This window comes from Centipeda periodontii DSM 2778 (assembly GCF_000213975.1).
Classification (GTDB): Bacteria; Bacillota; Negativicutes; order Selenomonadales; family Selenomonadaceae; genus Centipeda; species Centipeda periodontii.
Genome location: NZ_GL892076.1, coordinates 217,197 through 274,867, shown reverse-complemented (window position 1 = coordinate 274,867; position 57,671 = coordinate 217,197). Strand labels below are relative to the sequence as shown.

Below are 57,671 nucleotides of genomic sequence, written 5' to 3'. Positions count from 1 at the left end.
CGATAAATTCCATGCCGTCCGTCTCGCGAACAATGCGCTCGACAGCATACGCAAGGAAGTACAGGCAGGGCTTCCGTCGCGTGATAAGAAATGGTTTCGGAACGCACGGCACATCCTCTTGGGACGAGAGCCGAAACTCAGTCTGAACGAACGCAGCAAACTCGCGAAAATCCTTTCCTTTTCGGAAGCACTGAAAACAGCCCATGCGCTGAAGGAAGAATACTATCGTATCTTTGACAGCGCAGATCGGAAGATGTTCAAGGAGCGGCTGCATGATTTTCAACGGCACGTCCAAATGGCGAATCTTGCCCCATTCATCCGCGTGCTGAAAACAACGGAACAGTGGAAAGAGGAAATTTGGAACGGTATCCGAACGGGTTATAACAACGGATTCACCGAGGGCTGCAATAACACGATCAAGGTTCTAAAACGTGTCTGCTACGGTTTTCGTAACTTTGAGAACTTCCGTCGCCGCATTCTCTACATCCTCAATAATGAAGAACGCAAATCTCGTCGCACAAAACATCTAAAAAAATAGCCGTAATTATTTTCCGTAACTATTGACAAAGAGCCCAAAGGCGTGGAGGGATTGCAGAGAGGGGGACAATGTGCTATACTTAAAAATGAAATCCGCACCGCACTTAGAGCCGCAACGCTGGCAAAGGATTTTAGAACACATCGCCGACGCAAAGTGCCATTTTGACACAGACAGCACAAGGCTTCCAGCCGCGAGGATTTTAAAACCACATCCCCGCAAGGGGACGGAAACAATGCAAAAGAACACAAGACGGCAACATTCGTCGTTATTTTAAAACCACATCCCCGCAAGGGGACGGAAACCTTTCGTACACTTACCGTACAATCATAACAACCACATCATTTTAAAACCACATCCCCGCAAGGGGACGGAAACCATCGGGGGGAGTGCCTTACGATGCCAATCCCAAAGCATTTTAAAACCACATCCCCGCAAGGGGACGGAAACTCTTGATAAAATCAATCAAACGACTTCTCTCAACCCCATATTTTAAAACCACATCCCCGCAAGGGGACGGAAACAAATTCCAGCGGCGAATGCGAACGGATCGCCGAACAATTTTAAAACCACATCCCCGCAAGGGGACGGAAACAGTCTAAGATATACCACTGCGCGAACATATCTGCTATTTCAAAACCACATCCCCGCAAGGGGACGGAACGCACGAACCCTAGCCTCCCCTGCCACAGCGGGGGAGGGGGACCGCGAAGCGGTGGAAGGGGCGCTATGAACGATCCATGCATCTCTATCGTGAGAAAGCCTCATTCGCCACAAGTGCCCCCACTGGCTCGCACCGCTCGCCACCTCCCCCGTTTCGACGGGAGAGGTGAATAGAGCATTATCCCCGCAAGGAGATGGATTCTCTCAACCTTCAACAAACTGCTGTTGAAGGTTTTTTTGTGTCTGCAAAATCACGGTTGACAAAACACTGCTCTCATGATATCCTACGCTATTCCCATGACAGGGAACCCCGAAATACAGGAGAGGAGTGCGGCAAGGGGCGCGGGGCAGCATCAAAAAACCTCCCTACGGAGAGGGAGGATATTTACAAAGGAGTTGTGTGGAATGAATACGAAAAAGAAGTGTATGCTTGCCGTGGGGCTTGCATTCGGTATGTCCCTGTGTGCTGCGGTGCAGCCTGCACCATTCGTTTCCTCTGCAGCGGCGCATTTTATGACGAGCGCGGAGGAGCATGAGATCGGCAGGGCGGCGGCGGAGCGTTTTGAGGAGAAGAATGATGTTGCGATGGACGATGATCTCATCACGATCCAGCAGCGTCTGATCGCGTCGAACCCCGAATACCTCAACTGGAACGATGGTGTACATAAGCGTTGGCTCGAACCAATGAAGATGTACCACAGCGACCAGCCAAATGCGTTTATGCTCCCCGGTGGGTACGGCTATATGGCGGACTCGATGGTGAACTTTATGGACACCTATCAGAACGACGGTTATCTGAACAAGAATCGCATGCGCCCTCTCAACAAGACGAATATCTACAACACCTCTGCGGTCGCGTTCGTCATGGCGCACGAGTTCGGGCACTGGGCGGGCAAGGATCATCTTGAGAGCTATGACAAGCAGTACGGGCTGAACATCATCTCGAATATTCTCGGTGCGCTCGGCGGCTCTGTCTCTGCGATGACGGCGCGGCAGATCGGGATCAACCTCGTGGATACGCTCTGGGAGCGCAAGATGTCGCTCAGTCAGGAGATGGGCGCGGACGAGTGGGGGCTTCAGTTCCTTGAGAATGTCCCTGAATATTCTACTGGTGGAGCCCTCATAAAGTTTGATCGATTCCTTCGATTGGAGGAGATTCGTTATCCTGACGGAAAGTTTCCGAAGAACTACCGCAATCCGCACCCTGGCACGGAAAAGCGGTTTGACCGTGCGATGGACTACATCAGAAAGACATCAAATAATCGCGTGATGGTGCTCTCCAGTGAGCTCTATATCGACGGTCAGAGGATTCCCGTGTATGGGCGGGAGGATATTGTAAAGAGGGAGCGCGTTTTCTATCTCGCGGGGCAGATTGCGGCGGCGATCAAGTACGATATGTTTCACGAACGCTGTGTTCGGTTTGTCCCCGTTGCGCAGAGCCCCGTTGCCGACGATCCGGATCGGCACAATGAGGGGTATCTCGTGGTTGTGAATGATGATCGGACGATGAGCAAGTTCCTTGATAAGTTCCGTTATGATACGTCGCGCAGTTTTGAGGAGAACATGGCAGTGACGATGTATGCGAACGGGGATATGGAGACGCTGGGCTCGATTGTCGATGCGATGAATCTGTATGATGCAAAAAATCATGGAAAATAGAAAGCGGGGCAGACGTACGAAGCTGTAAAACTTCGTACGTCTGCCCCGTTTGCTGTTCCATCCTCAGAGCCGGATGCGTTCGATGTGCTCCATGTCCACGGTGACGACTGCCATGTCGACCGTGATCTCGTAGAGGATGAGGTCGTCGCCGACGGCATCGATGGTCTCCTGATAGCGCGGGATCTTCGCCGCGAACAGTGGCGCGAGGTCGTAGACGGTGTGCGCGGACTTGACGGCTCTGCCGCTCGCACGGACGTGTTCGTTCGTGTCGTTGTGCGGTACGGTGGTAAATGCGATGTTCGGATTCGCCGCGAGTTCGACGACCTTCTCGTTGTCCTTGAACGTGGCGAAGTAGACGCAGCGTTCCTCGGGCGCATAGTAGAAGTTCACGATGCGCACATGTGGCAGCCCGTCTGTCGTCGTTGCGAGTGCGATCTCGCGGTGCTCGCGCATGATGCGCTCGAATTCATCCCTCATGTTCATGTTGTTCCCTCAATCCCTGTGATGTTACTTCTCTGTCTGTATTCCGCGCACAAAGGCATGGCGCGGTGCGCAGCTCCCCGCATCGGCAGCAACGATGCAGAGGTCGATCTCCGCTGTGCCGATCTCTGCAAACGGAATGCTGACGATCTGCTCATAGCCGACGATCACGCGCAGATCATCCGTGAGCGGTGTGCGTTCGACTTCCCTATAGTCGAGCATCCGCCCTGTCTCCGACCCGCTCCGATAGGTCAGCAGATTCCACGCAGGGTAGCCGATAAAACGCGTTTTCACGTAAAGGTTTTCCCCACGGAACACCGTGCCCTCGGGCAGGCGGTTCGGGTAGTCCGCCTCCGCCGCAACGGGGGATGTCCCCTCCGCCCAGAGTGCGATGGACTCGACCCGCGTGAGTGCGGGTGCGGGACCCGCGCTTACGGTGGGCAGGGCGCAGCAGAGAAGGGCGAGGACGGCGAGGAATGTGCGAGAAAGTTGCTGCATAAGACCTCCATTTTCCTTGTGTTTTGTGTCCTTTGTAATAGCGCAGACACAAGATGGTTCTGTGAGGATATTGTAACACAAAATACGTCTGCTTTGCAGATTTTCATGCCTCGATTCCGAGTTCTCGCCGCAGCGCATTTTGCAGCGTCTTTGAGAAGTTGATGCTCCGTGCCACGGCAAGGTCGTTCATCCATCGCGGGATGGACAGCGTTTTCTTTACGGATTTGTTGAAATGCGTACGCGCATAGCTCTCCACGTCGACGGAGACGAGCGAGACGAAGCGACCGCGCTCGTCGGAATAGTCTTCGCCCTCCTCGTCCTCTGCGGAGAGGTCGACTTGCTCAAGCGGGGTAGGTGCGGGAAGTTTCGTGTGTTCTGCTTTCATTGTGTGAATATAGCCCGCGAGGCAGTCCGTTGCCATTGCCATTGCATCCTCCAGATTCTCTCCTTCGGTTGCGAGGTGGTTCAGGTCGGGGAAGATGACGGTGTAGCTATCGTCATTTTGATGGTAAAAGATGGCGGGATAAATGTGAAGCATTGCTGTTCTCCTTTGGAATATAAGATGTAGAAATTATTTCAAACCTGCCTGTTTCAGAATCGAGTTCAGTGTTCTCTTGCTCAGATCTTTTGGTTTTGTATGAAAGGGGATTGTGACCTTGCCCGGTTTTGTCGGATGCGTGTACTGGTGGTGTGAGCCTTGAATTTCCTGCAACTGCCAACCGTCAGCCAGAATGATTTTTTCTGCCTCTCGTGGCGTCATGCGAACACCTCCCTTTGTTCGTATTATACAATAGAATACGTATAAAATAAATACGTAAAAAGCACGCCGACATTTTTGCCGGCGTGCTGTCGTGTTGTATGGAGTTACGCGGATTTCTTCCCGCTCAGGACGACCTTGCTGAAGAGGCCGAGGATGCCGAGGAAGACGAGGAGTCCGAGCATCTCAGCGGTGTCGGCGAAGTCTGAGCCGACCATTGCGAGCGGACTCTCGCCGCCGCCGTTCGAGACGGAGATGACGATGACGCCGGCGAGCAGGACGCCGACGATGGACTCACCGACGATGAGCCCCGAGGCGAAGAGCGTACCGCGCCGCAGACCCGCCGCCTCAGCATTCGAGCCGCCGCTTTTGCGGAGATGACAATTGAGGAAGTAGCCGAGGATGGCGCCGACGACGAGCGGTGTCTGGATGACGGGCGGGAGGTAGATGCCCATGCCGACGGCGAGCGGCGGCAGACAGAGACTGCGCGTCGTGCGCTTGAGGGAGAGGTCGATCAGCACGAGGATCACGCCGACACCGATGCCGATGTAGATATACTCCCATGCGAGCTTACTCGAGAAGATGCCCTGCGCGATGGTGGTCATGAGAACCGCCTGCGGTGCGGAGAGTGCCTGCGCGGGATCCATGCCTGCGCGCGGCATCGCGCCGGGGAAGCCGTACGCCTCATAGAGGAGGTTCAGCACGGGCGCGATGACGAGTGCGCCGACCACACAGCCGATGAGAAGTGCGACCTGCTGGCGCCACGGCGTTGCACCGACGAGCCAGCCCGTCTTGAGGTCCTGCATGTTGTCGTTCGAGATGCAGGCGATCGCGAGGATGATTGAGGTTGTAAAGATGGCGGTCGCCGTCGCAAATTTCTCGCCGCCGGGCATGTCGAAGATGCCGAACGATGCACAGAGCGAGTACATGACGAGCGAGGCGACGATGATGCCGAGGATGCCGATGCCGGAGATCGGGCTCGAGGATGTGCCGACAAGTCCCGCCATATAGGCGCAGGCGGCAGCAACGAAAAAACCCATGAGGACAGCGATGCCGACGCCGACGATCGTAAAGATCAGCTTCTGACTCGGCGGAATGTGCTCGGGGCTGACAAAGGCGTAGAAGATTGCAAGAAGTCCGATGACCGTTACACCAAAGACAAGTGCAATACTCCTCATTGTCATGTCGATGTCCATGCGGTGCAGACCTTTTTCCGCATCATTCGTGCGCGCGCCCGCGATGGATTCTTTCACACCGTCGATGACGGGGCGTGCGAGCGTGATGAGTGTCCAGATTGCGGCGACACCCATTGCGCCGGCGCCGATGAGACGCACCTTCTGTTGGTAGACCGTGCCCGCAAATTTTTGCAGGGTCATGCCGTCGGGCAGCATTTCCGTCATGGTGAAGTAGGGGACGAATCCCGCCCATGCGATCGCGATTCCCGTCAGCATGGCGAGTCCGCTCGCAATGCCGATGAGGTAGCCTGCACCCACGAGCGCGGTGGAGTATCCCAGAGGCAGCTGCGTCATGCCGCGTCCGACATGGAACCATGCCGAGAGCGAGCCGCCAAGTACCTGCAGACCGTTCGTGAGGAATGCGATGATGCCCGCGACGACGCTGCCCGAAAGGATTTCCTTGATGCCGGAGTCGGACTTTCCGTCTTCCTTTGCCGCGCTGCCGACCTTCAGGATCTCTGCGGCAGCAACGCCCTCGGGGTAGGCGAGATCGCTGTGCACGACCATCGCGCGGCGCAGCGGGATCGTGAAGAGCACGCCGAGACAGCCGCCGCACGCTGAGACGACGAGCGTCTGCCAGAACTCGAAGCCCTGCCAGTAGCCGATCATGAGCATACCCGGGATGATGAAGATGATGGCGGACAGCGTACCTGCCGCCGACGCCTGCGTCTGCACCATGTTGTTCTCAAGGATGTTCGCGTCCTTCGCCATCTTGAGCACCGCCATCGAGATAACCGCCGCTGGAATCGCCGACGAGAACGTCAGTCCGACCTTGAGTCCGAGGTAGACGTTCGAGGCTGTGAAGATGATCGTGAGGATCGCGCCGAGCAGCATGCCGCGCACGGTGAGCTCGGGGAGTCTCAGCTCGTGCTGCATGAACTCGTTGTGCGAATCTTTCATACGATAATCACCTATCCTTTACCTAGATGAAGAAAAAATAACGAAAATATTATAACATAGAAATACAGAATGTAAAGGAATCAAATCTCATGTATACAATACAAAACCGCCGACAGGCTTTCTCGTCACCTGTCGGCGGTCATGAGGAAAATACGGGAAGTGATAGGTAACTCTCTTGCATCCAAACGACCTTTGCTTCGTTCCCTGTCCGAGCTAGCATGGGATGGGGAACTTTCCTCCAAAACGCTGAGAAACTACCTCGACATACATCTGACGCACACACCACGACTCCACTCGTGGGAAAACATTCTTCTGCTGTGCGCCTTGTACGTCCCTGCACCCGTCCTCTGCGGGCTGCCGCATCCTCCTGCCACATGTTTCGCTCGGCACCCTATCCCGTCACGTGCCAAGATAGGGTACACACATGCGGACACCCTGCGGCCACTCAATGACCCATCGGAATCTCCTCCCAGTCCGTCGGGGAAATTAGGCTATGCCCACTTCGCTCAGCCAGCGAAGCTGCACCGCCGTGATCCCTCTCCAACAACCGTCGGTCAACACTGTGGAAACTCCGGAGAACTCTGCCCATATGTTTACGGATCATACGGGGGACGACCTGTCCTGAATCAGGCTGTCGACGAATCCTCCTTAACTGCTTCTAGTATACCCAAGTTTCAGAAGATTGTCAATACCATAGGAGAAAAACTTTCGATTTATGAGGATTGACAAAAAGAAAGTTTTATCATAGGATAAGCATATATTTTTTATATGATATAAAGGAGATGGAGATATGGCATATCAACTGTGGAATGTGCTCGATGAACTGAAGTCCGATGCGTATGAGTGGGTGGATCTGACGCATCCGCTGAACAATGACAGCCCATATTGGGCGGGAATTCCGGAGGGCTCTGTGGAGCTCAGCAAGACCTGCTTCGACTGGGGCAATCCGATGCTCGACTGCCTGATCCAGACGTTCAAGTTCCCGGGGCAGTTCGGGACGCACATCGACTTCCCAGGGCATTTCGTCCGCAACCGTCCGCTCGCCGAGTCCTATGGGGCGCAGCACATGCTCTATCCGCTGTGCGTGATCGACGTGACGGAGCAGGTCGCGCACGATGTCCACTATGCCGTGACGGTGGAGGACATCAAGGCGTACGAGGCGAAATACGGCGCGATTCCGGACGGTGCGTTCGTAGCGCTCTATACGGGATGGAGCAGGCATTGGCCGGATATGGATGCGATCTCCGGCATCGCGGAGGACGGCAGTGAGAACTTCCCGGGCTGGTCGATGGACGCGCTGAGGTACATCTACGAGACGCGCAATGCGGCGGCGAGCGGGCATGAGACTCTCGACACGGATGCCTCTGTGGAGGCGGCAAAGGCGGGGGATCTTGCCTGCGAGCGATACCTCCTCGACAAGGGCAAGCTGCAGGTCGAGGTACTGACGAACCTCGATCGTGTGGCTCCTGCGGGAGCGCTGCTCTTCGTCGCGTGGCCGAACATCGAGGGCGCGACGGGACTGCCCGCGCGCGTGATTGCGATTACGCCGAAGAAATAAGCGAATATGCGGCAGCGGAGCAGACCATTGTCTGCTCCGCTGTTTTATATGGCAGGAAAATGCGCCCTGTATGTCGAAACTCCTAATCCATCATATATTTTAGGAGAAGAGAGATTGCACAGCGAATACTTGGAGATTGAAAAGAAAATAGAGAATGGCGAGCGCCTGACACGGGAGGACGGGCTGCGGCTCTTTGCGTGTCCTGACATTGCGTGGATTGGTGCGCTCGCCGACCGTGTGCGGCAGGAGAAGTGCGGCGACATCGTCTACTATAACGTGAACTGCCATGTGAACCTCACGAATATCTGCCTCGCGCACTGCAAGTTCTGTGCGTTCGGGCGCGATGCGGAGGATGCGGGCGCGTATGAGATGAGCGTGGAGGAGGCGGTGGCGCATGTCGCGGATGCGATGCGCGATCCGCATCTCGCGGGACTGCACGTCGTGAGCGGGCTGCATCCGGACTGGTCGTTCGAGGATTATTGGGGGCGGCTCAAGGCTCTGCATGAGGCATTTCCATCGCTCTATCTGAAGGGCTTTACGGGCGTTGAGATCACGCATTTTGCAAAGAGTTCGGGACTGTCGGTACGCGATGTGCTCGTGCGTCTGCGTGAGGCGGGGCTACAGTCGATTGCGGGTGGGGGCGCTGAGATCCTGACCGACCGCGTGCGCGAGGAACTCTGCCCGAATAAGGCGACGGCACAGGAGTGGCTTGAAACGCACCGCACGGCGCACACACTCGGTATCAAGACGAATGCGTCGATGCTCTACGGACACATCGAGACCATCGAGGAGCGCGTCGAGCATATGATGCGTCTGCGCGACCTGCAGGATGAGACGGGCGGCTTCCAGACGTTCATCCCGTTCCCGTTTCTGCCGTCGAATACGGAGCTGGGGCGGACGGTGCGGCAGACGACGATGTGGGATGATTTGCGGACGATCGCAATCGCGCGGCTGATGCTCGACAACTTCCGCAACATTAAGGCGTACTGGGTCATGCTGACCGTGCCTGTGGCGCAGGTGGCACTCTGCTTCGGCGCGAACGACATCGACGGGACGGTGCACAAGGAGACGATTCTCCACGACGCGGGCGCGAAGAGTCCCCGCGCGCTGTCGGAGGATCACATCATCCGCGTCATCCGCGAGATTGGGCGCACACCCGCCGCGTGCGACTCGAACTTTAATATTATTGAAACGTATTGAGGTTTACCGTATATCCCTTGTGCAACGAGGTCTTTGCGTAGGACGTTCAACGTCAGAGGAGGAAGTGCGATGTCGGCATATGAGGAGCGCATTGCACGTACAATGGAGGCGTTTCGCAAAAATCGCTACGATGTCTCGCGGTTCGCCGGTCGCACATCGGCGGCGGACTATCTCGCCCGTGAGATTCGCGGGAAGCGCGTCGGCTTTGGCGACTCCGAGACGCTGCGGGCGCTCTCCCTCTACGAGCGGCTAAGTGAGCACAACGAGGTCATCGACCCGCCGCGCGCGGGGCACGTCGGCGGCATCGAGGCATTTCTCGCCGCAGGGCGTGAGGCACTGATGACAGACGTGTTTCTGCTCTCGGCGAACGCCATCACGGAAGAGGGGCAGATCCTCAACATGGACGGCGCGGGCAACCGTGTCGCGGGCTCGCTCTTCGGGCATGAAAAGACATACTTCGTCGTCGGCATCAACAAACTTGTCCCCGACATTGCGGCGGGCATCGAGCGCATTCACCGCATCGCCGCCCCACGCAACGCCCACCGCAAGGGCAAGAAAACGCCCTGTGCGAAGGACGGCACGCGCTGCTATGACTGCGCGGCACTTGAGCGCATCTGCAACGCCCTCACCATTCACTACAAGAAGATGAGCTATCGCCCGATGGAGCTCGTGCTGATTGAGGAGGAACTGGGATTATAGGTGTAAAGTAAATGATGCAGGAAAGATTGATTTGTCTTTACAGGATGGCGTACGAATGAACGTATAACGTCTTTTTTTGTGCAATAATCGCTTGTGATTTTGTTATACTTGATATATTTAAAATATTGATGTATTATAAGAAAAAATAGAACTGAAAATGAGCAGCTGCAGATTTATTTGCTCGAGCGAAGGTGGTCTTCGCGAAAGGATGAAAAACAAATGAAAAAGAAACATTTGACGGCAGCTGTATTGGGGGCCCTTTTCCATATGTGCCTCACGAGTGACGGATTCGCTGCGGAGGATCCTGATACCCACGTTCTTGATGAAACCGTTGTAACGGCGACACGAACAGAAAAGGATATGATGCAAACGCCTGCGAGTATCAGCGTTATCACCGCTGAGGATATCAAACGGCATAACGTCAAGACACTGAGCGATGCCTTGGCGATGCTGCCGGGGGTCTACGATGCGCGTACGCATGGCATGTCGGAAGTGGCGAACGGAATTACCATCCGAGGATTTGGTGAGAGCAATATCCTGTTTCTCTATGATGGCATGGTGATAAACGATGGCTTTTCAGGAGGGATGAATTGGAACACGGTCGCCGTGGATGATGTGAAGCGCATCGAAGTCCTGCGTGGTCCTGCATCATCCCTCTATGGGGGAAAAGCGGTGGGGGCCGTGGTTAATATCATCAGTAAGGATCCCGATCGGGACAGTGTACACGCATACGCATCCTATGGAACAAGACGTACATGGAAGCGCGGTATCAATCTGTCGAAAAAGATCGATGAGCGATGGTCGGTTTCCTTTGGCTATGAGAATAAAAGAACCGACGGTTGGATGAAAAAATATGTCTATGTGACGCGGGGACGAACAGATACGCCATCGAACCCCGTGGCGACAGGCGCTGTTCAGACGCTCAGGGGCAATGGTCGGACGATCTATCTTCTCGGCACACCGGGGACAGGCGCTAGTGAGGACAACACATTTAATTTTAAGGTGAAGTATAAATTCACTCCGGAACAGTCACTCACATATCGCTATACCCATGATCGATATCGTTATTTTTCCACTAATCCGGAGTCCTATCTGACCGATGTGGCGGGGAACCGTGTTTTTAAGGGGAGTGTTCTCATCGGATCGAAATATTATAACTTCGATGAATCTGACTTCACGGATTACTATGGGCGTCAGGTCGTCGATCGGCACACACTGCAATACCGGGATACGGGAAACAAGCTCATCGTAAATGCGGGTATCTCAGAGGTAAAGGAGAGTGGTTACTCCGGGGGAGATGATTTCGCAGGAGTAGGACCGGGCGGAAAAACGAGCTATCCGAGCAAGACGGTTAAACTGGATCTGCAAAAGACATGGGATCTCGGGCGGCATACCGTTGTAACAGGCTTTGATATACAGCGGGATTCGATGGATTATATCAAATCCAAACTGGCGCATTGGCATGACCATGATTCTGTTACCGCACAGAGATCAAAGACAGGCGGACGCAACTCCGTGATGGCGGTTTTCGTTCAGGATGATTATCGCGCTGATGAAAAGTTTGGCATCAATGTAGGTTTGCGGTTTGATCGCTATCGGAAGTATGACGGATACTATCATGACAACGTTACAGATCTTCGGCATGAGGACGCGTCTTATAATGAGCTGAGCCCCAAGGTTGTCTTTTCCTATTTCCCCAACCGGAGGACGACACTCTATGCTTCCTTTGGACATTCGTTCAATCCTCCGCGGCTGTTCCAACTCTATTGGTACGATCCGGGCGTTGATGTCATTGCGAACCCGACACTGAAGCCGGAGAAATCGAATACCTTTGAGATCGGCTGGAAGGAGAAATTTAACGACAAAACATATCTGGGACTCTCGTTATACCATGCGAGAACCAAGGATCTCATTACACTCAGTGACGAGGATGCGGATGGAAACCGAAAGTATGTTAATGTAGACAAGGTAAAGCGCGTCGGCTGGGAACTGGAACTGCGCCATAGGTTCAATCCCGTTTGGTCGGTGTTTGCGAACTATAATTACGAACTGGCTACAGATGGCGATGATAATAGGATCTACTCCATTCCAAAACATACACTTCATCTGGGCATAAAATATGATCAGAATCCATGGAGTGCATATCTGGAAGGGCAGTATGTCAGCAGTCGTAATGAGCCTCATTATATCGCACATCGCTATCTGTCGGACGACGCCTTCTTCATTGCCAACATTGGAGTGAATTACAAATTTACATCCAATGCAACACTGTCTTTCTCCGTCGACAATCTTTTTGATCGCGACTATTGGCAGTGGTATAAGGCACGAGGTCGCAGCTTTACCGTTGGCATGGAATTCGATCTGTGAGCACGGCGAAAATAGACGGAAAGCTATGTGTGTCCTGCTTTCGATTCGGGAGGTAAGACACCGTGAAATGGATATATCAGCTGCACCGTGTGACTGGGCTCATTGTTGCACCATTTCTCCTGTTGCTGTGTTTGACAGGTTTTTTTCTGCTCTTTGGTGAAGAAATATACGATTGGAATGCTACCCCATCAGGTGCCTATGATGCTGTGAGTGAGGAAGTGCTTTATCGCCATTTGCCGGAGGCGTTGAAAAAGGCGGAGACGGAGGCGCCGGGGCAAGCAGTTCAGTCCATACGGTTCATGCCATCCATAGGAAGCATCCGCATGCGTCTTCAGGAGGGGGATAGCCCTGATGCGCGGCGCATGATCGAACTGCACCTGAAGAACAGTGTCTTGCAGGAGTCCTTGCCGCGTGCATATTGCTGTGCGTGGGTGGGAGATGCCATGCAACTGATGTTGCTGCTTCACGTCCGTCTGAATGATGGAGAGGCAGGAGAGCTTTTCCTTGTGATCATTTGCCTTTTGACGATTGTGTCGATTGGCACTGGCTTTTTGCTCTATCCAGCCTTCACGGAGGGAATGCCCTTTGGTGTGCGGCGGCGTTCTTCGCGTCGACGGTGGTGGTCGGATTGGCACAAGGCACTGGGCATACTGACCGGCAGTTGGTTATGTGTCCTTTCTCTGAGCGGTATTGGTCTGTACCTGTACGAGGCGGGATCGGATCACTATAATGAAGCGGCGTGGACGGCGGCCGGAGCGCAGTTTACCGTTCCAACAGGTGCCACGATCTCTGCTGATCATGCCGTAGAGCGTGTGCGTCGCGCCGTTGCTTCCGGACAAAGCATACAATCGATTTGTTTGCCGGATGCAGAGCATCCCTTTTATGCGTTTGAGGTCGCTAAGGTGTCCTCTGAGACAAACCTATATACACCGCACCAATGGGTGTTTATGGCGAGCGATGGAACCGGAACCCTGCTGATACCAAATGTGTCTGCAGACCTCTTATGGAGCGTTTTGTTTGTCAATCTCCATTTTCATAATCATGATTCTCTGCCGCTCAAAGGTATGTGGACATTTTTTCTGTTTCTTTCGGTGTTGCTTACCGTGAGTGGTGTGGTCGTCTATATCACCAGGTTCTTTCAGGGAACTATGTCGAAGGAAGCGGTGTTTCCCCTCGTTCGTTTCCACCATTATGCTGTTTGGACGTTGGCGCTTCTTCCGGTCATTGGACTTTTTCTTCCTCTTTGGGGCGTGTCATGGATTGCGGCGGCGGCATTCGGATGTACAACGGTGGGGGCATTGTGCTTGATGAATCGAATGTGGTTCAGCAGGGGAAAGTGACTCGTTGTGACGGCTTGGAAACGGGTTTTATAATAAAAATGTGCTGCATGAGGGCAAAAATGTCCTCACGCAGCACACTTTTTATGTTGTAATGCTTATTGCTCCTCACTCGTTTCATCCATCGGATTCCCATCCTCATCGAGGGGGATGTAGACACACTTCTCCTGCCACGGGTACTGATACGCGAGCGTGACCTGATTGTCAAGCCCATAGTGTACGGCGGTCAGTGCGCCCGTGCCCGCATCATCGACGCGCTTCAGCCAGTGCCCGTCATCGAGCCTCTCTTTTTGCGTGCGCAGCCATGCGGGATCGCGCTTCGAGAGCCCTGCCTCGTTCATGTGGAAGACGAGCCGCACGGTTGTATCGCCCACGGGATAGTCGAAGCTGCAATAGGGCGCGTTCCGCTCGTAGTTCTTCGGGTCGGGGCGGAAGAGCTGTTTGAAATAGGCGAGTCCCGCCTTGTTTGTCGTGATGCAGGAGATGACGCGCTGCTTGTCGTACATCTCTTCATCCGCATCGCCGTGCGCTTCCCAATTTTCCCCTGCCTCAGATGCCTCCTGCAGCTCTTTATCAAACTCCGGATCAATCCAGTGGTAGGACATCTGCTCGATGGTCGCACCCTCCTCGATCTCACGCGCAAGCGTCAGGAATTCGTGATCGTCCGGCACGAGGGCAAGCCCTTTCTGCACCGCCGCGCGTGCCCCGTCGCGGTCGCCGAAGTGTGCGCGGAGTTTGCCGAGCTGCAGATATGTCCACGGATAGTCCGGCTCCTCCTGTGCACCCTTCTCTGCCATGCGAAGTGCATCGTCCAGTCGCCCGCAGTACATGAGAGCGACGGCGTAGCGGTAGTAGTATGTCCCGCAGCCGCGCGCGTTCGCCTCTGCTGCGGGCAGCCACTGCGTTGTGCGGTAGTAAGATTCGTACGTGTTCAGATTGTTGCACGCATACGCGTACCAGAGAGCAATATCCAGATCGGCGTATGCCTCCTCGCGCGTGAAGTTTCCCTTGATCGTACCATTTTTGATGTACGACTCAAGATAATGGAACATCTTGTAAAAATAGCCCGTGGAGCCGTCGTCCATCGCCTTAAGTTTCCGAACCGCCGCAGGGGAGAGCAGAGAGGATTTCGCGGCGGCGGGGGTTTCCTGCTCCGCGCCATCATCCTCCTCCGTACGATCAAAGAGGCTGACGGAATTTGCGTCCCGTCGGAAGGAGTGGAACACCGCCCACGGCAGATCCGTCTGTTCGAGAAAGCCGTTGGCGGCGTCGAGGACGGCGCGCAGATCCCATGCGAGAAAGTCCAGATAGCCGCAGTCCGTACCCGTCGCTCCGCCAAGGAAGGTCACAGCATCCGGCTCCTTGGTATCCCTCTCGATTGCCGTCATGAGCGCATCGCGAAACGCGAGGGGAGCCTCCGAATCCGTGCGCAGCGCATCCGTCAGCGGATAGGCGAGAAAGCCCGCCACAATCCCGTCCGCATGGTACATATCCACGAGTGTCGCATCGTTTTCCGTATAGGCGCTGAGGATGGAGGGCAGACGTGTACTGCCCGTGTAGACATCGAACCGCCAGCTCGTATCGGAAATATCCTGCGGCTCGCGTTCGTAGGCGAGATAGGAGTGCTTCAGATAGTCCTCTGCATCGCTGTCGAGAGAAAGACCCGCTTCCTCAAGGGCCTTTGGCAGATCCGTCAGTAACATCGGCGGCTCTTCCTTCGGCGTATCAATGATCTCGAAATCATGGATGAGGCGGATGGAGGCGATTTCGCCGAGTGCCTGATCGACGATTGTGGAGAGCATCCACCATGCGCGATTCTCGTCCTCCTTCAGGAGAGGAAGGAGTTTTTCGCAGTAGACCATGAGGGCGATCCCCTCTCCCTCCTGTGTGAACCAGACGGCAACATCCCTCATCTCGATGCTGTAGTCGCCCGTACGCAGGGCACCAAGAGAGGCGGTGCGCCCGACGCGGATGTCCCAGTGCTCGCGCACGGAGGCGGGGGCATGGCGCGCGAAATAGATGAGCGGAAAGAGCTTTGCGCGCATGCCCTCGGGCGTCAGGATCAGCTCATATTTCGCGCCGCCCTTCCCAAGCTCGAATGAGACGTCATCAAAGGCGATGTGCAGAACAGTGTCGCACCGCTCGATGAGCTCCTCGCCGTGATCCGATCCCGCATCCATCCGCGCGCGCAGCTCCGCCTCTATGTTCTCGAACGCCGCCCACGCTTCCTGCACGCGGGTGCGGAACGGACGCTGAAAGAGCGGCAGGGAAAGGTCCTTGTGACAGTACGCAATCATACTCTTGGTATCCGCATCGCCGGGAAGCGCGGCGAGTGCCGCCTCGAAGTAGGGGAGGGCGCGGTCCTCGCGGTCGAGGTAGTAGTAGGCGTAGCCCATGCGGAAGTTCCAGAGATGATCGCCCGCGAAATAGTTCGCGTGCGGCGCGAGAAGTCCGATTGCCTTTTCAAAATACGCGCGGTCCTCTGCGCTCGCCGCATTGTTGTAGGCGCGCGCAAGCTCACTGTCGAGTTCCGGCGTGCGCTCCTCGCTTGGCAGCGCCTCGATCTCCGCGATGATCTTCTGAAATTCGTTGTTCTCGTGCCAAATTTGGCACTGTTCGAGTAGTGTCATGAAAAACTCCCCTGCTTAGTCCCACCAGAAATACCAGATGTTTGACTGCCTCAGATCGCGTGCGAGACGCGTGACACTCATGCCGGGTGCGCCCTGCTCGATGATGTCGGCGCAGAACGCGTACTGCTCCTTCGCCAGATCCAAGGCGCGCTCCTGCGGTTCTATGGGCGCGGGAACGCTGTATTCGAGCGTGTCATAGGTGAGGACGGCAGGCACAGCGCCGTGCTGTTCGTGCCAGTATTTCGAGACCGCCATCAGCGCGGCAGTGTCGGGACAGTCGTTCCACCCGCCGAACGGCAGATACGCAAACACCGTCCACGGATGTTTCACGGGAATTTTGGCGAGAATCATCGGCTGCGTTTTCTGCGTCTCGTAGTCCCAGTAGCTGACAAAGTGGTCGGTCTCACGGAAATCCTCTCCCTCCACATCGTCCGGCGCCTCCCCTCGGCTCAGTTCAAAACGCTCGCCGAGCCGTTCCATCAGGATCGATTTGCCGTCTCCGATGGGCTGTGCAAGGATTTTCTTGCGGTACTTTTCCACGGCATCGGCATCGAAATCATAGTCCTTGAACGCGCCCTTCTCCGCTTCCGCATTCATCGTCAGGCTCTCCCACAGTGTATCGCTCGGGACGATGAGGAGGGGGACATAGCCCTCGCGTACGCCAAGCCGTGCAGCGTAACTATATGCCGCGACAATCGGATCATCGTCCGCCATCGGCGGGAAGTACATCAGAGAGCAGTCCGCTCTGCCGCAGTTCAGGTACTGCATGATTGCGGCAGCGACGTCGCTTGGCGCCTCATCTTCATTTTCCTTTCGCTCGTCGCTGTTCCGCTTCCATGCGTCCCATCGCTGTGTGATGAGTCGTGCCATCGCCGCATAGTAGTCCTCGTCGAACGGAACAAAGAGGTATGCCTCCTGTTTGAACTCGTTCGAGTGGTAACGCGCCGCACCGAAATAGGAGAGGGCATAGTTGTCGATGTCCGAGGGGAAGGAGGGGGCCTCGCCGTCGTAGTAATACTGTGCGAACGCCGTGCCCTCCTCGCCAAAGAAACCGCGCATCAGAATACCGTGCAGGTCGTCGCGGATAAAGGGGCGCAGGTCGGTATCTGCCGGATGCTCCCGCACGGCGCGGACGGTCGCCGCATACTGGCGGACGAACCAATCCGCCATCAGCTCGTGTTCGATGCACCAGCGCAGATAGATCGCGAGGTGGTTGTACGCCGTGATCTCATCTACGGGCAGCTTCTTTTCGCGCAGGCTGTCGAGGTGCCACTGTGCATTGTCCATTACGAGATCGGTGAAGTCCTCGGACGCGAGTGCACTGCGCCTCTCCGGATCGACGACGAAGCTCACACGACGCTCGTCAAAGATGTTCAGCAGCTCTTTTGCACTGCGGTCGAACTTGTAGTTGAGTTCGTCCCGGTAGAGTGGGATGATCTGATAGAAATTGACCTCATCGCCGTTCGGGAGGGGGCAGACGGTGTCTCCTCCGCCTTTGACCTGCGCGCTGACGAGCAGGGCAGCGGTCAGATTGGTGCTTGCGGCATAGGGCGATCGGTTGCTGATCGTGTGTCCCCAGCCGAGCCAAGTGTTGTCCTCGATCGGCAGACGTGCGAGGTTCTTCAGCAGGCGGATCGGCCAGTAGTGCACTTCGTCGTCCTCGTGGATCTTCCAGTCGGGCGGCAGGGCGATCGCGAGTTCCGCGCGTTCGAGCTTGTATTCGGCGAGCTCTTTTGGCACGTTCATGCGGTGCGCGCCCATCCCGAGGGTGACGAGCATATAGTAGTTGCGTTCCTCGGTCGGATCGACAATGCAGATGTCCAGGTGGATGTCCGGCGAGACAATCTCATGAAAGACGTTCGCATACGTGCCGAAGTTCGTCTCAATGTAACTTTCGACGGTCTCCAGTTCTTCCTCGGTATAGACTTCTGTGGGCATCGGGGCTTTCTTTTTATATGCAGAGTCATTTTTGCCAATTTTTTTCATCGTGTTCTCCTTTATGACTGAGGAGCAGGCTCTCCAGCATCGTTTCCAGAAGGCTTGTCGGTGTGATGACGAATCCCTCCGCTGTGATCGTTTCATTGAAGAAATCAACGGAGCGGTCATGGTCAAGGAAGTGATTCCGTGCCAGGTATTGCTCGACATCGTCGAGGGTAAAGGCACACTCCCTGAGCGCCGTGTCGGCAAACGCGTTGGCGTAATGGATGCTCTTCATCGTGCGTTTGCGTTTTGTCTTCGGGTAGGCATTGCATAGTTCCTGTCGGAGTACTGTCGCCATCTGTGCGGGCGAGGCATCCTCTATGACAGGCATGGATGGGAGGATGCGCTCACGGCAAAGGTGCGCGTACAGTGTGCGGAACTTTTCTGCAAGTACGGTATCATCATGGTCGGTCATGGCTGCGCCTCACGTCTGCTGGTGCTGCATGGAGACAATCTGACAGTCGGGGCAGAACTCGATGTAGAGCGTGCCCTCCATATAGTCCGTCAGCGCCTCCCAATGAATCTGCATGAGGTACTTCATCGGCTGCCCGCAGTCGGGGCACGCTGTATATTCCCAGTCCTGCCACCAGAGCGCAAAGCCGCCGAGCGTGCAGGTGTCCTCGAAGCGTGCGCCGTAGAATAGCGGAACAGGCTTCTCACCGAGGATGAGATTGTTCTCAAAAATCCTGACAAGCTCCTCTTCGATATACGTGGTATCGCCCGCATCCTCGTAGGAAAGTACCTCGCTGCCGCCATCGAGCGTATAGCGGCTCAGTATCGGCTCTGCATATGCGACGCAGTTCGGACAGCAGGTTGCTGTGAGGATGCCGTCAATGCCGAGGAAGTGCAGACGCGCATCCCGTCCGTCGAGGACGAGCATATCCGCCATGCGGCAGCCGCAGTGCGGGCAGTGCTCCTCCCGCGGACGGGCCATGCGGATGGGCGAGCGGCGGAGCTCCTCCTCTGATGCGGCGTGCACCAGTGGATAGCAGGTGCCAAAGTTCAGCATGCGGCGCCGCCCCTCGCGGTCGAATGTCCAGCCGCCGCACTGCGCATAGACGGAGGGATCGACGTGCAGCTTCCCGCGCCACGGGCGCGGATTGCGTTCGAGTGCAAGGAGTGCCGCAAGGGATTGGTCATCGCCCTGCATACCGAGGCACATCATAAGCTCGTTCGCCTCATGTGCGATATCCGTCTCCATCAGTGCCGCGATCAGTCCATCCCGCACATCCGTCGGCGCGTGATAGTAGAGTGCCGAGGGCCAGAAGGAACGCGCCGCGAGTGCCGCGCGTGGGATCTCCGGTGCGAGCCGTCCGCGACAGCTGAGCAGATACCAAAAATCATCGGGAACATCCTCGATCTGCGCGATGATCTCCTGCTCCTTTGCCGCGACCTCCTCCGGCGTCCATGCGAGTGCCGCACGGCGATTCGACGCTGTCCTGCACCGCCAGCAGAGTCCCTTGTAGCCGAGCTCCGTGCCGCAGTCGGGGCATTGGTAGGGTAGCGTCATGATCGGCTCCTTTCGTGATTTGCGACTTTGTTTCTGCAAGAAATCCCCCTTCCTGCTTATGCAAAAAGGGGGATTTCGTCATGTTTTCGATTATGCGTATACGTCAACGCTGTTTCCGAGGCTCGGATCAAGGCTCGCGGTGGTTTCCTCGAGGAGCTCGAGGGCATCCTTGCCGGAGTCCATTGCCATCTTTGCGACAGCAATGCCGAGGCTCTGCTGTGCCTGCATCTGGTGCATTCCGACGGACATCTGTGCTACATCCATTGTAAGATCCATTTCTTTTCTCCTTAGACGTAGATGCTGAACAGGTTCAGCATGTTCGAGTAGCGCGACATGGTGGGCAGCGATCTGCCGTTCAGCAAATTCGATGCGTAGTTCAGCTGACTGCCGATCGCCTGCTCCATCGACGGGATGACGCGGCTGCGTGACATCTGCGCGTACTGTGCGTGCCGGTCAGCGCGTCCGGCAAGTCCACCGTTGCCGAGGATTGCCTCGGACTGTGCAGGTGAGCTTGTGAGCGCGCGTGCAAGACGATCTTCGTTCACCTTCATCTTACCTGTTTTGGCGTCGACGGAGATGCCCATTTTGGCGTAGGAGTCCGCCTTGTACGTGGTGTCGGAGAACTCTGTCGTGAGCTGTTGGACGCCCTTGCCGAGGCTCTTGTTGTCCCGCAGGAAGTCATTCGTCTCGTTGTACTGATTGACGAGATCCTTGACGTTGCCGATGGCGGACTTGAGCTTGTCGCTATAGCTTTTCGAGCCGTCCGCATTCGTGGTGATGTCGGCGCTGCTCAGCTGGTAGTCCATCCCGCCGACCTTGCCCGCAGCCTTGCGGAGATCCTTCATGTTCGAGTCGTACTCGGCGTAGAACTTGGAGCTTGTCTCCGTGTAGGACTTGCGCAGCTGCCGCGCCTGATTCGCAATGTCCATGATGGAGCGAAGCTCGTTTGCGCTGGAGTCCTGCCCCCGATACTGTGCGGAGTAAAGGCTGGATCCGCGCCGTCTGCGTGTCTGGTCGCTGAAGAGCGCCGCCGTTGCGTCCGTGCGCGAGTTGTTTGCGTAGAGCGAGCTGTAGATGCTGCGCGCTGCGCTGGTCATCTGTGTGATTGTTGCCATGTATGTTCCCCCTTCCATGGTCATGGCTTGGGAATAATTTCCTATGTCTATTATATCGTTTTTTGTGGAAATGTCATTAGTTTTACGAGAAAAATTTATTGCGCAGTGTTTGATTTGTGGTAGAATAGGAAAATATTTGGAAGGAGGCGCGGCGTGAGGGCTGCATTTATGACGCTCGGCTGCAAGGTGAATCAGTTCGAGACGGAGACGATGGAGGGGCTGTTCCGCGCGCGCGGCTATGAGGTCGTACCGTTCGATGCGGCGGCGGATGTGTATGTCATCAATACATGCTCGGTGACGCATCTGAGCGATCGGAAGTCGCGTCAGTTGATCCGCCGTGCGGCGCGCACGAATCCCTCTGCCTGCATTGCGGTGACGGGCTGCTATGCGCAGGTTGCACCCGAGGAGATTCGCGCGCTCGCGGGGGTGCGCGTGGTGATCGGGACGAAGGAGCGCGCACGCATCGTCGACTATGTGGAGGCATCGCTCCGCGAGAACGAAGGCATCGCGGGAACAATCACGGACATTATGCAGGCACGCGTCTTCGAGGACATCCCACTGCACTCCTTGCCGCATCGCACGCGCGCCTTTCTGAAGATCGAGGACGGCTGCCAGAACTTCTGCACGTTCTGCATCATTCCGTATGCGCGCGGCCCCGTGAAGTCGCGTGCGCTCTCTGCGGTCGCGCGCGAGATGCGCCTCTTGACGGAGGCGGGCTTTCACGAGGTGGTGCTGACGGGGATCCACCTCGGCGCGTACGGGATTGATCTCACGGATCGTCCGACGCTCGCGGATGCGTGCCGCACGGCGCTCGCCGAGGAAAAGCTGCGGCGCCTGCGCCTCGGCTCGCTCGAATCGGTGGAGCTCTCGGCAGATCTCCTCGCACTGATGCGGACGGAGCCGCGCTTTGCGGCGCATCTGCATCTGCCCTTGCAGGCGGGGAGCGATAACGTGCTGCGTGCGATGAACCGCCACTACGATACGGCGGCGTTTGCGCAGCTGATCGCGGAGGTGCGCACGGCGGTGCCGGGCGTTGCGCTCTCGACGGACATCATTGTGGGGTTTCCGGGGGAGACGGAGGAGGATTTTGCGACCGGGATGGAATTCGTGCGTGCGATGGGCTTTGCACGCATGCATGTATTCCCGTACTCGGCGCGCAAGGGAACGCCTGCTGCACGGCGCGCTGATCAAGTGCCGCCCGCAGTGCGCAAGAAGCGTGCGGCACGCATGCAGGCACTCGCAGAGGAGATGGCGGAGCAGTATCATCGCAGCCAGCTCGGCTCGGTGGCAGACGTATTGTTCGAGACGACGGAGGCGGGTGTGACGGACGGGCTGACAGAAACGTATGTCCGTGTCTATACGGATGCGCCGGTGCAGCGCGGCGAGATCCTGCCCATGCGCCTCACGCATCTCTACCGGGATGGTGTGTGGGGAGAGCCTGCGAGGGCGTTGTGATGGAAGAGATGCGCTCGGACAAAAATTTCCTTGACATGATCCCCTGATTCTGCTATTATAATCGAGTCGCAAGACACGTGACTCAGTAGCTCAGCTGGATTAGAGTATTTGACTACGAATCAAAGGGTCGGGGGTTCGAATCCCTCCTGGGTCACCATTATGAACATGAACGTCGACGGAGGTCGGCGTTTTTTTGTGTCCGTTTGATTCTCAATAAGGATGTTGAGAATGAAAATATGAATGCGATTCATTTTTCTCTTTTCAAATCCATTATTTTTCGCTATAATAGTTCTGTATGACAAAAGAAAGGGTGAAGTTCTTTTGGAGGAGAAAATGGGCCGCCGGGAACGCAAGAAGCTGCAGTCGCGTCGAATGATTCTCGAGGCGGCAATCAGTGAGTTCTCGAAGAAGGGCTACAAGGACACGTCTGTTGCGGACATCATGAGTACAGCAGATCTCGGCATCGGAACCTTTTACAATTATTTCAACTCGAAGGAGGATCTGCTGTTCTCCCTGCTCGGTCGTCTGAGTGAGACGATCCGCATGGCACTTGCGGAGGCACGTGCGGCAGAGCGTACGTCGCTGGAGCTGCTCGAGGTGGGTGCACATGTGACGGCGAAGTTCCTCGACGAGAATCGCTTTGTCATGCCCCTCTTTCTCTCCGCATCCCACCATGTGATGCACGGCGGAGCAGAGCATGGTGCGCAGGCGATGCCTGCCGACAAACCGTCGAGCAGCCGTATGACGCCGCAGATCAAGCAGGTGTTTACGGAGATCATCCGCGAGGGACAGGAGGCGGGCGAGATCCGCTGTGATGTCCCGGTTGATCTCATTGCGGAGATGTTTCACTCGCTCTATCAGGCGGCGGCATTCAGCCAGCTTGAACTCAGCTTTCAGGAGAACATCGCGCTCAAGACGCGGCTGCTTCTCGATGGTATCCGAAAGCGCAATGAGGCGGACGCGTAAACTGTGTGTTGTGTGTATTGTATGTATTAGGAGACACTAATGATAAGCGTTACAAAATTACTTTTTATGGATGAGTACTACGGCGATTCTCTGCGATACGGGCATAACGCGCACCGTATGAAGAGCGGTGCGGCGGAGGGCATGGGCCCCGTCGTGGTTTGGAACTCGACGCGTACGTGCAATCTGCGCTGCCGACACTGCTATATGTCCTCGGACGGGCAAAAATACGAGGGCGAGCTGACGACGGAGGAGGCGAAACGCTTCATTGACGATCTGGCGGAGTTCCGCGTGCCCGTGCTTCTCTTTTCGGGCGGCGAGCCGCTGATTCGCCCCGATTTCTTCGAGCTGGCGGAGTACGCGCGCGACAAGGGGGTGCGTCCGACGCTCTCGACGAACGGGACGCTCATCACGCGCGAGGTGGCGCAGCGGATCAAGGATCTCGGCGTCGGCTATGTCGGCATCTCACTCGACGGGCTTGCGGATGTCAACGATATGTTCCGCGGGGTCGAGGGCGCATATCAGCGTGCGATGGAGGGGATCGAGAACTGCGTCGCCGTGGGGCAGCGCGTTGGGCTCAGATTTACGATCAACCATCACAATATCATGGAACTCGATAAAATTTTTGATTTTATCGAGGAAAAGGGGATCAACCGCGTCTGCTTCTATCACCTCGTCTACTCGGGGCGCGGCGGGCAGATGATGGATGAGGATGTGACGGCGGAGGAGTCGCGGCGCGCAATGGATACGATCATCGCCCGGACGAAGGACTTTGAGGCGCGTGGTCTCAAGAAGGAGATCCTGACGGTGGATAACCACTGTGACGGAGTCTACATGTACCTCAAGGCGCTCGCGGAGGGGAACGATGCAGGGGCGGAGCAGATCAAGAAGCTGATTGGCGCGAACGGCGGCAATCGCTCCGGCATCGCATTCGGTGAGGTCGATCCGCTCGGCTATGTGCACCCCGACCAGTTCACTCAGCATCACACGTTTGGCAATGTGCGCGAGCAGAAATTCGGCGATATCTGGCAGGATATGACGCATCCGATCCTCGCGGGGCTGAAGGATCGCAAACCCCTCCTCAAGGGACGCTGCTCGAAATGTCAGTATCTCAGCTGGTGCAACGGGAATTTTCGCACGCGCGCTGAGGCGCGGACAGGGGATTTCTGGGAGTCCGATCCGTCCTGCTATCTGACGGATGAGGAGATCGGTGTGCGGGGGGCTGCGCTGTGAGCGCCCCGATGGAGGCGGCGCACGCCGCACACGGGCACGCGATGAGCGATGCGGCGATGGGGGGACATCCCCACGCGCATATGGGCGGTCATCCCGGTGGACATCCGCACGGTATGGGACACCCCGGCGCCCACCCGCATGGGATGCCGAAAGGGCATCCGAAGGGCGTCGCGGGCGGCGGGGTGAAGATCATCTCGTGGAACACGACGAATGCGTGCAATATGTACTGCGCGCACTGCTACCGCGATGCGGGCTGCCGCGCGGACGAGGAGCTCTCGACGGAGGAGGGGAAGAAGCTCCTGCGCGAGATCGCAAAGGCGGGTTTCCGCATCATGATCTTCTCGGGCGGAGAGCCCTTGACGCGCCCCGACATCCTAGAGCTCGTTTCCTATGCACGCGGACTCGGACTCATCCCTGTGTTCGGCACGAACGGGACGCTCATTGACCTGCCGATGGCAAGGGCGCTTAAAGAGGCGGGCGCGTGCGGCATGGGCATCTCGCTTGACTCGCTCGACAAGACGAAGCATGATACGTTCCGCTCGTTCCCGGGCGGTTGGGACGGCGCTGTGCGCGGCATGATGAACTGCCGTGAGGCGGGGCTGCCATTCCAGATCCATACGACGGTGATGGACTGGAACGCGCACGAGCTTGAGGCGATGACGGACTTTGCCGTGGAGATCGGGGCAAAGGCGCATCACTTTTTCTTCCTCGTGCCGACGGGACGTGCGGAGACGATCGAGGAGGAGTCGCTGCGTGCGGAGGCGTATGAGGATGTGCTCTCGCGCATCATGAAGAAGCAGCAGACGGTGGACATCGAGTTGAAGCCGACCTGTGCGCCGCAGTTCCTGCGCATCGCCGACCAGCTCGGTGTGGATACGCGCTTTACGCGCGGATGTCTTGCGGGGCTGACGTACTGCATCATCAGTCCGCGCGGCAAGGTGCAGCCGTGTGCGTACCTCAACCGTGAGCTCGGCGATGTGCGCGAGATGCCGTTCGATGAGATCTGGGCGAGGAACGAGGTGTTCCAGCAGCTGCGCACGCTCGACTACGGCGGCGGCTGCGGCTCGTGCAGCTACAAGAAGTCCTGCGGCGGCTGCCGTGCACGCGCCGCGTACTACCATGACGGCGACTTCATGGCGGAGGAGCCGTGGTGCCTGTATCACGGGCGGCGCGGCGAGGCGTAACGGTATATAAGAAAGCCCCCGACGATGGTCGGGGGCTTTTGTGTAGAAAGATTTACTTGCACTTCGAACAAATGAATGTATAATAGAAACAGAGAACCCTCTGACAAGCTATGGCGGCTACCTTCTTCACCTTCCCGATTCTGTAAGTGGGAGGTGTTGCGATATGAGTTACTACGAGTTCATCCTTGCGCTGATCCTCGTCACTGGCTACATTATCTGCGTTAAAAAGAAATAACCGCCCTACCTACCAAGCACGAGCGGTTATAACCGTGTAATGTGAAGAGGTAGCCGTCTTGTCACGGTTCTCTTTTTTGTGTCTTTATTATATCAGATGCGTGTCTGCAATGCAAGTCATTCCTTCACGCTGAGTGCTCGCATGGCATTGAGGATGGCGAGGACGGTGACGCCGACATCGGCGAAGATCGCCGCCCAGAGTCCCGCGAGCCCGAGCGCCCCGAGGACGAGGACGATGCCCTTGATGCCGATGGCGAAGACGATGTTCTGCCACGCAATGTGCATGGTCTTGCGTGCGATGTCGATGGCGGTCGCGATCTTCTTCGGCTCGTCGGTCATGAGGACGATATCCGCCGCCTCGATCGCTGCATCCGAGCCGAGTGCGCCCATCGCGATGCCGACATCGGCACGCGCGAGCACGGGCGCATCGTTGATGCCGTCGCCGACGTAGGCGAGGGTCTTGCCCTCCTTTTTTGCGGAGAGCAGATGCTCTACCTGCGCTACCTTGTCCTGTGGGAGAAGTTCTGCGTGGACCGTATCAATCCCAAGGCTCTTGCCGACGCTCGCGCCGATCCAGCGCGAGTCGCCCGTGAGCATGACGGTCTCGCGTATGCCGCGCTCCTTCAGGGCGCGGATCGCCTCCGCCGCGTCCTCCTTGAGCTCGTCCGCGACGTGAACAACGCCTGCGAAGCGTCCGTCGACGGAGAGGTAGACCGCGCCCGTGTGCGGGACGGGCGGGATGTTTACCGTGTTCTTTGCTGTGAGAAGGTCGTGTGTGCCGAGCAGGATGAAATGCCCGCCCACGTGCGCAGAGATGCCGCGTCCCGCGTTCTCCTCGAGCGCGTGTATGTCCGTATCCTCGGTTGTGCCGCCGCCGCCCGTGAAGGCGCGGAGGATGGAGCGCCCGATGGGATGGGTGGAGTAGCGCTCGGCGTTCGCCGCATAGAAGAGTACGTCCTCCTCTGCGAAGCCATCGGCGGGCACGACGCTTGCGACGTGGAAGCTGCCCTTGGTGAGTGTGCCGGTCTTGTCGAATACGACGGTGTCCGCCTTTGCGAGCGCCTCAAGATAGTTGCCGCCCTTGATGAGGATGCCCGCGCGGCTCGCACCGCCGATTCCCGCAAAGAAGGAGAGGGGCACGGAGATGACGAGGGCACAGGGGCAGGAGATGACGAGGAAGGTGAGGGCGCGGTAGATCCACATGCTGAACGGATCGCCCGTGACGAGCGGCGGGATGAGGGCAAGGAGCACGGCGCCGATGACAACAGCGGGCGTGTACCAGCGGGCAAAGCGCGTGATGAGCGTCTCGGTGGTCGCCTTTTTGTCCGTCGCCTCCTCCACGAGAGACAGGATACGCTCGACGGTCGATTCCTCGTACGGCGTCGTGACGCGCACCTCGAGCACACCCGTCGCATTGATGCAGCCGCTGATGATCTCATCGTTTGCCTGCACCGTGCGCGGCATGGATTCACCCGTGAGCGCGGAAGTATCGAGGAGTCCCTCGCCCTTCGTGATGATGCCGTCGAGCGGGACGCGCTCGCCCGGATGGACAATGATGGTCTCGCCGACCTCGACCTCGTCGGGGAATACCTCCTCCTCCGCACCATCTCTGAGCACACGCGCCGTGTCGGGACGGATGTCCATCAGGGATGAAATGGAACGGCGGGAGCGCTGCACGGCGTAGCCCTGAAACCACTCACCGATCTGGTAGAGCAGCATGACGGCGACACCCTCGGAGTAGTCACCGAGGGCAATCGCGCCGAGGGTGGCGACTGTCATGAGGAAGTTCTCGTCAAAGACGCGCCCGTGGCGGCTGTTCATCGCCGCACGCCAGAGGATGTCCCAGCCGGTGAGAGTGTAAGCTGCGAGGAGGAGCACAACGCCAACGATTGTGTCTTCGAGGATCATTCCCGGGATGAAGAGTGCGGCTGCTCCGCCGATGCGCAGGAGCAGCCTCTTCTGTTTCTTCGTCATGACCGGATTCCCTTCTGCAATCAGACTTCGAGTACGGCGTCCGGCTCGATGCTCCTAATGATCTTCCCAATTTCTGCGACGATCTCATCGAAGCGTGCATCGTCCGCGTCGAGCGTCATGCGTGCACTGAGGAAGTTGATGCGCACTTTGTTCACACCCGCTATTTTTGCGGCAGCATCCTCCATCTTCTGCGCACAGTTGGCACAGTCGAGATCGCGAATCTTGAATGCCTTTTTCATGGGTATCCACTCCTTTATTTAAATGATATATGAACAACTATTCATGTGTTTGATTATAAAAGGGGAGGAAGAGATTGTCAATAGGTAGTATTTTTATTTTTGCAAGCAAAAACCCCGAAGCGGCAACTTCGGGGTTCATTTGAAGGGTATTTTACAGCTTAAACTTCGACGTGATGTCGTTGAGCTTTGTCGCGGTCTGCGCGAGGGACTCGGCGCTGTCGCTCACGTCATGCAGGCTCGCGCTCTGCTCCTCGGAGGCGGCAGCGACGGTCTCGGCGTTTGCGCCCGTCTTCTCGGCAACGGCGCTGATGTTCTGCGTGTTGCCGACGACATCCTGCATATCCTGCGCCGTATGGTCGACCGCTTGGCTGATATGTTCAATACTTACGCGTACGTCGTCGAGGCGCTTCTGGATGGAATCGAATCTCTTCTCCGTCTCCTCCGTAACTTCCTTGCTCTCCGCAACCTTTTCCTCGGCGTTTGTAATCGCTGTTGCCGCATACTGGATGCTCTCGATCATATGGGTGATGGTCTGCTCGATCTCGTTCGTGGCGGCAGAGCTTTGCTCGGCGAGCTTTCGGACCTCCTCAGCGACGACGGCGAAGCCGCGACCCGCTTCGCCCGCACGTGCTGCCTCGATGGCTGCGTTAAGGGCGAGGAGGTTCGTCTGTCCCGCGATCTCGCGGATGGTGGTGACGACGTCCTTGATGGCATCGGAGCCTGTGACCAGTTTTTCCGAAACGCGTGAAATCTCCGTCATGGAGTCGCTGACCGTCGTGTTTTGCTGAACGAGCTGGTGGATGTACTTCATGCCCTGACGAGCATCGTCCACGGCATCGCTTGCGGTCTGGTTCGCATGGACTCCGCTTGCACTCATCTCCTCGGTGCGCGCACTGACCTGCTCGATGGCATTCGAGATCTCACCGATGTTGCTGTTGTTGTGTACGGCGTCGGATGCAACATCCGTGATGGTGTGTGCAATGCTCTCGGAGACCTGCATCTGCGACTGGACGGAGTTCGAAAGACTGTTGCTCGCCTTGGAGAGGTTGTCTGCCTCGGTCTGGATGGAGCGGACAATCTGATGAAGGGCGTCCTTCATCTCAATCAGCTCGTTCGCCATGTCACCGATTTCATCGTTCCATGTTGCACGTGTGCCGGGGAATGAAAGGTCGAGCTTGCCGAGCCTTCCGACATCGCCGCGCAGCTTGATGAGGCGGCTCGCGAGGCGGCGTGCGTACCACGTTGCCGCTACGCCGATTCCGATGATGCCGATGATACTGATCGCGAGAACGATCATAAAGATATGGTCGACGGTATCGTTCAGCTTCTCAAGTTTCTCTTCCTGCACGGAGGTCTGGAGCTCGGCAGCTTTGTTGAAGAGAGCGTCGATCTCATCCGTCTTCTTGCGCAGTTCTGCAGAGGCCGTAGTCGCTGTCGCAATATCGTTGCGCTCGTACAGGGAGATGATCGTCTTCGATCGCTCCGTGTAGTCATGGACGGCGCTGCGCAGCTCCTCGCCGCGCTGCTTCGCCTCGGGATTGACCGCGTGATCGGCAAAGACGACGAGCAGGTCGTCCGCCTTCTTGAGCGCATTCTCCGTATCCGTGGCGCGGCTTGCGTCGTGCGTGATGATGTAGCCGCGCAGCTCGCTCAGCCCCTGATGGAAGTCATCCTCTGCCTCGAGCAGTGTAATGCTGTTCTTGACCGTGACGGAGAGCAGATGCTGATAGTCCACACTGGTCGCCTTGAACTCGTAGAGCACGATGGCAAGCAGTACGATCATCAGGGCGATAACGCTTCCGACGAGTCCTGTCAGCTGCAACCCGATGGGCATTCTCTGTCCCATAAAATCCTCCTCATTTCTTTGTCCCACATCGTGCGTTCGTTCCCCCGAAAGAATGCACAGTATAAACTTTAATGCGAGGCTATTTTGCACCCGATGAGACGCTATGTCAATCATTTTTTTATCAAAAGAAAAATTTTTTTCAAAAATAATTTTTAGCTATTGCACACATGGACATAATATGATAAATTTACATCAAATTTTCTGCTGATGCCGTGTGCCAGACGTTCGGTTGTGGACGATGGGGGCGGCACATGGGCGCGTTTGGAACGATTAGCCGGCCTTGGTGGGGGAGCACCTCGGGACTTGGCAGGGTGATTAGTGTCTGCACGACGGAATTGTTTATAAAAATGGATTGTGCATGGACGACCAAATGATATGGCAGGAGATTGAAGCCGGTGAATATACCGGCTTTTCTTTTTGCCCAAAATACGGTAAAATACTGTTGCATCACCCGTGATTTGTCGATTACCATAATATAGGATGAAATTACATTACACGGAGGTAATGGGATGGCACTTTTTGAGGGAATCGGAAGAATCGGCGACTATGCGCAGATGCGCAATCTGCGTCGCGAGATGAAGTATCGCATCAAGACGGGAAAAAGCCTCGCACAGGCGATGGGTGCGCCCGTCCAGCCCGGCAGGGTGAAGTCGAGTGAGACGCAGGAAACGCGGGACAAGGCAGATGCGAACCGCGAGGCGCTGATCCGTCAGAAGCTGCGGCAGGGGCGAAAGCTCTCTGCCACGGATAAGCAGTATCTGAAGGAAAACAACCCCGATCTTTACGAGAAGGTGGCACGGATCGAGGAGCGGCGCGAGACGCTTGCGCGTGCGCTGAAGCGTGCCAAGACGAAGGACGAGGCGCTGCGCGCCGTGGCACAGGCAAACATTGCCGTGCTTGCCGAGATGAAGTCGGGCAGCGGCGAGATGCCGAGCTTTCATGGTGTGGGCGGCGGCTCCGCCGAGGGGGGGGCGTCCGCGCCCGCGATGACGGCAGGCGGTGAGGCTGCTACAGGTGATGCACTCGATGCGCCACTGACCGAGGGCACAGCTGCGGCACCGACGACGGGCGATATGCAGGGGGCGCTCGGGCGTGAGGCGGTCGCGCAGAGCAGCGAACATGCGGCAGAAGGCGCGGGGGCTGCGCAGGAACGTGCGGACGGCGCACAGAACGCCCCGCAGGATAAGGAAAAGGAAGGCTTTCAGCCCGGTCCTTCGACGCGCGACCAATATGGCAACCGCCGCGTGCTCTCGCGTGAGGAGCTCGACGACATGATTCGTCAGGCAGAGGCGCAGGGCAAGCTCTCGCCGCTCGACAACGAGAAGGTCTACCTTCTGCGCGCGCTGCAGCGCGAGTGGATGGAGTATGCGAACTCCGAGGAGTTCGCGAACCTCCCGAACACGGCGCTTGATGCGGCAGAGGAGGAGGCGCGCGGCGTGCACCGCAAGAAGCGTACGGAGGGGGAGCCCGCACCCGTGCGCCCCGCGCCAAGCGTTGCCGAGATTCTTGCCGCGCGCACCTATTATCATGCGTCGCACGGCGTGGAGCCGTTCGAGGCGAGGGGCTGAAGAAAGGATATCCGATGTTTACATTTAAGGGGGATGGATTCCCCAGTTTTCACGGCATCACGCCGCAGATTCACGAGGAGGCGTTCGTCGCCCCGCAGGTATTCCTCTCGGGTGATGTGCGCATTGGACAGTACTCCGGTCTCTGGCCGGGTGTCGTCGCACGCGGCGATGTAAACTACATCTCCGTCGGCGTCTGTACGAACATCCAAGACCTCAGCTGCCTGCACGTTGCGGACGACTACCCGTGCATCATCGGAGACTATGTGACCGTCGGGCACTGCGCCTGCATCCACGGCTGCGAGATCGAGGACCACGTGCTCATCGGCATGGGCGCGACCGTCCTCACGGGTGCAAAGATCGGGCGTGGTTCCATCGTTGCGGCGGGTGCCGTGGTCAAGGAGAATGCCGTCATCCCTCCGAACTCACTCGTGGCAGGCGTGCCTGCAAAGATCGTACGCGAGAATATCGATCGCGTCGCGACCATCCACGCGCAGGCGCTTAAGTACAAATGCGAGTGGGCCGTGGAGTACGGTCTCTATCCGGAGATTGGCGGGGAGCGTTATCACGGAGAGAAGATCATCTGATGGCAGAGGAAACAGATCTTATTCGTCAGCCGCACGGACGCGAGCAGCAGGTGAAGATGGAGATCGTCTCCATGATCCACGGCGGTGAGTCGCCCTACGATGTCATCCATCACGTTGCGCAGTGGCTCGAGAAAGTCTCGGGTGAGCCGGGCTACGCACAGTACGTGGAGGATGCCATGCGCGCGGTCTATGGATGCGCACTCCAGCATGTGCGACCGATGGAGGACGAACTGCGCGATGTGGAGGAGCGCCTTGCGCGCATTCGGATTGCATACAAAAAGCCGGAGTTCACCGAGGAGGAGAAGAAGCGCATCCGCTTCGCCATCGACCTCCACGAGAAGAATATCGTGCGCCTCAAGGAGTGCATTGCGCGCGCCCGAGCGAACGGTGAGGCGGCAGAGATTGTAAAGAACTGATGTGTTTGTGATTCTGTGTAGTCGGATGTGGATGCGCGCAATGCCACATGTATACCGTGATATAGGAAGCTCCTATGCTTGCAGGCATAGGGGCTTTTATGATAGAATACATTTATTCTCGCCTTGGGCGATGATATGCCGAAAACGGAATGGAATTTTGTTTGGAGGGAAAGACTATGAATATCTCTACCGTAAAGAAAATTTTTGCGGCAGGCGCGGTCCTTGTATTCTCTGCCGTGCTTCTCACCGGCTGCGGCGGCAACTCCGCATCGTCGGGAGATAAGAAGTTCCTCAACATCGGTACGGGCGGCACGGCGGGCACCTACTACCCCATCGGCGGCGCGATTGCCGAGGTGCTGAACAAGGATATCCCTGGCATGAACGCGAGTGCACAGAGCACGGGCGCGTCCGTTGCCAATATCAATATGCTTGCGGACGGTGCAGTCGATCTCGCGACGGTGCAGAACGACATCACCTACTATGCCGTGAACGGCACGGAGATGTTCACGGATAAGAAGGTGGCGGGACTCCAGGGCATCGCATCGCTCTACCCAGAGACCTGCCAGTTTGTGACGCTCCAGTCCTCCGGCATTAAGAGCCTCGCTGAGCTCAAGGGCAAGCGCGTTGCGGTTGGTGCTGCAGGCTCAGGTGTCGAGGCGAATGTACGCCAGATTCTCGCGGCGTATGGCGTCAGCTATGACGATATCGATGCGAAGTTCCTCTCGTTTGCCGAGGGAGCAAGCGCGCTGAAGGACGGCAATGTGGATGTCGCCGTCCTGACGGCGGGCTATCCAACGGCATCCGTGCAGGACATTGCCTCGCAGAACCCCGTGCGCCTGCTGCCCGTGGAGGAGAACGTAGCGGATCAGCTGATCGCGAAGTATCCCTTCTATACCAAGACCGTCATTCCTGCGGGCACCTATGCGGGCTTTGATGAGGCGGTGCCGAGTGTCTCCGTCATGGCGATGCTCGTCGCGGGTCCCTCCGTGAACGCTGATCTCGGCTACAGCATCACGAAGGCGATCTTCTCGAACCTCGACCGCCTGCAGGCGGCGCATGCAGTCGGCAAGCAGATCACGAAGGACACGGCGAAGGCGGGGATGTCCCTGCCGATGAACGAGGGCGCGGAGAAGTACTTTAACGAGAAATGAGAGCCTATGCGATTGCACTCGCTGTAGCAGTGTTCCTCGTTGCGTTCGATATTCTGAGTGCGCCTGCGCTGTTCCTGCGTGCAGGGGATGATATGATTGTCCTTGTGCGGCAGATTCGGGATGAGGTGCCGGTTACGATTCACTTCATCCACTCCGTACAGAAGACCCCCGTCGAGGAGTTCCTGACCGCACACGCGGACGGGCATTTCCACCTCGCGGGCACGCGCTATCAGTCGCACGGCGTGGGACTGCCCTTTCTCCCCGAGGAGGGGACGTTCCGTCAGGAGGGGGAATACTTCATCCTCGATATGGACCGCGACTACAGCGAGCTGAGTCTTAGGACGGGCGTCGGCACGGAGCTGACGATTGAAGCGGGCGGGGCGCGCATCCCCGTCTACGAGATGTATCCCGTCGGCACGCGCATCGACCTCGTTGTCGCACCTCTCTACACCTACTTTTTATGAGATTTCCGAGGCTGCCGTTTGGCGGCCTCATCTTTCTTTTGTTCTGTTTTTGTGAAATATTGTGGATATAAAAAGCCCTAAGCCTGCCCCGCTTGCGGGGAAGGGGGACCGCGAAGCGGTGGAAGGGGCGCACCGAAAAATTCCTCAAAGGATGTGAACTCTCTATGACCGATCACAAGACTGCCGAAGCAGTCCTCAAGAAATATGACCGCGAATCAAACACCGTCCACTATGCGGGACTTCCAAAAAAAATCATCGCCGCCATTGCCATCACCTTTTCCGTCTTTCAGCTCTATACGGCGACCTTCGGCATTCTCGACGCGCAGCTGCAGCGTGCTGTCCACCTCGGCTTCGGACTCGCGCTCGCGTACCTCCTCTATCCCTTTCGGCGCGCGTGGACACGGGACAGCTTCTTTCATCCCATCGACGTGATCTTCGCCGTCCTCGGTGCAGCGGCACCCGCCTACATCGTCATCCAGTATCGCGAACTCGTGACGCGTGCAGGCGCGATTGCGCCGACCGATGTGGTCGTCGGCGGCATCGGCATCCTCCTCGTCATCGAGGCGACGCGGCGGGTCGTCGGGCTGCCGATGGTGACCGTCGTGCTCTTCTTTCTCGCGTACGCCTTCCTCGGTCCCTATATGCCGGGCGTACTGGCGCATAGGGGGCTTTCGATCGAGCAGCTTGTCAGCCACCTCTACTTTACGACCGAGGGCATCTTCGGCATCCCGCTCGGCGTCTCCTCGACGTTCATCTTCCTCTTCATCCTCTTCGGTGCATACCTTGAGAGCACGGGGCTCGGCAAGTTCTTCATCGATCTGGCGAACGCCGTCGCGGGGTGGGCGAGCGGCGGTCCTGCGAAGGTTGCTGTCCTGTCGAGCGGACTGATGGGTACCGTCTCGGGAAGTTCCGTCGCAAACGTCGTCGGCACGGGCTCGCTCACGATCCCGATGATGAAGAAGCTCGGCTATCATCCGAACTTTGCGGGTGCGGTCGAGGCGGCGGCATCCACGGGCGGTCAGCTCATGCCGCCGGTCATGGGCGCAGCGGCGTTCCTCATGGCGGAATTCGTCGGCGTTTCCTACATCGAGGTCGTCAAGGCTGCGGCGATCCCTGCGCTCCTCTACTTTACGGGCGTCTGGCTCGGCGTGCACTTCGAGGCAAAGCGCAAGAATCTCAAGGGGATTCCGCGCAATGAACTGCCGAATCCACTGACCCTCATCAAGGAGCGCGGACATCTGGCGATCCCGCTCGTTGTCATCGTCTATCTCCTCGTCTCGGGCTACACACCCATGCGTGCGGCACTGGTCGCCATCGTCCTCTCCATCGCCTGTGCCATGCTGCGCAAATCCACGCGCATGAAGCCGATTGAGATCGTCTACGGGCTTGAGCGCGGCGCGAAGGCGGTGCTCGGCGTGCTCATCGCCTGTGCGGCGGCGGGCATCATCATCGGTGTCGTCACGAAGACGGGCGTCGGACTGCGCCTCGCCTCCGGACTCATCGAGATGGCGGGCGGCATGCTGCTCCCCGCGATGTTCTTCACCATGATTACGGCGATTGTCCTCGGCATGGGCGTGCCGACCACGGCGAACTACGTCATCACCTCGACCATTGCTGCGCCCGCGCTCGTGCAGATGGGCGTGCCCATCCTCGCGGCGCACATGTTTGTCTTCTACTTCGGCATTATCGCGGATGTGACACCGCCCGTCGCGCTCGCCGCCTATGCGGGGGCGGGCATCAGCGGAGGCAATGCGCTCAAGACGGGCGTGCACGCGTCGAAACTTGCGATTGCGGCGTTTATCATCCCGTACATCTTCGTGCTTTCTCCCGTCATTCTGATGGTCGACGCAACCCCGCTGACACTCATTGTCGCGACGCTCTCCGCGCTCCTCGGCATGATTGCCGTCAGCTCCGCACTTTGCGGATTCCTCGCCGATCACTGCCGCCTGTATGAGCGCGTCCTGCTCATCGTCGCGGGACTCCTCATGATCAAGCCCGGCGGCATGACCGACATGATCGGTCTCGCCATCTTTGCCGTGATTCTCGCGATGCAGTACACGCGCGCGAAGAAGGCGGAAGCATGAAGACCGCGCAGGAATCCATCGAGGAGCGCAGCTTTTTCAATGCGATCAAGACACTGAACGGGGCTCCGGAAGTCGATCGCGATGCGCTCTGGAACTACCGCATGGGCTATGCCCTGTACTTTTTCGCGGTCAATCGTTATCCGAAACTTTGTGCTTTGCGTCTGGCTCTGCAATATTTGGAAGCGGCGGAGCATGATGCGGCGGGCAAGGCGGAGATCGAGCGTATCTTCTTCGGCAAGCCCGGCGGGATGACGGAACGGTGCAAAGAGGCGGTTGAAAACAAGCACGGCTGGTATGCGGAGGAGCCCGCTTCTATGAGCGTGGAACAGCTCGTGTGTGAAGTTGAGGCGGAGCGGGAATGCCTGCGCCGTGCGGTGACAGCATTCTTTGAACGCACGCAGCGGCGGGAGATTGTGATTACACATCATCCTTCGCAGAAAAAACTTCCCGTCGGGGCAAGCAAGTTCTACGGAACACCCGACCTGCCCGCAGATTTTGACTGGCCGTACTATAAGGGAACGGACTTCGAGGATGTGACAAAGAACCGTCCACTCGCCTTTCTCGCGCAGATCAACCTTGGCGAAGCCGCGCAGTACGATCGCACAGGTCTCCTGCCGAAGACGGGCGTGCTCAGCTTCTTCTATGAGACCATGTCGATGGAGTGGGGCTTCGAACCGGGGCACAAGGGCTATGCGCGCGTCTACTATTTCAAGGAGACGGAGCAGCTTGTCTCGACGGCGATCCCGGCGGAAACGAAGGAGTGGAGTGTGGGCGAACAGGCACTGACATTTGCAGACGCCGTCAGTCTCCTGTCGTCTTTTGCATACAGCCGCAGGAGCGGGAAAGAGGTGGATTGGGACACCTACAACGAACTGCGGGCGGAGTTCGGATACGATGCTGCCGCACACGAGGACAATCCCATGAAGATGCTCGGCTATGCGGATGAGATTCAGGGCGAAATGGAGCCTGAGTGTGAGCTTTACAGCAGAGACATCGAGGGGGATGTGCACGCACGGTGCTTCGAAGAGGAGGATGCGGATCCGGTGGAAACATCCGTGGAGCGCTGGGTATTGCTGCTGCAAATGGGGACAGTGACGGACGGGGATACGGAGCTGATGTACGGCGACTGCGGTCTGATCTACTTTTGGATTCGGAAGGAAGACCTTGCCGCACGGAATTTCGACCGTGTCCACCTGATTTTGCAGTGCGGTTGACGCATGCTTAATGGGATTGATTTTTTGCGCAAATCAGATACAATGACCATAGAACAGCGAGCGTGTCGCCGCTCAGAGTGCGACCACAACAAACGGAGAGGGTCGATGCCTTCTTCGTTTGCTTTGATATGGACAGAATAAAGAAAAATACTTGCAAAAGTCTATATAAAAAACGAGGAACCCTTGCACGTTTGCAGGGGTTCCTCATTTTTGTGTGTTCCGTAGGGAATCACTGATAAAATAGACCTTCAGATTGGCGTAGATTTTTTCGTCCGATTGAGAAGGAAAACCGGACGCAGAGTGGTGCTCTGTGGAGGATTTGCAGGCGTTGTGCGGGCAAAAAAGATGCGCCAAGATGATGGTGCTGAATTTATCAGTGCTTCCCTAGTTCTTATCGAGCGGCTTGATGTCGATCGGAGCGTCCTCCGTGGATTGCTCCGGCTCTTCCTCCGGGTCCTTGCGCTTGCGCAGGAAGAAGAATGCGCCGGCGCCGATGAGGATGACGACGAGGACGATGGTGCCGATGATCGTCGTCTTGTGCCAGATGCGGAATGCGACCTCCATCTTCGACGACTCGCCTGTGACAAGCGTCTTGCCGAGGTTCCACGTGAGCTGTTTGCCGTCGTTCTCCGAGCGATCGGCGTTCGAGCTTGTGGGCACAACGGGCAGTGTCATCTGATAGGTGAACGTGATGTTGCTTGCGAACGCACCCGCGCCGCCGCCGTTCTGGCTCCCCTCGAAGAGCAGGTCGAAGTTGTAGTCCGTGTAGAACAGGCTCTTGTTCGCGGTGATGCCCGTGTTCTTGCCCTCGTTCGCCTTGAAGAAATCGTTCTCGGACAGCTTGTCGATCGTCGCGTAGTGCTCCGTGATCTCGTAGCCCGACATATTCTCCTTTGTCACGGGTGTGACCTGCGCATCAGGATTCTTGGCAGTCGCCGCCGTCTTGCTCTGCTCGACGATCTCGGCGAGCATCGGCACACTGACGAGCGTCGTCTTGAGATCGGCACTGCCGTCCTCGTTGATAACGACATTTACATCGCCGCTGAAACAGCCGCTCGTGAGTGCGAGTATGCCCAGCATCGCTGCCGCGAGGACCGTGCGCACCGCATGTGTGCATCGTGTCAGAAACATAAGATACCTCCTATAAATTTTAATACCAATTCTATTATATTCTACATGAGTATGTTGGATTTTGCAAGACGAATGATTGACAGGATGGAATACAGTGATTTTTTCATTGTATTATTCGGAATCTCATGCTATACTCATGCAAACTCCATATATCTTTATGTTTTTCGAGCCGCCGTACCTGTGGCACAGGCTATGGTGCGTCGGCCTGATCGCGGGATTCTCGCAGATCACGGGGGAAGGTATGGAAACGTCCTTCCCTGCCCGCAGGCTTTTGTCTGCATTGCAAAGGAAAACCGGCAGGGGGAGAACTGCGCTCTTTTTGTGCGCTGTAATTGCTCGCTGGATTTTTCCGGCGGGCATTTTTTGTTGGGAAAGTTTGGGGATTTGCAGAACGGAAAAGGGGCGTTATGGGGCAATATGCGCGTATGATGGCGGCGGGGAGTGTGCTCGCCGTACTGTTTTTTGTGCTCTCACTCTCGGTCGGGCGGTTCTATGTTCCGTTCGATCAGGTCTGTGCGATTCTGGCGTCAAACTTTATCGAACTTCCGATCACGTGGGACGCGTCGATGTATAATGTCGTCATGGTGATCCGCCTGCCGCGCGTCCTCGGGGATATTCTCGTGGGCGTTGCACTCGCGGTGTCGGGCGCGGCATATCAGGGCGTCTTTCGCAACGATCTCGTCTCGCCCGATCTCCTCGGTGTCTCGCAGGGCGCGAGCGTGGGCGCGTGCCTTGCGATTCTCGCGCATTTGACGCTCGGAGTCACGGCGGTCGCAGCGTTTCTTGGCGGTATCGCGGCGGTTACGATGACACTCATGCTGCCGAAGCTCGTGCAGAGCCGTTCGCGCATCGTGCTCGTCCTCTGCGGCATCATCGTCTCGGGCTTTATGGCGGCGGTGATCGGGCTGCTCAAATACCTCGCCGACCCTGATACGGAGCTCGCGGACATTGTCTACTGGCAGCTCGGCAGCCTTGCAAAGGTCTCATGGGACAACCTGCTCTACGTCACGCCGATCATCGTCCTCATGCTCGCGGGGCTGCTTGCGATGCGCTGGCGCATGAATGTGCTCTCGCTCTCCGATCAGGAGGCGGCGAGTCTCGGCGTGAATGTGCAGCGCGAGCGACTTGCCGTGATCGCGCTTGCAACACTCCTCACGGCATCGGCGGTGTGCCTGAGCGGAACGATCGGCTGGATCGGGCTGATCCTCCCGCATCTGGCGCGGATGCTCGTCGGCGGCAACCACGCGCAGCTCCTGCCCGCGACGGCGGTGCTCGCCGCGTCCTTCCTGATGCTCGCCGATCTCCTCGCACGCACGCTGACCTCGGCGGAGGTGCCGCTCGGGATCCTCTGCGGCTTCGTCGGGACACCGTTCTTCGCGTGGATTCTCTATCGCCAGCGGAGGTATTTCTGATGGAGCGCGCAATGCTTTGGCTCGATGACGGCTCGTTCCGTTACCGCGCGGATGCGCCGTACATCTTCGAGCACATCTCGTTCTCGATCAAGGGCGGCGAGGTGCTCGCGCTCCTCGGGCGCAACGGTGTCGGCAAGTCGACGCTGCTTGCGTGTCTCATGGGCTTTCAGGAGCTGACACAGGGGCGCATCTATACGAACGGGCACAACATCTATGCGATGTCACCGCGCGAGCGTGCGCGGGAGATCGCGTTCGTGCCGCAGATCATTAGCGCGGAGAGCTCGTTTACGGTGCGCGACTACGTGTCCTTTGGCGCGACGGTGCGCACGGGGATGTTCTCAGCGCCGAACAAGGCGGACTATGCGCAGACGGATGTGATCCTTGAGGAGCTGGGCATCGCGCACATCCGCGACCGCCAGTGCAGGGAGATCAGCGGTGGTCAGCGACAGCTGGTCGCCATCGGGCGCGCCCTCCTGCAGAATACGCAGCTCATCCTCATGGACGAGCCGACGGCGGCACTCGATGTGCGCAATCAGGTGCTCGTCCTGCAGATCATCGACCATCTGCGTGCAAAGGGCTACGGGGTCGTCTTTACAACGCATCTGCCCGAGCAGGCGCTACTGCTGAACAGCCGTGTCGCGCTCTGCTTCGGCACGCATATGGATTTTTACGAGTCCGTGGACGAGGTGCGGGTATCGCACCTTGAGGAACTGTACGGGACGAAGCTGAGCCTTTTTCACAGCGACAATGTGGGGCGTACGGTCTGCGTGATTCCTCGGCTGTAGTATGTCGTGCATCCCCCTCGCGAACGCCTCGTTGCACAAGCGGTCGCACACTTATCTGTCTAAATACCTGCGGATCTCAATCGCGCTTCGCTTGAACGAATGAAATCCGCAGGGGGCAGAACGTGTGCTTTTCCCGCTTGTTCCACTAGGGGTCGCTACGGGGGATTACACGCTAACAATAAAGTTTCAGGTTTTTCAGATGAAAGGATGTATGCAATGAAGAGAAATCTCATTGCGCTGCTGGCTCTCGTCATGATGGTCGCAGCACTTGTGGGCTGCGGGACGGAGAACGCCGCGCAGGGCAAACAGGAAAGGGCGCGCACGGTCACGGACATCGACGGCACGGAGGTCACGATTCCCGCGAACGTGGAGCGCATCGCCGACCTTTGGCACGCGAACAATCAGGTTGTGCTGCTTCTCGGCGGCGCGGACAAGCTCGTCACAACGACGAAGAATGTGCAGGGGCTCCCATGGTTCGCGCAGGTCTATCCGCGTATCGCGGAGATCTCCGCGCCGGTCAAGGGCACGGATGTGAACTGGGAAGAGGTTGAGAAGGAGAAGCCGCAGGTCGTGCTTGCGAGCAGTAAGGAACAGATCGAGACGGCACGCAAGAACGGCTATACGGCGGTGCGTGTCAACTTTGCGACCTATGACGGGCTGCGCAAGGTTGTGAAGATCACGGGCGATGTGCTCGGCGGCGATGCTGTGAAGAATGCGGAGACGTACCTCTCCTACCTCGACGAGAAGACGAAGTTTACGGATGAGCGCACGAAGAAGCTCAGCGATGCCGACCGCCCCGTCGTGCTCCACATCGTCGGCGGCGACGACCTCTTCAAGGTGGACGGCGTGGATACGATCATCGACGAGTGGATTCGCTACGGCGGCGGGCGTAACGCGATCACAGCGAAGGGACCACAGATCAAGACAACCATCGAGGAAGTCCTCAAGGCGGATCCGGATATCATCATCATCGGCGGTATGCAGTCCGCAAAGGGCATCGAGGCAATCAAGAACGATCCGCAGTGGTCGAGCATCAAGGCGGTCAAAAACGGGCGCATCTATGCGAACCCCGTCGGCACGTTCAACTGGGATCGCTACAGTGCCGAGTCCGCGCTGCAGCTTCTCTGGGCGGCACAGACGATCCAGCCGAAGCTCTTTGCCGATGTCGATCTCGTGAAGGAGACCGTGGACTTCTACAAGCGTTTCCTCCACTATGATCTGAGCGAGGCAGATGCACAGCGCATCATCAAGGGCGAAGCACCTGCGAAGTAATTGTTTCATTGATTGTCGGCACTGCCCCAGAACTCTCTGTGGCAGTGCAGCAATACAGGAAGCACTGATAAATTCAGCCACGCCATCTTGGTGCATCTTTTTTGCCCGCACTGTGTCGACAAATCCTCCACGTAGCTTTGGCTATGCGTCCGGTTTGTCTCCTTGTTCGGACAAAAAATCTACGCCAATCTGACGGACTTCATTTTATCAGCGATTCCTATATTTTAGGACAGCGGGGAATCCCGCAGGGAAAGGACTGTTTTGTTTATGAAGAAGAATCTTGTCGCGGCTCTTGCCGCAGCACTCACGATCGGCGCGGCATCGACCACGTTTGCGGCGGCGAATCCGTTCAGCGACGTTCCGCGTGACCACTGGGCGTACGATGCTGTGACCCAGCTTGCCGCAGACGGTGTCATCGAGGGCTACGGCGACGGTACGTATCGCGGTGACCGCAACATCACGCGCTATGAGATGGCGCAGATGGTTGCAAAGGCGATGGCAAAGGGGGATATGTCTACATCGGACAAGGCTCTTGTTGATCGTCTTGCCGCTGAGTTCGCCGATGAGCTGAACAACCTCGGCGTGCGCGTTGCAAATCTCGAAAAGAACGCCGATATGGTGAAGTGGACGGGCTTCTTCCGTTATCAGTACACAAGCGATCGTCATGATGGCAAGGCGCGCGCGAATCAGAACATGGCGATGTTCCGCGTGTTCCCGACGGCAGAGGTCAACAAGAACTGGAAGGTGACGGCACGTTTGACGGGCTATCATCTGATGGATAAGGATGCGGGCGACGGAAAGGGCAGCGAGAACTTCAAGGTGGATCGCGCCCATGCCATCGGCACGTACGGCAAGTTCGAGGTGCGCCTCGGTCAGATGCCGCTCTTCTCAGACGTGGATAACGGCATGGTTTCCGATCCGCCCTCGATGTCCGGCGCGACCGTGCGCTTTGGCAATGTGGTGAGGGCAAAGGTCGTAGCGGGGCGCGTCAACAAGCTGGGTACTTCGAGCGATCCTGCGGCGAACGTGCAGGTGATTGAGCTGACCGGCAAGAGCGGCAAGATCAATGCGGGCGTTGGCTACTACCATGCGAACAGCGAGAAATATCGCGTGGCGGGCTACAAGAACAGCGGCACGACGGACGAGGCACGGATCTTCTCCTTGGGCGGCGGTATTGCCTTTGACAAGAATGTCAGCCTCTCGGGCGCATATGCGCAGAACACGGAGGCGGATCGCTATAAGAAGGCGGGCAGTGTGCAGCTCTCGTACAAGGGCGCGAAGAAGTCGGATGTCGGCTCGTGGGGAATGTTTGTCGCCTACCGTCACCTCGGTGACTATGCTGTGTTCAAGCCGACGTACAACGCGATCAGTGCGGGACAGAAGGGCTGGGAGGCCGGCGTTCACTATGTGCCGTTCAAGAACGTTGTCGGCAAGGTCGAGTATTTCCGCGGCAAGGATCTCAAAGGCGATAAGGATGCGAGCAAGATCTTTGCGCGTGTAGATTTCAATTTCTAAACGAATTATTTTCATACTGAGCCACCCGATGACATTCGTCATCGGGCGGTTTTTCTAAACGAAAGGAGATTTTATGAGAGATACATTCATCCTGCGGCGTGCCCTTACCGCGCTCCTCGCGGCGATCGTTACGATGGCGCTGCTCGTGGGCTGCGGGCAGGACGCCAAGAAGGCGGCGGAGCAGAAGCCCGTAGCGGCGGAGAACTACACGTTCACTGATCAGGCGGGCAATGAGGTCACGGTGAAGGCACCCGTGGAGCGCATGGTCGTCCTGCAGCATCACTCGCTCGACATCATCTGCCAGCTCGGCGGGCAGGACAAGATCGTCGGTGTCGAGTCGACGTGGCAGCGCGACCTCGGCGACTACATCGCGGACATCTGGCCGGCGATCAAGGAGATGCCGACACCGGGCACGCTCTCGCAGCCGAACATCGAGGAGATCGCAAAGCTGAAGCCCGACATCGTGATCGTCGCCTCGCAGTCCGATCAGGCATCGGCGGCAAAGCTGCGCGAGATGGGCATCCCCGTCGCGGTGATTTCACTGCGCGGCGAGGGGAAGCAGGCGGAGGCGCAGAATCCGCGCCTGTCGAATGCGGACAAGGCGTATACGGACGGCCTACGCGGTGCGATTGAGATCCTCGGACACCTCACGGGACGTGACGCGAAGGCAAAGGAGCTCTGGGCATTTGCCGAGGAGAGCCGCGCCATCGTCGAGAAGGCGGTTGGCACGATTCCCGACGCGGAGCGCGTGACGGCAATCCCCGTTGGCAGCAAGCACATGGTCTACGGCAACGACAAGTATGTCGGCTGCATGCTCCTGCGTGCGGGCGGCATGAACCCTGCGGCGAAGGACATCCAGGGGAACGGCGAGTACAACGTCGAGTCGCTCGCAAAGTGGAATCCCGATGTCATCATCTCGCAGGATCGCTACCCCGAGATCTACAAGGAGTTCACCACCGATCCCGCCTACGCACAGCTGCGAGCCGTCCAGAACGGCAATGTAATCGAGGCTCCCTACTGGGCAAAGCCGTGGGGCAATCCCGATGCGGACTCGGTCGCGCTCGGCGAGCTGTGGCTTGCACACATGTTCTATCCGGACAAGGTGAGCGCAGACGTGGTCATGGAGCGCGCGAAGAAGTTCTATGAGACGTTCTACGGCGTGCCGTTCACGGGCACGGTCGGAGACGGCATCGTGCGGAAATGACGCGCGTAAGTAAATACGTCATGGGGGGGCAGGGCGCTCTTTTCGTCCTGCTCCCTTTGGCGTGCATCCTCTACTCGCTGACCCTCGGTGCGTATCACATCTCGCCGACGCACGTCTACCAGATTCTCCTTGCGGACTTCACGGGCGTACTGCCGCCCGATGTGACAGCGATGGAGGTGTCGATGATCTATGACGTGCGCCTGCCGCGCATCCTCGGCGCGGTCGTTGCAGGCTGCGGGCTTGCCGTTGCGGGCGGTGTCTTTCAGGCACTCTTCGGCAATCCCCTCGCGAGTCCCTATACGCTCGGCGTATCAAACGGCGCGGGATTCGGCGCGGCCCTTGCGATCGTGCTGTCTCTGCCGGCGGCGGGCGTGCAGATGGCGGCACTCGTGTTCGGCATCGTGTCCGTGGGGCTGACGTTCCTCCTCGCGGGACGAAAGCGCGGCGCATCCGTCACGATGATCCTCTCGGGCATGCTTGTGAGCGCATTCTTTTCCTCGCTCGTGGCACTCTTGAAATTCACCGCCGATCCGCAGGAAAAGCTGCCGCAGATCGTCTACTGGCTCATGGGCTCGCTTGCAAGTGTCAAGTTCGATGGGCTTCTGCTCATCCTGCCCGCGTATCTTGCGGCACTCACGCTGCTGTTCCTCTATCGCTGGCGCATCAACATCCTCAGCATGGGCGAGCAGGAGGCGCAGTCGATGGGCGTTGCCGTCCGGCGTGACCGCGCCGTCATCATTCTCGCTGCGACACTCGTCACTGCGCTCGTCGTCAGTATCTCCGGTATCATCGGCTGGGTCGGCATCGTCATCCCGCATCTCGCGCGTATGATCGTCGGCCCCGATTTTCGGCGGCTGATGCCCGTGTCCGCATCGCTCGGCATCGTCTATCTGCTCGTGATCGACGATCTCTGCCGCACGCTGACGGCACTTGAGATTCCGATTGGTGTCATTACGGGCATTGTGAGTATTCCGATCTTCATTTACTTCATTCTGCGAAAGAAGGTGCGCTGGTGAGACTGGACGTAGAGCAGCTGGGCTTTTCCTACGATGCGCGGCGCACAATCTTGGAGGATGTGACATTCTCCCTCGCGGGCACGGGGATTTACTGCATTCTCGGAAAGAACGGCACGGGCAAGAGCACCCTGCTGAAATGTATTGTGGGCGAGCATGGCGGCACAGGGCGCGTGCTCCTCGACGGGAAGGAGCGCGGTGCGTATGGGCAGCGGGCACTCGCGCGAAAGATCGCCTACATCCCGCAGAACCATACGCCGACCTTTCCCTTCCGTGTGCTCGATGTCGTCATGATGGGGCGCACAGCGCACATGCGCTACTTCGGCTCGCCCGGAGAGCGCGAGGCGGAGCTTGCCCTGCATCACCTGCACTTTCTTGGCATCGCGCATCTCGCGGAGCAGCCCTATACGAACATCTCGGGCGGCGAGCGTCAGCTCGTCCTGCTCGCGGCGGCGCTCACGCAGCAGCCGGAGCTCCTCATCCTCGACGAGCCGACAGCACACCTCGACTTCGGCAACGCGCACCGCTTCCTCCATCTTGTGCAACGACTTCATGCGCAGGGCATCGGCATCCTGATGACGACGCACTTCCCCGATCACGCGCTCTATCTCGCGGCGGAGACCCTCGTGCTGAAGGACAAGACACTCTGGAAGCACGGCGCGGCAGCGGAGGTCATCGACGAGGAGGGCATGACCGCACTCTACGGACTGCCTGTCCACATCGGGCAGATCGGCACGCGCACGGTCTGTGTCGGCGGGGATATTGCATGAAGTTCGCGTCTTGAAATTTGAAATGTGCTGTGCTATACTATGCCTAGGCAAGGACGAACTGATACAGGCGTCACAAACGACGAAGCCCCCGTAAGAACTGGCGATTCTTACGGGGGCTTCTCGCACATTTATGGGGCGTTCTCACCTTGGGCTAGCTACTCAACGAAGGCAGCTGTCTAGCCACTGGCAAATGTAGTAGGCTACTACACTCGCCGTAACAGCTTGCACAAAATATCGAACTGACATTACACCACACCCTCTGCTACTTGAGTGTTGGGGTGAGTAGCATGAACGGTATAGCATACAATATATTCTTTTTGATATAGAAGCAGGAAAACGAGGGAGAGAAAGAGAATACTTCGTCATTGTTACGTTTTTGGAAGCGGCAAAGGAGTGCTGACTATGACAATGCGGGTGAATGGAGAAGCGCCGTCTGCATACGCGGCGGCAAAGACGACGAACGCAAACGCGGCGCAGAAAAACGATGTGGCACAGACGGAGCGCGTGGAGGCGCCCGCCTACCGTGTCGAGATCAGTGCTCGCGGACGCGATGAGAGCGACGGCGAATACATCGCGCGTCTGATGAGCAGCACCAAGCGCTACGACGGCGAGATCAAGGCAGGCTCGATGGAGGAGTTCTACACATCGTGGCGTGCGAAGCAGAAGGAGTTGACGGAGCGCGCGGCGGAGAAGAACAGCGCTGTTCTCATATTGCCTGAGCCATATTCGGACGAGTTGTATTGGAAGGGCGATCAGATACTCGGCATCAACATCTACGCCGAGCACTGGACAGAGAAAAAGGGTGTAGAGAATCCTCTGTATGCGGAGGCGGACGAACGCTTTGAATCATATCGGAGTGTCATCGACAAAGTGCGTGCGGGCGGTGCATCCGCATTTCGGCAGTACAATCTGAAGTTTGCGGGGATGGCGGCGCTTGCAAACAACGCCTATGCAGATGAGGAACTTGGGAAGCGTATTGCACGTGGACATACGACGGTGGAGGAGTACACGCGGGCAAAATCGTACGCAAATGAGCTCCAAAACCGTGCGGGTGTCTTTGTTGCAGTCGATTTTAGTTCGCCGTCGACGAGGTTTGCCGCGCGGATTCGTTACGAGTATAATGGTTCGCTTGCGAACATCGGTGTCAAGGAACTGGATTTCATGGCGCGTCATAAGGAAGCGAGTGACGTGTGGGTCAAGGCAGCACAGGGCGCGTACAAGAACCATGCAGAGATCGTGTCGGCGCTCAAGAAGTCAGGTCGTGACGATACCGCCGTAGCCTATCAGGAGTTTCTTGGTGGATTGACCCGCAGACATTATTCTTTGGATGAAGCGATGCGTGCGAACTTCTCTTATGCACATGGCGAACTCTGGGAGGCGGCAACGAACGATGCGGACGGCTATGACCGCTTGCAACGTTCCATGCGCGGCAATGATAACGCTTCGATTCGCTATACGCAGGGAGAGATGAGCCGCGCACTTTCGGACGGCGTGGATGAAATCAAGTTCCTTCACCGTCTCAGCCGTCAGCGCGATCCTCTTCACCTCATCCAGACGGCGGATGGTCGTTGGGTAAAGGCGAATGAAGCACAGCAGAGCGACAAGAACGCACGCCGCCATGACAACCCGCTCGATCAGGAACTGGCGAACCTGCGTAAGCAGCTTGCCGAGGTGAAGAAGTCCGCGATGAGCGACGATCAGAAACAGCCGCTCATCACCTCCATCCAGAATCGCATCAATACCATCCTTGCACAGCGCCTCTCGGAACTGACGGCAGAGAGCAAGAAGAACAAATATGTGTGAGCGATGTGCTCCTTTGAACCGCATGGCAAAGTCATGCGGTTTTTGAGCGAAAAAATTCATACGATGAAAAATTTTTCTTGACACGGGTATTGCCAATGTAGTATTATACAATGACCTATTGAATAAGAATGGGGATTTGTGCGCCTTTTTTCGGGGAGGGTCAGCCTTCGCGGCTCGTGTTAGAAAGGACAAATGAGCAAGGTATTCGGATGGTTGCCTTGTTCTTTTTGTGTCTTTTTAATTACTGTGGCACACAAAGCTTCATTAAGATAATCCAGCGAAAGGGTGACAGCGTTCATGTTCAATCCTGTGTCGGTCGGCCGTCGCACCCGGTACAGCTACGCGCGCATTAAGGAAGTTATGGAGATGCCGCATCTCCTCGACATCCAGCGCACGAGCTATCAGTGGTTTCTTGAGGTGGGACTCGCGGAGATCTTCCGCGATATCTCGCCTATTCAGGATTTCTCGGGAAATCTCATCCTTTCCTTTGAATCGTTTGCGCTTGGCGAGCCGAAATACGATCTCGACGAGTGCAAGGAACGCGATGTGACCTATGCAGCGCCCCTGCGTGTGAATGTGCGTCTCGTGAACCGCGAGACGGGCGAGATCAAGGAGCAGGAGGTCTTCATGGGCGACTTCCCGCTCATGACGGACACGGGTACGTTCATCATCAACGGTGCGGAGCGCGTCATCGTCAGCCAGCTCGTCCGCTCGCCCGGCACTTACTACGGTGTCGAGATCGACACGACGGGCAAGGAGCTGTTCAACGCGACAATGATTCCGAACCGCGGTGCATGGATCGAGCTCGAGACGGATGCAAACGACATTGTGTCCGTCCGCATTGATCGCACGCGCAAGATGCCCGTGACCTATCTCATTCGCGCGCTCGGCTACGAGAGTGACGCGGAGATCTGCGGACTGTTCGGCGACGATGAGCGTATGCTTGCGACGATTGAGCGCGATACGGACGAGGTCAAGACGCGCGGCAAGGCGGTCATCGAGATCTATCGCCGTCTGCGTCCGGGCGAGCCCGCGAACGAGGACAATGCGCGGCAGCTCCTCGAGGTGCTGTTCTTCGACCCGCGTCGCTATGATCTGGCGACGGTCGGTCGCTATAAACTCACAAAGAAACTCGGATGGCGCCGCCGCCTGCTCGGCAAGGTGCTTGCAGCGCCTGTCATTGATAAGGAAACGGGCGAGATCGTTTTCCCGCAGGGCGAGCCGATCACGGCTGAGATGGTGGATGCCGTGAGCGCGGAGCGTGAAACGGCACTCTTCGGCGAGGGAGAACTCGTTTCTTTTGACGTGCAGAAAAAGGACGGCGGGATCTACCGCATGCTCTGTGCGCCGACGCGCGACTATCAGTTCCGCACGATCACGCGTGAGGATGTCATGGCGGCGATCAGCTATCTGCTCGGTCTCATGGACGGCTTCGGCAATACGGATGACATCGACCACCTCGGCAATCGCCGCGTGCGTGCGGTCGGGGAGCTGCTGCAGAACCAGTTCCGCATCGGTCTCTCGCGCATGGAGCGCGTTGTGCGTGAGCGCATGTCGATTCAGGAGACGGAGAGCATCACGCCGCAGGGGCTTATCAACATCCGCCCCGTTGTGGCGGCGGTGAAGGAGTTCTTTGGCTCCTCACAGCTCTCGCAGTTTATGGATCAACATAACCCCCTTTCAGAACTTACTCATAAGCGCCGCCTCTCGGCGCTCGGTCCCGGCGGTCTCTCGCGTGAGCGCGCGGGCTTTGAGGTGCGCGATGTGCACAACTCGCACTATGGGCGCATGTGCCCGGTCGAGTCGCCGGAAGGTCCGAACATCGGTCTCATCGGCTCTCTCGCGAACTATGCGCGCGTGAACCGGTTCGGCTTTATGGAGACGCCGTATCGCCGCGTGGACAAGGAACATCACCGCGTGACAGAGGATGTGCGCTATCTGACGGCGGATGAGGAGGACGAGCTCATCATCGCACAGGCGAATGAGCCGCTCGATGAGAACGAGTTCTTTGTCAACGAGCGTGTCACGGCGCGTTTCCACGAGGAGACGGGGCTGCATCATCGCGACCGCGTGGACTATATGGACGTGTCGCCGCGTCAGGTGTTCTCGATCGCGACGGCGATGATCCCGTTCCTCGAGAACGACGATGCGAACCGCGCGCTCATGGGTGCGAACATGCAGCGTCAGGCGGTTCCGCTCCTCAAGACGCAGGCGCCGCTTGTCGGCACGGGCATGGAGTACAAGGCTGCGTGTGACTCGGGCGTCATGGTGCTTGCACGCCACAGCGGCGAGGTCACGGAGGTTACGGCAGATGTGATCACCGTCCGTACGGATGAGGGCGCATTTGACAACTATAAAATGCAGAAATTTGTCCGCTCGAACCAGGCGACATGCATCAATCAGAAGCCGCTTGTGTTTGTTGGCGACCGCATCACGGAGGGGCAGCCCATCGCGGACGGTCCGTCGACGGACAACGGCGAGCTCGCGCTCGGCTACAACATCATCGTTGCCTATATGCCGTGGGAGGGCTACAACTACGAGGATGCGATTCTCCTCAGTGAGAATCTCGTGAAGCGCGACCTCTACACCTCGATCCACATCGAGGAATACGAGTGCGATGCACGCGATACGAAGCTCGGTCCCGAGGAGATTACACGCGACATCCCGAACGTTGCGGAGGACGCGCTCAAGGATCTCGATGAGGACGGCATTGTGTCCATCGGTGCGGATGTGCGCCCCGGCGATATCCTCGTCGGCAAGGTCACGCCGAAGGGCGAGACGGAGTTGACGGCGGAGGAGCGTCTTCTGCGTGCGATCTTCGGCGAGAAGGCGCGCGAGGTGCGCGACACTTCGCTTCGCGTGCCGCACGGCGAGGCGGGCAAAATCATCGATGTGAAGATCTTCACGCGTGAGAACAACGACGAGCTGCCGCCGGGCGTGAACCGCCTTGTGCGCGTCTACATCGCGCAGAAGCGCAAGATCTCGGTCGGCGACAAGATGTCCGGCCGCCACGGCAACAAGGGCGTCGTTTCGCGCATCATGCGTCAGGAGGACATGCCGTTCCTGCCGGACGGCACCCCCGTCGATATCGTGCTGAACCCGCTCGGCGTGCCGTCCCGCATGAACATCGGGCAGGTGCTCGAAACGCATCTCGGCATGGCGTGCCGCGTGCTCGGTCAGCGCATCAAGGCGGGTGATCCGACGGTGGAGGAAGACCTCCGTGCGGCGGGCTATGATTTTGATAAAAACGGGATGCCCGTTCCAGACGTGGCGGGCATCCACATCGCGACACCCGTCTTTGACGGCGCGAGCGACGATGACGTGTTTGGGACGATCCGCGCGGCGGGTCTGCCCGACGACGGCAAGACGGTGCTCTACGACGGACGTACGGGCGAGCCGTTTGAGAACCGCGTTACGGTCGGCTGCGTCTATATGCTGAAACTGCATCACCTTGTCGATGATAAAATCCACGCGCGTTCCACGGGACCGTACTCGCTCGTCACGCAGCAGCCTCTGGGCGGCAAGGCGCAGTTCGGCGGACAGCGTTTCGGTGAGATGGAGGTCTGGGCGCTTGAGGCATACGGCGCGGCTTACACACTGCAGGAGATCCTGACGGTGAAGTCCGACGACGTGGTCGGACGTGTCAAGGCGTACGAATCCATTGTCAAGGGCGACAATATCCCGGAACCCGGCGTCCCTGAGTCGTTCAAGGTGCTCATCAAGGAACTGCAGGCAATCGGTCTCGATATCAAGGTGCTCAACGAGGATGCGAAGGAAATCGCGATCCGCGATGAGGAGGACGAGGACATCGGGGAGAAGGCACGCTCGCTTGACCTCGATGTCGAGGGCGTCGATGAGACGGGGGCTCCGCCTCCGCCGCCCGAGGAGTCCTATGATGAAGAGGATGAGGGCGCAGAGGAGGTCTCGGATGAGGACATCATTGCGCATATTGGCGGCGACGAAGATTCGGCGGATGATGATATGGACGCCATTCTGCGTGACGGACTTGACGACATCGATGCGCCGAATGAGGATATTTAAGGAAGGGAGTGGCATCTGTTGCTGGATGTAAACAATTTTGACTCGATGCGGATCGGACTCGCTTCCCCCGATAAAATTCGTGAGTGGTCACACGGCGAGGTAAAGAAGCCGGAGACCATCAACTACCGCACGCTCAAACCCGAGCGCGACGGTCTCTTCTGCGAGCGGATCTTCGGACCGACGCGCGACTGGGAGTGCCACTGCGGCAAGTACAAGCGCATCCGTTACAAGGGCGTTGTCTGCGACCGCTGCGGCGTCGAGGTCACGCGCGCGAAGGTGCGCCGTGAGCGCATGGGGCATATCGAGCTCGCCGCTCCCGTTTCGCATATCTGGTATTTCAAGGGCATTCCGAGCCGCATGGGACTCATCCTCGATGTGTCCCCGCGTTCGCTCGAAAAAGTTCTCTATTTCGCCTACTACATCGTCATCGATGCGGGCGAAACCGATCTCAAGAAGAAGGAACTGCTCTCTGAGCGCGAGTATCACGATGCGCTTGAGAAGTATGGCAATACGTTCCGCGTCGGCATGGGCGCGGAGGCGATCAAGGAACTGCTTGAGGAGCTCGATCTCGAGCAGATGAGTGCGCAGCTCCGAAACGATGTGCGCACAACCTCCGGACAGAAGAAGGTGCGTGCCATCCGCCGCCTCGAGGTGGTGGAGGCGTTTCGCAAATCAGGAAATCGTCCCTCGTGGATGATTATGGACGTTGTGCCGGTCATCCCGCCCGATCTGCGCCCGATGGTGCAGCTCGACGGCGGGCGCTTTGCGACCTCCGACCTCAACGATCTCTATCGCCGCGTGATCAACCGCAACAATCGTCTGCGCCGTCTGCTCGACCTCGGTGCGCCCGACATCATCGTGCGCAACGAGAAGCGTATGCTGCAGGAGGCGGTGGACGCGCTCATCGACAACGGCCGCCGCGGGCGTCCCGTTACGGGTCCCGGCAACCGTGCGCTGAAGTCCCTCTCGGATATGCTCAAGGGCAAGCAGGGCCGTTTCCGTCAGAACCTCCTCGGCAAGCGCGTCGACTATTCGGGGCGTTCCGTTATCGTCGTCGGTCCCGAGCTGAAACTCCATCAGTGCGGTCTGCCGAAGGAGATGGCGCTTGAGCTCTTTAAGCCGTTTGTCATGAAGAAGCTGCAGACGGACGGCGCGGCGCACAACATCAAGTCGGCAAAGCGCATGGTCGAGCGCGCGCGTCCCGAGGTCTGGGACGTGCTTGAGGATGTCATCAAGGAGCATCCCGTGCTCCTCAACCGCGCACCGACGCTTCACCGCCTCGGCATTCAGGCATTCGAGCCTGTCCTTACCGAGGGGCGTGCGCTGAAGCTGCACCCCTTGGCGTGTACGGCGTACAACGCGGACTTTGACGGCGACCAGATGGCGATTCATCTGCCGCTGTCGGCGGAGGCGCAGACCGAGGCGCGTGTGCTCATGCTCGCCGCGAACCACATCCTTGCACCGAAGGACGGCAAGCCCATCATCGTCCCCTCGCAGGACATGGTGCTCGGCTCATACTACCTCACGAAGCTCAAACCCGGCGCCGTCGGCGAGGGCAAAGTCTTTACGGGGATCGCGGAGGCACTGCTCGCCTATCAGGAGAAGGTGCTCGATCTGCAGGCGGAGATTCGCGTGCAGATCGCGGGCTACGGACTTGTCCGCAGTTCGCTCGGACGCCTGATTTTCAGCGAGATTCTGCCGGAACAGCTGCGTCACTATCATCAGGACGCGGAGACGGGCGAGTGGAGCCTCGGCGTTCTCATGAACAAGAAGGAGCTCGGCAAGCTCGTTGCGAACTGCTACGATCACTTCGGCGCGACCAAGACCGCCGAGGTCATCGACAATGTAAAAAATCTCGGCTACCACTATGCCTGCATTGCGGGTATGACGGTCGCCGTCTCCGATGTCATTGTGCCGCCGAAGAAGAAAGAAATCATCGCCGACACGCAGGCACTTGTCAACAAGGTTGAGCGTCAGTTCGCGCGCGGTCTCATCACGGAGGACGAGCGTTACAAGAAGGTCGTTCAGCTCTGGACAAAGGCAACGGACGATGTCGCGGACGCGATGATGGACAACATGGATCCGTTCAACCCCATCTTCATGATGGCGGACTCGGGCGCGCGCGGCAACAAGCAGCAGATGCGCCAGCTCGCGGGCATGCGCGGACTCATGGCGGATCCGTCCGGCAAGATCATCGACCTGCCGATCACAGCGAACTTCCGTGAGGGTCTGACCGTTTCCGACTACTTCATCTCCTCGCACGGCGCGCGCAAAGGTCTTGCCGATACGGCTCTGCGTACGGCGGACTCGGGATACCTCACGCGTCGTCTCGTCGATGTGGCGCAGGATGTCATCGTGCGTGAGGAGGACTGCGATGTCTCCGCGATCAACCTCATGCAGGTGCGTGCACAGCTCGCAGAGTCCGCATTTGACGCGCTCGAACTTCTGGTTGACAGCCTGATGGGCAGACTTCTGGCGGCGGCGATCTACGACCCCGAGACGAAGGCCGTGCTCTATCCGCAGGATACCGTTCTTGACGATGAAGTTCTCGAAACCATCGGCGAGCACGATATCCGCGAGATCATGGTACGCGGTTCCTCCGTCAATGTGGAGGGCGCCGTCAGCAACGCGATGGTCACGGAGAGCATTACGCTCGGCGAGCCGGACGCGAAGAAGCGCAAGAAGGTGCGCATGGCGCTTGTCCGCGAACTCAGCGGGAAGGAAGTCGTGCGCGATGCTGTCCTTGAGGACGGTACGGTGCTCGCCTCCGAGGGCGATCTGCTCACGGATAAGGCGGTGGACGCCATTATTGATTCGGAGCTGCACGAGCTCCACATCCGCAACAACAATGTGCGCGGCATTGAGGTCGAGGCAATCACCGAGGGCACGGGTGTCATCGAGTCGCTTGCCGACCGCATCGTCGGTCGCGTGCTCGCCGAGGATATTGTGGACGAGGCAACGGGCGAGACGATCGCGCGCATCAACGATCCCGTGGACGAGGCTCTTGCGAAACGAATTGAGGGCGTGCGTAAGCGTGTCTCCATTCGCAGCGTCCTGACCTGCAAGTCGCAGTTCGGCGTCTGTATGAAGTGCTATGGGCGCGACCTTGCCAATCAGGCGGAGGTTGAGATCGGTGAGGCGGTCGGCATCATTGCCGCGCAGTCGATCGGCGAGCCGGGTACGCAGCTCACAATGCGTACGTTCCACTCGGGCGGTGTCGCGGGCGATGATATCACACAGGGTCTGCCGCGCGTCGAGGAACTTTTTGAGGCACGCAAGCCCAAGCACAACGCGATCATCGCGGAGAACGAGGGTGTCGTTGCCATCGACGATACAGGCAAGGGCATGCGCACGGTCACGATTACGCCCGAGGGCGGCGTGCCGCGTGAGTACTCCGTGCCGTTTGGTGCACGTATGGCGGTGCGTGACGGTGCAGTGCTGAAGATTGGCGACAAGATCACCGAGGGCTCCATCAATCCGCACGATATCCTGCGCGTCTGCGGTCTGCAGGCGACGCAGCGCTACCTCGTCTACGAGGTGCAGAAGGTCTACAAGTCACAGGGCGTTGAGATCAACGACAAGCACATCGAGGTCATGGTGCGGCAGATGCTGCACAAGGTCAAGATCGAGGAGTCCGGCACCACGGACTTCCTGCCGGGCGAGTACATCGAGATCAATGCGTTTGAGGCGGCGAATACAAAGGCGATCGAGGAGGATGGCGAGCCGGCAGTGGCAAAGCCGATCCTGCTCGGCATCACGAAGGCGTCGCTTGCGACGGACTCCTTCCTCTCGGCGGCATCCTTCCAGGAGACCACGCGCGTCCTTACCGACGCCGCGATCAAGGGGAAGATCGATCCGCTCGTCGGACTCAAGGAGAACGTCATCATTGGCAAGCTCATCCCTGCAGGCACGGGCATGACCCGCTACCGCAATCTCGAGATCGTCGACTTTGCGCCGCAGGTTGCGGAAGAGGCCGAGGAGGAAGAGATCGTCGAAGAGGTGCACGAAGAGGTTGACCTCTCGCGCCTTGAACAGCTGACGAACTGAGCACTTGCAATATGCGATTGAACGTGTTATACTATACCCAGAAATCTTGGTGAGGATTTCCAACCAACAAAAATCCCGGCAGGTCGCACTGCCGGGATTTTCTATGCCGTTCTTGCGCGGGTGGCTTGAGCCCGATGCTGGTTGCCTAACTCATCGCTCTGTCCAGCCATTTGCAAATGTAGTATGAAACTACATTTGCTGCGACAGAAATACAAAAAATGGTGAGTATCTCCAAGACCAACACCCCTTTCTGTTGCCAGTATGGGGTAAGCAACATACTCAGTATATCATAGAAACGTTTGTTTTGTCAGTAACATTTTAAAGTGAGAATTTGTTTACTCGTTCTTCATAAACAGGTTGACGAATCGCTTCTTTCGCGTTAGAATACGAACGTGAAAAAGGAGCGATTGCTATGACATCTCTGGATGATAAATTCTTTTCCGTCCACAATACGACACGCATGGCGCTTTGTATCGCGCTGATCTGCGTGAGCGCGTACATCGCAATTCCCGTGCCGTTTATGGCACCGCTCACGATGCAGACGTTTGTGATGTGCCTTGCGGCGCTCGTCCTGACACCGCACCAGACGGCGGTCGTCCTCATCGGTTACACAGTGCTCGGCGCGATTGGGCTGCCCGTGTTCGCGGGCGGCGTCGGCGGGCTTGGCATCATCTTCGGCCCGCGCGGCGGCTTCTTCATCGGCTTCCTCCTCGCCTATACGCTCATGAGTATGATGAAGGGCAAAGAGCCGTCCTTTGCGCGCTATGCGCTCGTCGGTACGCTCGTGAGCGTGCCCGTCACATACCTCATTGCGACGCTCTGGCTGACGATTCTCTTCGGGGATAAATTCGCGGGAATCGTCGCCGCATTTATGGCGCTCGTGCAGTACATCCCCGGTGACCTTATCAAGGCGGTCGCCGCTGCCGCACTCGGCGTCACGCTGAAC

44 protein-coding genes, 1 tRNA gene, 1 pseudogene, 1 CRISPR repeat array and 1 riboswitch (2 of these 48 cut by a window edge) are annotated in these 57,671 nt (G+C 57.7%); of the genes and pseudogenes, 30 read left to right on the top strand and 16 right to left on the bottom strand.

The genetic code is table 11. From position 1 onward, the window contains the following. Both HMPREF9081_RS01210 and HMPREF9081_RS01205 read left to right on the top strand, forming a co-directional pair. Positions 1-538 carry part of the coding region annotated (locus HMPREF9081_RS01210; RefSeq protein WP_006305059.1) for an ISL3 family transposase on the top strand (this coding region is incomplete at its 5' end). Its footprint begins 614 nt before the window's first position, so 538 of the 1,152 annotated nt are shown. Positions 539-734: 196 nt separating this feature from the next. Then, positions 735-1,200: a CRISPR direct-repeat array (repeat unit 35 nt; unit sequence ATTTTAAAACCACATCCCCGCAAGGGGACGGAAAC). Between the two features lie 403 nt (positions 1,201-1,603). Beyond that, complete coding sequence (locus HMPREF9081_RS01205; protein ID WP_040394189.1) at positions 1,604-2,857, top strand: M48 family metalloprotease; 1,254 nt, start codon at positions 1,604-1,606, stop codon at positions 2,855-2,857. Positions 2,858-2,920: 63 nt separating this feature from the next. On the opposite strand, the gene HMPREF9081_RS01200 is transcribed toward HMPREF9081_RS01205, so the two are convergent. The 5 genes from HMPREF9081_RS01200 to HMPREF9081_RS01180 all read right to left on the bottom strand — a co-directional run bounded on the left by HMPREF9081_RS01200 (position 2,921) and on the right by HMPREF9081_RS01180 (position 6,727). After that, a complete protein-coding gene (locus HMPREF9081_RS01200; RefSeq protein ID WP_006305057.1) occupies positions 2,921-3,340 on the bottom strand; it encodes a pyridoxamine 5'-phosphate oxidase family protein in 420 nt (139 codons plus the stop codon). A 24-nt stretch (positions 3,341-3,364) separates the two neighbouring features. Further along, on the bottom strand, positions 3,365-3,835 hold the full coding sequence (locus HMPREF9081_RS01195; protein WP_006305056.1) for a hypothetical protein: 471 nt from the start codon (positions 3,833-3,835) through the stop codon (positions 3,365-3,367). Between the two features lie 103 nt (positions 3,836-3,938). Next, positions 3,939-4,373 (bottom strand): type II toxin-antitoxin system HicB family antitoxin, encoded by a 435-nt coding sequence (locus HMPREF9081_RS01190; RefSeq protein ID WP_006305055.1) that lies wholly within the window; start codon positions 4,371-4,373, stop codon positions 3,939-3,941. 33 nt (positions 4,374-4,406) lie between these two features. Further along, on the bottom strand, positions 4,407-4,595 hold the full coding sequence (locus tag HMPREF9081_RS01185; protein WP_006305054.1) for a type II toxin-antitoxin system HicA family toxin: 189 nt from the start codon (positions 4,593-4,595) through the stop codon (positions 4,407-4,409). 104 nt (positions 4,596-4,699) lie between these two features. Further along, positions 4,700-6,727, bottom strand: coding sequence for an OPT family oligopeptide transporter (locus HMPREF9081_RS01180; protein WP_006305053.1), 2,028 nt, complete (start codon positions 6,725-6,727; stop codon positions 4,700-4,702). Between the two features lie 790 nt (positions 6,728-7,517). On the opposite strand from HMPREF9081_RS01180, the gene HMPREF9081_RS01175 reads away from it, so the two are divergent. The 5 genes from HMPREF9081_RS01175 to HMPREF9081_RS01155 all read left to right on the top strand — a co-directional run bounded on the left by HMPREF9081_RS01175 (position 7,518) and on the right by HMPREF9081_RS01155 (position 13,891). Continuing rightward, the gene (locus tag HMPREF9081_RS01175) at positions 7,518-8,285 is read left to right on the top strand and encodes a cyclase family protein (protein WP_006305052.1); all 768 of its coding nucleotides are present in this window, start codon (positions 7,518-7,520) and stop codon (positions 8,283-8,285) included. 114 nt (positions 8,286-8,399) lie between these two features. Then, positions 8,400-9,485: an aminofutalosine synthase MqnE gene (gene mqnE / locus HMPREF9081_RS01170; protein WP_040394186.1), complete on the top strand. Its 1,086-nt coding sequence runs from the start codon at positions 8,400-8,402 to the stop codon at positions 9,483-9,485. Positions 9,486-9,554: 69 nt separating this feature from the next. Further along, positions 9,555-10,184, top strand: coding sequence for an LUD domain-containing protein (locus tag HMPREF9081_RS01165; protein WP_006305050.1), 630 nt, complete (start codon positions 9,555-9,557; stop codon positions 10,182-10,184). 219 nt (positions 10,185-10,403) lie between these two features. Next, complete coding sequence (locus HMPREF9081_RS01160) at positions 10,404-12,551, top strand: TonB-dependent receptor (RefSeq protein ID WP_006305049.1); 2,148 nt, start codon at positions 10,404-10,406, stop codon at positions 12,549-12,551. Between the two features lie 62 nt (positions 12,552-12,613). Further along, on the top strand, positions 12,614-13,891 hold the full coding sequence (locus HMPREF9081_RS01155) for a PepSY-associated TM helix domain-containing protein (protein ID WP_006305048.1): 1,278 nt from the start codon (positions 12,614-12,616) through the stop codon (positions 13,889-13,891). Between the two features lie 95 nt (positions 13,892-13,986). On the opposite strand, the gene HMPREF9081_RS01150 is transcribed toward HMPREF9081_RS01155, so the two are convergent. The 6 genes from HMPREF9081_RS01150 to HMPREF9081_RS01125 form a co-directional block, all read right to left on the bottom strand. After that, a complete protein-coding gene (locus tag HMPREF9081_RS01150) occupies positions 13,987-16,518 on the bottom strand; it encodes a tetratricopeptide repeat protein (protein WP_006305047.1) in 2,532 nt (843 codons plus the stop codon). A gap of 15 nt (positions 16,519-16,533) precedes the next feature. Beyond that, positions 16,534-18,504 carry a suppressor of fused domain protein gene (locus tag HMPREF9081_RS01145; RefSeq protein ID WP_006305046.1) on the bottom strand — a complete coding sequence of 657 codons (1,971 nt, stop codon included), beginning with the start codon at positions 18,502-18,504 and terminating at the stop codon, positions 16,534-16,536. Beyond that, the gene (locus tag HMPREF9081_RS01140; protein ID WP_006305045.1) at positions 18,482-18,913 is read right to left on the bottom strand and encodes a hypothetical protein; all 432 of its coding nucleotides are present in this window, start codon (positions 18,911-18,913) and stop codon (positions 18,482-18,484) included. The genes HMPREF9081_RS01145 and HMPREF9081_RS01140 overlap by 23 nt, the downstream gene beginning before the upstream one ends. Before the next feature lie 9 nt (positions 18,914-18,922). Further along, positions 18,923-20,008 (bottom strand): hypothetical protein, encoded by a 1,086-nt coding sequence (locus HMPREF9081_RS01135; protein WP_006305044.1) that lies wholly within the window; start codon positions 20,006-20,008, stop codon positions 18,923-18,925. Positions 20,009-20,098: 90 nt separating this feature from the next. Further along, a complete protein-coding gene (locus tag HMPREF9081_RS01130) occupies positions 20,099-20,284 on the bottom strand; it encodes a YjfB family protein (RefSeq protein WP_006305043.1) in 186 nt (61 codons plus the stop codon). A gap of 11 nt (positions 20,285-20,295) precedes the next feature. Further along, entirely contained in the window at positions 20,296-21,123 is an 828-nt protein-coding gene (locus tag HMPREF9081_RS01125; RefSeq protein WP_040394184.1) for a flagellar filament capping protein FliD, read from the bottom strand. 153 nt (positions 21,124-21,276) lie between these two features. Between HMPREF9081_RS01125 and mtaB the strand changes: the two genes are divergently transcribed. The 5 genes from mtaB to nirJ2 all read left to right on the top strand — a co-directional run bounded on the left by mtaB (position 21,277) and on the right by nirJ2 (position 25,958). Beyond that, positions 21,277-22,578 (top strand): tRNA (N(6)-L-threonylcarbamoyladenosine(37)-C(2))-methylthiotransferase MtaB, encoded by a 1,302-nt coding sequence (gene mtaB / locus HMPREF9081_RS01120; RefSeq protein WP_006305041.1) that lies wholly within the window; start codon positions 21,277-21,279, stop codon positions 22,576-22,578. Positions 22,579-22,657: 79 nt separating this feature from the next. Then, positions 22,658-22,735 (top strand) — tRNA-Arg (locus HMPREF9081_RS01115). A gap of 176 nt (positions 22,736-22,911) precedes the next feature. Beyond that, positions 22,912-23,544 carry a TetR/AcrR family transcriptional regulator gene (locus tag HMPREF9081_RS01110; protein WP_040394182.1) on the top strand — a complete coding sequence of 211 codons (633 nt, stop codon included), beginning with the start codon at positions 22,912-22,914 and terminating at the stop codon, positions 23,542-23,544. 39 nt (positions 23,545-23,583) lie between these two features. Continuing rightward, a complete protein-coding gene (gene nirJ1, locus HMPREF9081_RS01105; protein WP_006305039.1) occupies positions 23,584-24,774 on the top strand; it encodes a putative heme d1 biosynthesis radical SAM protein NirJ1 in 1,191 nt (396 codons plus the stop codon). Between the two features lie 8 nt (positions 24,775-24,782). After that, the gene (gene nirJ2, locus HMPREF9081_RS01100; protein ID WP_006305038.1) at positions 24,783-25,958 is read left to right on the top strand and encodes a putative heme d1 biosynthesis radical SAM protein NirJ2; all 1,176 of its coding nucleotides are present in this window, start codon (positions 24,783-24,785) and stop codon (positions 25,956-25,958) included. 351 nt (positions 25,959-26,309) lie between these two features. Here the strand turns inward: nirJ2 and HMPREF9081_RS01095 are convergent, their stop codons facing one another. From HMPREF9081_RS01095 to HMPREF9081_RS01085, 3 genes are all read right to left on the bottom strand, one after another. Continuing rightward, positions 26,310-28,166: a heavy metal translocating P-type ATPase gene (locus HMPREF9081_RS01095; RefSeq protein WP_006305037.1), complete on the bottom strand. Its 1,857-nt coding sequence runs from the start codon at positions 28,164-28,166 to the stop codon at positions 26,310-26,312. A 20-nt stretch (positions 28,167-28,186) separates the two neighbouring features. Further along, the gene (locus HMPREF9081_RS01090; RefSeq protein WP_006305036.1) at positions 28,187-28,405 is read right to left on the bottom strand and encodes a cation transporter; all 219 of its coding nucleotides are present in this window, start codon (positions 28,403-28,405) and stop codon (positions 28,187-28,189) included. A gap of 151 nt (positions 28,406-28,556) precedes the next feature. After that, a complete protein-coding gene (locus HMPREF9081_RS01085) occupies positions 28,557-30,251 on the bottom strand; it encodes a methyl-accepting chemotaxis protein (RefSeq protein ID WP_040394180.1) in 1,695 nt (564 codons plus the stop codon). Between the two features lie 509 nt (positions 30,252-30,760). On the opposite strand from HMPREF9081_RS01085, the gene HMPREF9081_RS01080 reads away from it, so the two are divergent. From HMPREF9081_RS01080 to HMPREF9081_RS01050, 7 genes are all read left to right on the top strand, one after another. Beyond that, positions 30,761-31,819 carry a hypothetical protein gene (locus tag HMPREF9081_RS01080; RefSeq protein ID WP_006305034.1) on the top strand — a complete coding sequence of 353 codons (1,059 nt, stop codon included), beginning with the start codon at positions 30,761-30,763 and terminating at the stop codon, positions 31,817-31,819. A 14-nt stretch (positions 31,820-31,833) separates the two neighbouring features. Beyond that, positions 31,834-32,403: a gamma carbonic anhydrase family protein gene (locus HMPREF9081_RS01075; protein WP_006305033.1), complete on the top strand. Its 570-nt coding sequence runs from the start codon at positions 31,834-31,836 to the stop codon at positions 32,401-32,403. Continuing rightward, on the top strand, positions 32,403-32,819 hold the full coding sequence (locus HMPREF9081_RS01070; RefSeq protein WP_006305032.1) for a hypothetical protein: 417 nt from the start codon (positions 32,403-32,405) through the stop codon (positions 32,817-32,819). The genes HMPREF9081_RS01075 and HMPREF9081_RS01070 overlap by 1 nt, the downstream gene beginning before the upstream one ends. 176 nt (positions 32,820-32,995) lie before the next feature. After that, on the top strand, positions 32,996-33,970 hold the full coding sequence (locus HMPREF9081_RS01065) for a TAXI family TRAP transporter solute-binding subunit (protein ID WP_040394178.1): 975 nt from the start codon (positions 32,996-32,998) through the stop codon (positions 33,968-33,970). Beyond that, positions 33,967-34,434, top strand: coding sequence for a DUF1850 domain-containing protein (locus HMPREF9081_RS01060; RefSeq protein WP_006305030.1), 468 nt, complete (start codon positions 33,967-33,969; stop codon positions 34,432-34,434). Before HMPREF9081_RS01065 ends, HMPREF9081_RS01060 begins: the two co-directional genes overlap by 4 nt. Positions 34,435-34,598: 164 nt before the next feature. After that, a complete protein-coding gene (locus HMPREF9081_RS01055; protein ID WP_006305029.1) occupies positions 34,599-36,518 on the top strand; it encodes a TRAP transporter permease in 1,920 nt (639 codons plus the stop codon). Beyond that, entirely contained in the window at positions 36,515-37,732 is a 1,218-nt protein-coding gene (locus tag HMPREF9081_RS01050) for a YwqG family protein (RefSeq protein ID WP_006305028.1), read from the top strand. Before HMPREF9081_RS01055 ends, HMPREF9081_RS01050 begins: the two co-directional genes overlap by 4 nt. A 384-nt stretch (positions 37,733-38,116) precedes the next feature. Here HMPREF9081_RS01050 and HMPREF9081_RS01045 read toward each other — a convergent pair whose 3' ends face one another. Further along, positions 38,117-38,863, bottom strand: coding sequence for an EGFR-like transmembrane domain-containing protein (locus HMPREF9081_RS01045; protein ID WP_006305027.1), 747 nt, complete (start codon positions 38,861-38,863; stop codon positions 38,117-38,119). A 150-nt stretch (positions 38,864-39,013) separates the two neighbouring features. Next, positions 39,014-39,170: riboswitch (molybdenum cofactor riboswitch) on the top strand. A 100-nt stretch (positions 39,171-39,270) separates the two neighbouring features. Here HMPREF9081_RS01045 and HMPREF9081_RS01040 point away from each other — a divergent pair. From HMPREF9081_RS01040 to HMPREF9081_RS01030, 3 genes are all read left to right on the top strand, one after another. Next, positions 39,271-40,275, top strand: a complete 1,005-nt coding sequence (locus tag HMPREF9081_RS01040; protein ID WP_006305025.1) for a FecCD family ABC transporter permease — start codon at positions 39,271-39,273, stop codon at positions 40,273-40,275. Next, positions 40,275-41,060 carry an ABC transporter ATP-binding protein gene (locus HMPREF9081_RS01035; RefSeq protein ID WP_006305024.1) on the top strand — a complete coding sequence of 262 codons (786 nt, stop codon included), beginning with the start codon at positions 40,275-40,277 and terminating at the stop codon, positions 41,058-41,060. Before HMPREF9081_RS01040 ends, HMPREF9081_RS01035 begins: the two co-directional genes overlap by 1 nt. A gap of 216 nt (positions 41,061-41,276) precedes the next feature. Further along, on the top strand, positions 41,277-42,332 hold the full coding sequence (locus HMPREF9081_RS01030) for an ABC transporter substrate-binding protein (protein ID WP_040394176.1): 1,056 nt from the start codon (positions 41,277-41,279) through the stop codon (positions 42,330-42,332). A 56-nt stretch (positions 42,333-42,388) separates the two neighbouring features. Here HMPREF9081_RS01030 and HMPREF9081_RS14240 read toward each other — a convergent pair. Further along, positions 42,389-42,511: pseudogene (locus HMPREF9081_RS14240) on the bottom strand (secretion protein HlyD); the annotation flags it as partial. An 88-nt stretch (positions 42,512-42,599) separates the two neighbouring features. Between HMPREF9081_RS14240 and HMPREF9081_RS01025 the strand changes: the two are divergent. The 8 genes from HMPREF9081_RS01025 to HMPREF9081_RS00990 all read left to right on the top strand — a co-directional run. After that, on the top strand, positions 42,600-43,847 hold the full coding sequence (locus HMPREF9081_RS01025; protein ID WP_006305022.1) for an S-layer homology domain-containing protein: 1,248 nt from the start codon (positions 42,600-42,602) through the stop codon (positions 43,845-43,847). Positions 43,848-43,920: 73 nt separating this feature from the next. Further along, positions 43,921-45,051, top strand: coding sequence for an ABC transporter substrate-binding protein (locus HMPREF9081_RS01020; RefSeq protein ID WP_006305021.1), 1,131 nt, complete (start codon positions 43,921-43,923; stop codon positions 45,049-45,051). Continuing rightward, positions 45,048-46,067 (top strand): FecCD family ABC transporter permease, encoded by a 1,020-nt coding sequence (locus HMPREF9081_RS01015; RefSeq protein WP_006305020.1) that lies wholly within the window; start codon positions 45,048-45,050, stop codon positions 46,065-46,067. Before HMPREF9081_RS01020 ends, HMPREF9081_RS01015 begins: the two co-directional genes overlap by 4 nt. Continuing rightward, on the top strand, positions 46,064-46,834 hold the full coding sequence (locus tag HMPREF9081_RS01010) for an ABC transporter ATP-binding protein (protein WP_006305019.1): 771 nt from the start codon (positions 46,064-46,066) through the stop codon (positions 46,832-46,834). The genes HMPREF9081_RS01015 and HMPREF9081_RS01010 overlap by 4 nt, the downstream gene beginning before the upstream one ends. Before the next feature lie 402 nt (positions 46,835-47,236). Next, positions 47,237-48,637, top strand: a complete 1,401-nt coding sequence (locus HMPREF9081_RS01005; protein ID WP_006305018.1) for a hypothetical protein — start codon at positions 47,237-47,239, stop codon at positions 48,635-48,637. A gap of 297 nt (positions 48,638-48,934) precedes the next feature. Further along, on the top strand, positions 48,935-52,678 hold the full coding sequence (rpoB, locus tag HMPREF9081_RS01000; protein WP_006305017.1) for a DNA-directed RNA polymerase subunit beta: 3,744 nt from the start codon (positions 48,935-48,937) through the stop codon (positions 52,676-52,678). A gap of 45 nt (positions 52,679-52,723) precedes the next feature. After that, on the top strand, positions 52,724-56,725 hold the full coding sequence (rpoC, locus tag HMPREF9081_RS00995) for a DNA-directed RNA polymerase subunit beta' (protein ID WP_174262954.1): 4,002 nt from the start codon (positions 52,724-52,726) through the stop codon (positions 56,723-56,725). Between the two features lie 412 nt (positions 56,726-57,137). Further along, positions 57,138-57,671 carry the 5' portion of a biotin transporter BioY gene (locus HMPREF9081_RS00990; RefSeq protein WP_006305015.1) on the top strand. The gene runs 21 nt beyond the window's last position, so only the first 534 of its 555 coding nucleotides appear in the window; it begins with the start codon at positions 57,138-57,140; the stop codon falls past the right edge of the window.

What these genes read in the sequence shown, in the direction of transcription:
- HMPREF9081_RS01110 (WP_040394182.1), top strand. Translation starts at nt 22,912, where the DNA reads ATGGGCCGCCGGGAACGCAAGAAGCTGCAGTCGCGTCGAATGATTCTC.
- HMPREF9081_RS01165 (WP_006305050.1), top strand. Translation starts at nt 9,555, where the DNA reads ATGTCGGCATATGAGGAGCGCATTGCACGTACAATGGAGGCGTTTCGC.
- HMPREF9081_RS01140 (WP_006305045.1), bottom strand. Translation starts at nt 18,913, where the DNA reads ATGACCGACCATGATGATACCGTACTTGCAGAAAAGTTCCGCACACTG.
- HMPREF9081_RS01160 (WP_006305049.1), top strand. Translation starts at nt 10,404, where the DNA reads ATGAAAAAGAAACATTTGACGGCAGCTGTATTGGGGGCCCTTTTCCAT.
- HMPREF9081_RS01025 (WP_006305022.1), top strand. Translation starts at nt 42,600, where the DNA reads ATGAAGAAGAATCTTGTCGCGGCTCTTGCCGCAGCACTCACGATCGGC.
- HMPREF9081_RS01195 (WP_006305056.1), bottom strand. Translation starts at nt 3,835, where the DNA reads ATGCAGCAACTTTCTCGCACATTCCTCGCCGTCCTCGCCCTTCTCTGC.
- HMPREF9081_RS01050 (WP_006305028.1), top strand. Translation starts at nt 36,515, where the DNA reads ATGAAGACCGCGCAGGAATCCATCGAGGAGCGCAGCTTTTTCAATGCG.
- HMPREF9081_RS01130 (WP_006305043.1), bottom strand. Translation starts at nt 20,284, where the DNA reads ATGGATCTTACAATGGATGTAGCACAGATGTCCGTCGGAATGCACCAG.
- HMPREF9081_RS01205 (WP_040394189.1), top strand. Translation starts at nt 1,604, where the DNA reads ATGAATACGAAAAAGAAGTGTATGCTTGCCGTGGGGCTTGCATTCGGT.
- HMPREF9081_RS01125 (WP_040394184.1), bottom strand. Translation starts at nt 21,123, where the DNA reads ATGGCAACAATCACACAGATGACCAGCGCAGCGCGCAGCATCTACAGC.
- HMPREF9081_RS01200 (WP_006305057.1), bottom strand. Translation starts at nt 3,340, where the DNA reads ATGAACATGAGGGATGAATTCGAGCGCATCATGCGCGAGCACCGCGAG.
- HMPREF9081_RS01060 (WP_006305030.1), top strand. Translation starts at nt 33,967, where the DNA reads ATGAGAGCCTATGCGATTGCACTCGCTGTAGCAGTGTTCCTCGTTGCG.
- HMPREF9081_RS01035 (WP_006305024.1), top strand. Translation starts at nt 40,275, where the DNA reads ATGGAGCGCGCAATGCTTTGGCTCGATGACGGCTCGTTCCGTTACCGC.
- HMPREF9081_RS01190 (WP_006305055.1), bottom strand. Translation starts at nt 4,373, where the DNA reads ATGCTTCACATTTATCCCGCCATCTTTTACCATCAAAATGACGATAGC.
- HMPREF9081_RS01095 (WP_006305037.1), bottom strand. Translation starts at nt 28,166, where the DNA reads ATGACGAAGAAACAGAAGAGGCTGCTCCTGCGCATCGGCGGAGCAGCC.
- HMPREF9081_RS01020 (WP_006305021.1), top strand. Translation starts at nt 43,921, where the DNA reads ATGAGAGATACATTCATCCTGCGGCGTGCCCTTACCGCGCTCCTCGCG.
- HMPREF9081_RS01040 (WP_006305025.1), top strand. Translation starts at nt 39,271, where the DNA reads ATGGGGCAATATGCGCGTATGATGGCGGCGGGGAGTGTGCTCGCCGTA.
- HMPREF9081_RS01145 (WP_006305046.1), bottom strand. Translation starts at nt 18,504, where the DNA reads ATGAAAAAAATTGGCAAAAATGACTCTGCATATAAAAAGAAAGCCCCG.
- nirJ2 (WP_006305038.1), top strand. Translation starts at nt 24,783, where the DNA reads ATGGAGGCGGCGCACGCCGCACACGGGCACGCGATGAGCGATGCGGCG.
- rpoC (WP_174262954.1), top strand. Translation starts at nt 52,724, where the DNA reads ATGCGGATCGGACTCGCTTCCCCCGATAAAATTCGTGAGTGGTCACAC.
- HMPREF9081_RS01015 (WP_006305020.1), top strand. Translation starts at nt 45,048, where the DNA reads ATGACGCGCGTAAGTAAATACGTCATGGGGGGGCAGGGCGCTCTTTTC.
- HMPREF9081_RS01085 (WP_040394180.1), bottom strand. Translation starts at nt 30,251, where the DNA reads ATGGGACAGAGAATGCCCATCGGGTTGCAGCTGACAGGACTCGTCGGA.
- HMPREF9081_RS01055 (WP_006305029.1), top strand. Translation starts at nt 34,599, where the DNA reads ATGACCGATCACAAGACTGCCGAAGCAGTCCTCAAGAAATATGACCGC.
- nirJ1 (WP_006305039.1), top strand. Translation starts at nt 23,584, where the DNA reads ATGATAAGCGTTACAAAATTACTTTTTATGGATGAGTACTACGGCGAT.
- HMPREF9081_RS01045 (WP_006305027.1), bottom strand. Translation starts at nt 38,863, where the DNA reads ATGTTTCTGACACGATGCACACATGCGGTGCGCACGGTCCTCGCGGCA.
- rpoB (WP_006305017.1), top strand. Translation starts at nt 48,935, where the DNA reads ATGTTCAATCCTGTGTCGGTCGGCCGTCGCACCCGGTACAGCTACGCG.
- HMPREF9081_RS01030 (WP_040394176.1), top strand. Translation starts at nt 41,277, where the DNA reads ATGAAGAGAAATCTCATTGCGCTGCTGGCTCTCGTCATGATGGTCGCA.
- HMPREF9081_RS01135 (WP_006305044.1), bottom strand. Translation starts at nt 20,008, where the DNA reads ATGACGCTACCCTACCAATGCCCCGACTGCGGCACGGAGCTCGGCTAC.
- HMPREF9081_RS01090 (WP_006305036.1), bottom strand. Translation starts at nt 28,405, where the DNA reads ATGAAAAAGGCATTCAAGATTCGCGATCTCGACTGTGCCAACTGTGCG.
- HMPREF9081_RS01005 (WP_006305018.1), top strand. Translation starts at nt 47,237, where the DNA reads ATGACAATGCGGGTGAATGGAGAAGCGCCGTCTGCATACGCGGCGGCA.
- HMPREF9081_RS01070 (WP_006305032.1), top strand. Translation starts at nt 32,403, where the DNA reads ATGGCAGAGGAAACAGATCTTATTCGTCAGCCGCACGGACGCGAGCAG.
- HMPREF9081_RS01150 (WP_006305047.1), bottom strand. Translation starts at nt 16,518, where the DNA reads ATGACACTACTCGAACAGTGCCAAATTTGGCACGAGAACAACGAATTT.
- HMPREF9081_RS01175 (WP_006305052.1), top strand. Translation starts at nt 7,518, where the DNA reads ATGGCATATCAACTGTGGAATGTGCTCGATGAACTGAAGTCCGATGCG.
- HMPREF9081_RS01065 (WP_040394178.1), top strand. Translation starts at nt 32,996, where the DNA reads ATGAATATCTCTACCGTAAAGAAAATTTTTGCGGCAGGCGCGGTCCTT.
- HMPREF9081_RS01180 (WP_006305053.1), bottom strand. Translation starts at nt 6,727, where the DNA reads ATGAAAGATTCGCACAACGAGTTCATGCAGCACGAGCTGAGACTCCCC.
- HMPREF9081_RS01185 (WP_006305054.1), bottom strand. Translation starts at nt 4,595, where the DNA reads ATGACGCCACGAGAGGCAGAAAAAATCATTCTGGCTGACGGTTGGCAG.
- HMPREF9081_RS01075 (WP_006305033.1), top strand. Translation starts at nt 31,834, where the DNA reads ATGTTTACATTTAAGGGGGATGGATTCCCCAGTTTTCACGGCATCACG.
- HMPREF9081_RS01080 (WP_006305034.1), top strand. Translation starts at nt 30,761, where the DNA reads ATGGCACTTTTTGAGGGAATCGGAAGAATCGGCGACTATGCGCAGATG.